Source organism: Anaerococcus sp. HMSC068A02 (genome assembly GCF_001811125.1).
Lineage (GTDB): Bacteria > Bacillota > Clostridia > Tissierellales > Peptoniphilaceae > Anaerococcus > Anaerococcus vaginalis_C.
Genome location: NZ_KV803761.1, coordinates 29,695 through 87,365, shown reverse-complemented (window position 1 = coordinate 87,365; position 57,671 = coordinate 29,695). Strand labels below are relative to the sequence as shown.

General features: G+C 29.0%; 62 protein-coding genes (1 of these 62 running past the window's edge). 25 read left to right on the top strand and 37 right to left on the bottom strand.

The window, feature by feature from the left end; translation table 11 throughout:
* On the bottom strand, positions 1-414 hold the 5' portion of the coding sequence (locus HMPREF2782_RS05820) for a DUF5301 domain-containing protein (RefSeq protein WP_070641499.1). The gene continues 75 nt to the left of window position 1, outside the view; the window shows 414 of its 489 coding nt (coding positions 1-414); the start codon lies at positions 412-414; its stop codon lies off the left edge, out of view.
* Between the two features lie 356 nt (positions 415-770).
* On the opposite strand from HMPREF2782_RS05820, the gene HMPREF2782_RS09695 reads away from it, so the two are divergent.
* Positions 771-896, top strand: a complete 126-nt coding sequence (locus HMPREF2782_RS09695) for a hypothetical protein (RefSeq protein ID WP_261668697.1) — start codon at positions 771-773, stop codon at positions 894-896.
* Between the two features lie 31 nt (positions 897-927).
* Positions 928-1,140, top strand: coding sequence for a hypothetical protein (locus HMPREF2782_RS05810; protein WP_019118981.1), 213 nt, complete (start codon positions 928-930; stop codon positions 1,138-1,140).
* 284 nt (positions 1,141-1,424) lie between these two features.
* Here HMPREF2782_RS05810 and HMPREF2782_RS05805 read toward each other — a convergent pair whose 3' ends face one another.
* Positions 1,425-1,850 (bottom strand): hypothetical protein, encoded by a 426-nt coding sequence (locus tag HMPREF2782_RS05805; protein WP_261668695.1) that lies wholly within the window; start codon positions 1,848-1,850, stop codon positions 1,425-1,427.
* Positions 1,851-1,853: 3 nt separating this feature from the next.
* On the bottom strand, positions 1,854-2,558 hold the full coding sequence (locus HMPREF2782_RS05800; RefSeq protein ID WP_070641497.1) for a hypothetical protein: 705 nt from the start codon (positions 2,556-2,558) through the stop codon (positions 1,854-1,856).
* A 349-nt stretch (positions 2,559-2,907) separates the two neighbouring features.
* Here HMPREF2782_RS05800 and HMPREF2782_RS09350 point away from each other — a divergent pair, with 349 nt between their 5' ends.
* The gene (locus HMPREF2782_RS09350) at positions 2,908-3,186 is read left to right on the top strand and encodes a type III toxin-antitoxin system ToxN/AbiQ family toxin (protein WP_083304897.1); all 279 of its coding nucleotides are present in this window, start codon (positions 2,908-2,910) and stop codon (positions 3,184-3,186) included.
* Positions 3,187-3,283: 97 nt separating this feature from the next.
* Complete coding sequence (locus HMPREF2782_RS09345; protein WP_026074095.1) at positions 3,284-3,508, top strand: type III toxin-antitoxin system ToxN/AbiQ family toxin; 225 nt, start codon at positions 3,284-3,286, stop codon at positions 3,506-3,508.
* Between the two features lie 383 nt (positions 3,509-3,891).
* On the opposite strand, the gene HMPREF2782_RS05790 is transcribed toward HMPREF2782_RS09345, so the two are convergent.
* The 3 genes from HMPREF2782_RS05790 to HMPREF2782_RS05780 form a co-directional block, all read right to left on the bottom strand.
* Complete coding sequence (locus tag HMPREF2782_RS05790; RefSeq protein ID WP_070641495.1) at positions 3,892-4,542, bottom strand: hypothetical protein; 651 nt, start codon at positions 4,540-4,542, stop codon at positions 3,892-3,894.
* A 166-nt stretch (positions 4,543-4,708) separates the two neighbouring features.
* Positions 4,709-5,716, bottom strand: coding sequence for an LTA glycolipid anchor biosynthesis glycosyltransferase, IagA/BgsA family (locus HMPREF2782_RS05785; RefSeq protein ID WP_070605688.1), 1,008 nt, complete (start codon positions 5,714-5,716; stop codon positions 4,709-4,711).
* Complete coding sequence (locus HMPREF2782_RS05780; RefSeq protein WP_070641493.1) at positions 5,697-6,854, bottom strand: glycosyltransferase; 1,158 nt, start codon at positions 6,852-6,854, stop codon at positions 5,697-5,699. The genes HMPREF2782_RS05785 and HMPREF2782_RS05780 overlap by 20 nt, the downstream gene beginning before the upstream one ends.
* 145 nt (positions 6,855-6,999) lie before the next feature.
* Here HMPREF2782_RS05780 and HMPREF2782_RS05775 point away from each other — a divergent pair, with 145 nt between their 5' ends.
* Positions 7,000-7,374: an SdpI family protein gene (locus tag HMPREF2782_RS05775; protein ID WP_070641491.1), complete on the top strand. Its 375-nt coding sequence runs from the start codon at positions 7,000-7,002 to the stop codon at positions 7,372-7,374.
* 63 nt (positions 7,375-7,437) lie between these two features.
* Here the strand turns inward: HMPREF2782_RS05775 and sdaAA are convergent, their stop codons facing one another.
* Genes sdaAA through HMPREF2782_RS05760 form a run of 3 tightly spaced genes read right to left on the bottom strand, consistent with a single transcriptional unit; the run spans position 7,438 to position 9,626 of the window.
* Positions 7,438-8,319 (bottom strand): L-serine ammonia-lyase, iron-sulfur-dependent, subunit alpha, encoded by an 882-nt coding sequence (gene sdaAA, locus HMPREF2782_RS05770; protein ID WP_070641489.1) that lies wholly within the window; start codon positions 8,317-8,319, stop codon positions 7,438-7,440.
* 3 nt (positions 8,320-8,322) lie between these two features.
* Positions 8,323-8,979 carry an L-serine ammonia-lyase, iron-sulfur-dependent subunit beta gene (sdaAB, locus tag HMPREF2782_RS05765; protein ID WP_070641487.1) on the bottom strand — a complete coding sequence of 219 codons (657 nt, stop codon included), beginning with the start codon at positions 8,977-8,979 and terminating at the stop codon, positions 8,323-8,325.
* Entirely contained in the window at positions 8,979-9,626 is a 648-nt protein-coding gene (locus tag HMPREF2782_RS05760) for an HAD family hydrolase (protein ID WP_070641485.1), read from the bottom strand. Before HMPREF2782_RS05760 ends, sdaAB begins: the two co-directional genes overlap by 1 nt.
* Before the next feature lie 112 nt (positions 9,627-9,738).
* Here HMPREF2782_RS05760 and HMPREF2782_RS05755 point away from each other — a divergent pair, with 112 nt between their 5' ends.
* Together HMPREF2782_RS05755 and HMPREF2782_RS05750 are read left to right on the top strand one after the other, a co-directional pair.
* A complete protein-coding gene (locus HMPREF2782_RS05755; protein WP_070641482.1) occupies positions 9,739-11,181 on the top strand; it encodes a nicotinate phosphoribosyltransferase in 1,443 nt (480 codons plus the stop codon).
* Complete coding sequence (locus tag HMPREF2782_RS05750) at positions 11,181-11,924, top strand: SDR family NAD(P)-dependent oxidoreductase (protein WP_070641481.1); 744 nt, start codon at positions 11,181-11,183, stop codon at positions 11,922-11,924. Before HMPREF2782_RS05755 ends, HMPREF2782_RS05750 begins: the two co-directional genes overlap by 1 nt.
* 38 nt (positions 11,925-11,962) lie before the next feature.
* Here the strand turns inward: HMPREF2782_RS05750 and HMPREF2782_RS05745 are convergent, their stop codons facing one another.
* On the bottom strand, positions 11,963-12,820 hold the full coding sequence (locus HMPREF2782_RS05745) for a MurR/RpiR family transcriptional regulator (RefSeq protein WP_019118994.1): 858 nt from the start codon (positions 12,818-12,820) through the stop codon (positions 11,963-11,965).
* 218 nt (positions 12,821-13,038) lie between these two features.
* On the opposite strand from HMPREF2782_RS05745, the gene gnd reads away from it, so the two are divergent.
* From gnd to HMPREF2782_RS05715, 6 genes are read left to right on the top strand one after another with little or no spacing between them, the layout of a single operon-like run.
* Positions 13,039-13,944, top strand: a complete 906-nt coding sequence (gnd, locus tag HMPREF2782_RS05740; RefSeq protein ID WP_070641479.1) for a phosphogluconate dehydrogenase (NAD(+)-dependent, decarboxylating) — start codon at positions 13,039-13,041, stop codon at positions 13,942-13,944.
* A gap of 1 nt (position 13,945) precedes the next feature.
* Positions 13,946-14,935, top strand: coding sequence for a D-isomer specific 2-hydroxyacid dehydrogenase family protein (locus HMPREF2782_RS05735; protein ID WP_070641478.1), 990 nt, complete (start codon positions 13,946-13,948; stop codon positions 14,933-14,935).
* 28 nt (positions 14,936-14,963) lie between these two features.
* On the top strand, positions 14,964-15,797 hold the full coding sequence (locus tag HMPREF2782_RS05730) for a PTS mannose/fructose/sorbose/N-acetylgalactosamine transporter subunit IIC (protein WP_070641475.1): 834 nt from the start codon (positions 14,964-14,966) through the stop codon (positions 15,795-15,797).
* A gap of 14 nt (positions 15,798-15,811) precedes the next feature.
* On the top strand, positions 15,812-16,666 hold the full coding sequence (locus tag HMPREF2782_RS05725; protein ID WP_019118998.1) for a PTS system mannose/fructose/sorbose family transporter subunit IID: 855 nt from the start codon (positions 15,812-15,814) through the stop codon (positions 16,664-16,666).
* Position 16,667: 1 nt separating this feature from the next.
* Positions 16,668-17,171 carry a PTS sugar transporter subunit IIB gene (locus HMPREF2782_RS05720; RefSeq protein WP_019118999.1) on the top strand — a complete coding sequence of 168 codons (504 nt, stop codon included), beginning with the start codon at positions 16,668-16,670 and terminating at the stop codon, positions 17,169-17,171.
* A 38-nt stretch (positions 17,172-17,209) separates the two neighbouring features.
* A complete protein-coding gene (locus HMPREF2782_RS05715; protein WP_019119000.1) occupies positions 17,210-17,653 on the top strand; it encodes a PTS sugar transporter subunit IIA in 444 nt (147 codons plus the stop codon).
* 172 nt (positions 17,654-17,825) lie between these two features.
* Here HMPREF2782_RS05715 and rbsB read toward each other — a convergent pair whose 3' ends face one another.
* The 8 genes from rbsB to HMPREF2782_RS05675 all read right to left on the bottom strand — a co-directional run bounded on the left by rbsB (position 17,826) and on the right by HMPREF2782_RS05675 (position 26,426).
* Positions 17,826-18,764: a ribose ABC transporter substrate-binding protein RbsB gene (rbsB, locus tag HMPREF2782_RS05710; RefSeq protein ID WP_070641473.1), complete on the bottom strand. Its 939-nt coding sequence runs from the start codon at positions 18,762-18,764 to the stop codon at positions 17,826-17,828.
* 9 nt (positions 18,765-18,773) lie between these two features.
* Positions 18,774-19,718 (bottom strand): ABC transporter permease, encoded by a 945-nt coding sequence (locus HMPREF2782_RS05705; protein WP_004839717.1) that lies wholly within the window; start codon positions 19,716-19,718, stop codon positions 18,774-18,776.
* Complete coding sequence (locus HMPREF2782_RS05700) at positions 19,715-21,196, bottom strand: sugar ABC transporter ATP-binding protein (protein WP_070641471.1); 1,482 nt, start codon at positions 21,194-21,196, stop codon at positions 19,715-19,717. Before HMPREF2782_RS05700 ends, HMPREF2782_RS05705 begins: the two co-directional genes overlap by 4 nt.
* A 9-nt stretch (positions 21,197-21,205) precedes the next feature.
* Complete coding sequence (gene rbsD, locus HMPREF2782_RS05695) at positions 21,206-21,598, bottom strand: D-ribose pyranase (RefSeq protein ID WP_004839714.1); 393 nt, start codon at positions 21,596-21,598, stop codon at positions 21,206-21,208.
* Positions 21,595-22,488, bottom strand: a complete 894-nt coding sequence (locus tag HMPREF2782_RS05690; RefSeq protein WP_070641470.1) for a ribokinase — start codon at positions 22,486-22,488, stop codon at positions 21,595-21,597. Before HMPREF2782_RS05690 ends, rbsD begins: the two co-directional genes overlap by 4 nt.
* Entirely contained in the window at positions 22,488-23,477 is a 990-nt protein-coding gene (locus HMPREF2782_RS05685; protein WP_070641468.1) for a LacI family DNA-binding transcriptional regulator, read from the bottom strand. The genes HMPREF2782_RS05690 and HMPREF2782_RS05685 overlap by 1 nt, the downstream gene beginning before the upstream one ends.
* Positions 23,478-23,749: 272 nt before the next feature.
* The gene (gene radA, locus HMPREF2782_RS05680) at positions 23,750-25,123 is read right to left on the bottom strand and encodes a DNA repair protein RadA (protein WP_070641467.1); all 1,374 of its coding nucleotides are present in this window, start codon (positions 25,121-25,123) and stop codon (positions 23,750-23,752) included.
* Complete coding sequence (locus tag HMPREF2782_RS05675) at positions 25,110-26,426, bottom strand: glutamate-cysteine ligase family protein (protein WP_070641464.1); 1,317 nt, start codon at positions 26,424-26,426, stop codon at positions 25,110-25,112. Before HMPREF2782_RS05675 ends, radA begins: the two co-directional genes overlap by 14 nt.
* Positions 26,427-26,689: 263 nt before the next feature.
* Between HMPREF2782_RS05675 and HMPREF2782_RS05670 the strand changes: the two genes are divergently transcribed.
* Positions 26,690-27,136: a methylated-DNA--[protein]-cysteine S-methyltransferase gene (locus HMPREF2782_RS05670; RefSeq protein ID WP_070641462.1), complete on the top strand. Its 447-nt coding sequence runs from the start codon at positions 26,690-26,692 to the stop codon at positions 27,134-27,136.
* A 102-nt stretch (positions 27,137-27,238) separates the two neighbouring features.
* Here the strand turns inward: HMPREF2782_RS05670 and HMPREF2782_RS05665 are convergent, their stop codons facing one another.
* Positions 27,239-28,240 carry a Gfo/Idh/MocA family protein gene (locus HMPREF2782_RS05665; protein WP_070641461.1) on the bottom strand — a complete coding sequence of 334 codons (1,002 nt, stop codon included), beginning with the start codon at positions 28,238-28,240 and terminating at the stop codon, positions 27,239-27,241.
* Positions 28,241-28,373: 133 nt separating this feature from the next.
* Entirely contained in the window at positions 28,374-28,859 is a 486-nt protein-coding gene (locus HMPREF2782_RS05660) for a hypothetical protein (RefSeq protein WP_261668690.1), read from the bottom strand.
* Positions 28,860-28,916: 57 nt separating this feature from the next.
* Here HMPREF2782_RS05660 and HMPREF2782_RS05655 point away from each other — a divergent pair, with 57 nt between their 5' ends.
* The 7 genes from HMPREF2782_RS05655 (at position 28,917) to HMPREF2782_RS09690 (ending at position 35,065) form a co-directional block, all read left to right on the top strand.
* Positions 28,917-29,363 carry a hypothetical protein gene (locus HMPREF2782_RS05655; protein WP_070641459.1) on the top strand — a complete coding sequence of 149 codons (447 nt, stop codon included), beginning with the start codon at positions 28,917-28,919 and terminating at the stop codon, positions 29,361-29,363.
* Positions 29,364-30,274: 911 nt separating this feature from the next.
* Positions 30,275-30,955, top strand: coding sequence for a ZinT/AdcA family metal-binding protein (locus HMPREF2782_RS05650; RefSeq protein WP_070641457.1), 681 nt, complete (start codon positions 30,275-30,277; stop codon positions 30,953-30,955).
* Between the two features lie 45 nt (positions 30,956-31,000).
* Positions 31,001-32,341, top strand: a complete 1,341-nt coding sequence (locus tag HMPREF2782_RS05645) for a metal ABC transporter substrate-binding protein (RefSeq protein ID WP_070641455.1) — start codon at positions 31,001-31,003, stop codon at positions 32,339-32,341.
* The gene (locus HMPREF2782_RS05640) at positions 32,319-32,990 is read left to right on the top strand and encodes a metal ABC transporter ATP-binding protein (RefSeq protein WP_004839696.1); all 672 of its coding nucleotides are present in this window, start codon (positions 32,319-32,321) and stop codon (positions 32,988-32,990) included. The genes HMPREF2782_RS05645 and HMPREF2782_RS05640 overlap by 23 nt, the downstream gene beginning before the upstream one ends.
* Positions 32,984-33,784: a metal ABC transporter permease gene (locus tag HMPREF2782_RS05635; RefSeq protein WP_070605632.1), complete on the top strand. Its 801-nt coding sequence runs from the start codon at positions 32,984-32,986 to the stop codon at positions 33,782-33,784. The genes HMPREF2782_RS05640 and HMPREF2782_RS05635 overlap by 7 nt, the downstream gene beginning before the upstream one ends.
* A gap of 299 nt (positions 33,785-34,083) precedes the next feature.
* Positions 34,084-34,872 (top strand): hypothetical protein, encoded by a 789-nt coding sequence (locus HMPREF2782_RS05630; protein WP_070641452.1) that lies wholly within the window; start codon positions 34,084-34,086, stop codon positions 34,870-34,872.
* A 61-nt stretch (positions 34,873-34,933) separates the two neighbouring features.
* Entirely contained in the window at positions 34,934-35,065 is a 132-nt protein-coding gene (locus HMPREF2782_RS09690; RefSeq protein WP_261668689.1) for a hypothetical protein, read from the top strand.
* A gap of 91 nt (positions 35,066-35,156) precedes the next feature.
* Here the strand turns inward: HMPREF2782_RS09690 and arsA are convergent, their stop codons facing one another.
* The 10 genes from arsA to HMPREF2782_RS05580 all read right to left on the bottom strand — a co-directional run bounded on the left by arsA (position 35,157) and on the right by HMPREF2782_RS05580 (position 45,503).
* Entirely contained in the window at positions 35,157-36,899 is a 1,743-nt protein-coding gene (gene arsA, locus HMPREF2782_RS05625; protein ID WP_070641449.1) for an arsenical pump-driving ATPase, read from the bottom strand.
* Between the two features lie 18 nt (positions 36,900-36,917).
* Entirely contained in the window at positions 36,918-37,286 is a 369-nt protein-coding gene (gene arsD, locus HMPREF2782_RS05620) for an arsenite efflux transporter metallochaperone ArsD (protein WP_070641447.1), read from the bottom strand.
* Positions 37,287-37,371: 85 nt separating this feature from the next.
* Positions 37,372-37,674 carry an ArsR/SmtB family transcription factor gene (locus HMPREF2782_RS05615; RefSeq protein WP_070641445.1) on the bottom strand — a complete coding sequence of 101 codons (303 nt, stop codon included), beginning with the start codon at positions 37,672-37,674 and terminating at the stop codon, positions 37,372-37,374.
* A 109-nt stretch (positions 37,675-37,783) separates the two neighbouring features.
* On the bottom strand, positions 37,784-40,195 hold the full coding sequence (locus HMPREF2782_RS05610; RefSeq protein WP_070641443.1) for an ATP-dependent Clp protease ATP-binding subunit: 2,412 nt from the start codon (positions 40,193-40,195) through the stop codon (positions 37,784-37,786).
* A complete protein-coding gene (locus HMPREF2782_RS05605) occupies positions 40,195-41,163 on the bottom strand; it encodes an ATP--guanido phosphotransferase (RefSeq protein ID WP_070641441.1) in 969 nt (322 codons plus the stop codon). The genes HMPREF2782_RS05610 and HMPREF2782_RS05605 overlap by 1 nt, the downstream gene beginning before the upstream one ends.
* Positions 41,160-41,741 carry a transcriptional regulator gene (locus tag HMPREF2782_RS05600; protein WP_070641439.1) on the bottom strand — a complete coding sequence of 194 codons (582 nt, stop codon included), beginning with the start codon at positions 41,739-41,741 and terminating at the stop codon, positions 41,160-41,162. Before HMPREF2782_RS05600 ends, HMPREF2782_RS05605 begins: the two co-directional genes overlap by 4 nt.
* A 2-nt stretch (positions 41,742-41,743) precedes the next feature.
* On the bottom strand, positions 41,744-42,208 hold the full coding sequence (locus HMPREF2782_RS05595; protein ID WP_019119017.1) for a CtsR family transcriptional regulator: 465 nt from the start codon (positions 42,206-42,208) through the stop codon (positions 41,744-41,746).
* Between the two features lie 177 nt (positions 42,209-42,385).
* Positions 42,386-43,072 carry a zinc metallopeptidase gene (locus HMPREF2782_RS05590; RefSeq protein WP_070641437.1) on the bottom strand — a complete coding sequence of 229 codons (687 nt, stop codon included), beginning with the start codon at positions 43,070-43,072 and terminating at the stop codon, positions 42,386-42,388.
* A gap of 388 nt (positions 43,073-43,460) precedes the next feature.
* Positions 43,461-44,126: a potassium channel family protein gene (locus tag HMPREF2782_RS05585; protein ID WP_070641435.1), complete on the bottom strand. Its 666-nt coding sequence runs from the start codon at positions 44,124-44,126 to the stop codon at positions 43,461-43,463.
* A 9-nt stretch (positions 44,127-44,135) separates the two neighbouring features.
* A complete protein-coding gene (locus HMPREF2782_RS05580; protein ID WP_070641433.1) occupies positions 44,136-45,503 on the bottom strand; it encodes a TrkH family potassium uptake protein in 1,368 nt (455 codons plus the stop codon).
* Positions 45,504-45,683: 180 nt separating this feature from the next.
* On the opposite strand from HMPREF2782_RS05580, the gene HMPREF2782_RS05575 reads away from it, so the two are divergent.
* Positions 45,684-46,187 carry an LURP-one-related/scramblase family protein gene (locus HMPREF2782_RS05575; protein WP_070641431.1) on the top strand — a complete coding sequence of 168 codons (504 nt, stop codon included), beginning with the start codon at positions 45,684-45,686 and terminating at the stop codon, positions 46,185-46,187.
* Positions 46,188-46,371: 184 nt separating this feature from the next.
* Positions 46,372-49,047, top strand: a complete 2,676-nt coding sequence (locus tag HMPREF2782_RS05570) for a cation-translocating P-type ATPase (protein WP_070641429.1) — start codon at positions 46,372-46,374, stop codon at positions 49,045-49,047.
* A 401-nt stretch (positions 49,048-49,448) separates the two neighbouring features.
* Here the strand turns inward: HMPREF2782_RS05570 and HMPREF2782_RS05565 are convergent, their stop codons facing one another.
* Both HMPREF2782_RS05565 and HMPREF2782_RS05560 read right to left on the bottom strand, forming a co-directional pair.
* Positions 49,449-50,009: a chromate transporter gene (locus tag HMPREF2782_RS05565; RefSeq protein ID WP_070641425.1), complete on the bottom strand. Its 561-nt coding sequence runs from the start codon at positions 50,007-50,009 to the stop codon at positions 49,449-49,451.
* The gene (locus HMPREF2782_RS05560; protein WP_070641424.1) at positions 50,002-50,535 is read right to left on the bottom strand and encodes a chromate transporter; all 534 of its coding nucleotides are present in this window, start codon (positions 50,533-50,535) and stop codon (positions 50,002-50,004) included. The genes HMPREF2782_RS05565 and HMPREF2782_RS05560 overlap by 8 nt, the downstream gene beginning before the upstream one ends.
* A gap of 117 nt (positions 50,536-50,652) precedes the next feature.
* Here HMPREF2782_RS05560 and HMPREF2782_RS05555 point away from each other — a divergent pair, with 117 nt between their 5' ends.
* Positions 50,653-51,192 (top strand): GNAT family N-acetyltransferase, encoded by a 540-nt coding sequence (locus HMPREF2782_RS05555; RefSeq protein WP_070641423.1) that lies wholly within the window; start codon positions 50,653-50,655, stop codon positions 51,190-51,192.
* Positions 51,193-51,212: 20 nt separating this feature from the next.
* Positions 51,213-51,866 (top strand): HAD family hydrolase, encoded by a 654-nt coding sequence (locus tag HMPREF2782_RS05550; protein WP_070641422.1) that lies wholly within the window; start codon positions 51,213-51,215, stop codon positions 51,864-51,866.
* A 681-nt stretch (positions 51,867-52,547) separates the two neighbouring features.
* On the opposite strand, the gene HMPREF2782_RS05545 is transcribed toward HMPREF2782_RS05550, so the two are convergent.
* From HMPREF2782_RS05545 to HMPREF2782_RS05525, 5 genes are all read right to left on the bottom strand, one after another.
* Entirely contained in the window at positions 52,548-52,976 is a 429-nt protein-coding gene (locus HMPREF2782_RS05545) for a helix-turn-helix domain-containing protein (protein WP_070641420.1), read from the bottom strand.
* A 9-nt stretch (positions 52,977-52,985) separates the two neighbouring features.
* Positions 52,986-53,639: an ABC-2 transporter permease gene (locus HMPREF2782_RS05540; protein ID WP_070641419.1), complete on the bottom strand. Its 654-nt coding sequence runs from the start codon at positions 53,637-53,639 to the stop codon at positions 52,986-52,988.
* Entirely contained in the window at positions 53,636-54,355 is a 720-nt protein-coding gene (locus HMPREF2782_RS05535) for an ABC transporter ATP-binding protein (protein WP_070641418.1), read from the bottom strand. Before HMPREF2782_RS05535 ends, HMPREF2782_RS05540 begins: the two co-directional genes overlap by 4 nt.
* A 337-nt stretch (positions 54,356-54,692) precedes the next feature.
* The gene (locus HMPREF2782_RS05530) at positions 54,693-56,054 is read right to left on the bottom strand and encodes an MATE family efflux transporter (RefSeq protein ID WP_070641417.1); all 1,362 of its coding nucleotides are present in this window, start codon (positions 56,052-56,054) and stop codon (positions 54,693-54,695) included.
* Positions 56,055-56,325: 271 nt separating this feature from the next.
* A complete protein-coding gene (locus HMPREF2782_RS05525; protein WP_070641416.1) occupies positions 56,326-57,438 on the bottom strand; it encodes an ABC transporter ATP-binding protein in 1,113 nt (370 codons plus the stop codon).
* Positions 57,439-57,671: the final 233 nt, after the last annotated feature.

Here is a 57,671-nt window from a genome sequence, read left to right as displayed (position 1 = left end):
TAATAAATCAATTAAATTTTTATTATTAGAATTTAATTCAAAAATCCCATAGAATGGCTCTTCATAATAAATATAATTATTTTCTTCATAAATTGAATGCTTAATATATCCTCCATTTGACATTTTAAAAGCAATTACAGTAAATTTATCTTTATTAGGAAAAGAAGAAGTACTTTCTTTATTTATTCTTTTTGAATTTTTTAATAACTTTAGAAATCTATTTATATCCTTCTTTTTATAAATAGTATTTTTTTCGACTCCTTTATCATTAACAACATTAATAAGAGTTATGTTAATAATATTATCTACTTTTGGAATCTTTACATTTTTTTCATCATATTTATTTTTTATATTTAAACCAAAAAGAATAAAAATAGGAATAATTATAAAATATATTTTTTTATTTATTTTCATAAATTAATTTACTCCTTTCATATAGACATTATAACATCACACAAAATAAATTTAAATTTTTTAATAGATACATGATTTAAAATTATTATAATACGAAACTGTGTAAAATTTTGTGTATAAAACCCTCCTGATTAGAGTAAAGAAAAACTAATCAGGAGGGTTTTTATGCCAAGAAAAAGACCAGAAACCAGAAGAAGAAAAATATCAAAAATGTTAATTGAAGAATATAAGCCTCAAAGTGCACAAGATATATAAGAAGCTTTAAAAGACCTTCTAGGCAATACAATGGAAGCACTTTTAAAAGCAGAATTAGATGAACATTTAGACTATACTTCAATATAAAAAGTACTATACCATTGACAGAAGAAGATAAAGAAAAGATTAAAGAAGAAAAAATAAAAAGAAAAAAAAGAAGAAGAATTAGAAAAAAAAGAGCAAAAAAGACAAGAAGGAATTTGGAAAACCTCTTGGCAATGGCTTAAAGAGGATAATCGTAAAATTGTAGAAAATTCTGTGCCAGAAGAAAGATATAACTGGATTTACGATGAAGCTTCAGACAGCTTTGAAGAAGCTAGCAAGGCTTTTTATTACTATAGTCAGTATGACACTATACCAGTAAGTAAAGAAGAATATGAAGAGCTTAAAGGTCAGTATATAACTAAGTTTGGTGGCTGGGAAAAGATAGATTTAAAACATACAGAATACAATGGTAAAAAATGGTACTAATATTAAGAGACAAGACTTTATGACCTGAACTCGTAAACACGGAATAACTTAATAATAATATTTTAAACGGGATGTAATCTGTAATTAACAGGGGACATTCCGTTTAATTTTTCTTTATCCTCTCTTCGTTATACCATTTGATATATGATTCTATTTCTTTTCTTAATTTAATTTTAAATTTTTTTGCGTATTTTGAAATGAAAAACCCCTCCATCCGTATTCCGGATTTTGGGGTTTAGGTCATTATTATTGTCTTTTTCTTTATTTTCTATATAAAGTTTTACTTAAATTTGAAAATTAAAGATGTATCCCTTATCCAAATCACTGTTATAAATATATAAGGTGCTGTGACCTTTTTTATCGATATTTTCTTGGTAGAAGTAAACAGTATTACTATCTTTTTCTAGTTCGGATATCGAATTTGACAAGACGTCATAATCTTCTATTTCAGATTTATAACTTTCCATCATTTGTTTGAACCCTTTCGATTTTATATAATAATCATCATCTATTTTTTTCCGGTTATCTTGCTTTCCCTTAGAATTAATTAGGTATATATCGAAGTAATCATCTCCAAAAGCTCTTTCAGATTTAAATATCCTCTTTTCATATTGGATATCCTCCACGCTAGATTTTAGATTGAAAAATATTAGGCATACTCCAAATACTACAAGTATTAAAAGTGGTATATATTTTTTTCTCTTAATCATCTTTTATTTCTGCATTTCTATGTTAACATTTATAGGTGTCAATACTTCCATTTTTTGACTTAAATACCCCCAGTTATTGACTAGTGTGGAAAACGTATTTTGATAATCTGTATTAAGAGCAAAATCAAATGTATCTGAAATATATAATTTATTAGTTTTACTATTATGGTATTTGAAAGCATGGATTGCATAGTATAAATCTTCACTATCACTTGTAGTAAAGTTGTCACTTCCAGATCCAGACTGTATTCTTTTATAAACGTTTGTTCCTTTGATAGCTTTAGAAAAAGGACCATTCTGTTCATAGTAATCAATACCGTCAACAGAATATATTACGAGAGTGCCAGCCAATGGATACCCACTATTTATAGCTATTTGTGCCGCTGCTTTCCATGCTATTTTTAAAGAATCTTTTACATTATTAGAAGCGTACGTTGATATACCATTATCATTATCTGCAACATAATTAATAACTTCATTTAATTGATCGTTAGTCATTCTAGTTAAAGAATCAGTCATTTTTAGATTGTCTTCAACAGTTTTAACATCTAATACATCAATAGGTTTATCAAAACGTTTTTCAGAAATATAGGAATAATTATCTTCCGTTCCATCATTAAGATTATCAGCTTTTACATTCTTGAATGGAGATAAGATTAAAATTGTAGACATAGTTATAAAAGTTATATTTTTTAGAAATTTATTCATTGGTTCCTCCTTTTATTCGATTTATACAACCTTTTCAATAATATTTGTACCCGACTTATTTACCAATAAACAAATTTCTTACTTCTGATATACTATATAAGGTATACTCTATAATCGATTATAAGAATTATAATTTTAAAACTTTAGCGATTGTGCTTCATATTTTGCGTTTCAAGCGATTTTAGATGTTTAGGTATATATTGGTATTATAAAAGAATTTGACGTATTGTATGTGTTGATGTATTCTTATTATATAAGAAGGAGATTCACTGCCTATCTAAAGTGTGAAACTTTAAAGATTAGTAAGAGGAGAATTAGATTTCTCCTCTTTTTTTATTAAGGAGAATATATGGTAAACAAAAATAATATTGAATGTCATCTTAAAAATAATGAGATCAGGTTCTATACTGTTGATTATAATTATCTTGAATATCTTCATAATGTAGATTCTGAAGTTCAATTTTCTAATGAATATAATTCATCTAGACATCCTAAGCCTTTCTTAGGTATTTTAATTTTTATCAATGATATTAAATACTTAATACCTCTATCTTCGGCAAAGCCAAAGCATGCAAGATTAAATTTTAAAAATACTGGAATAGGACATTTATTAATTAGAGAGAAATAAATATTTCAGATAATTGTGACTCTGGTTGGATTGTAAAAGAAATTCCTGGTGATGAAGAGAAAAAGTATCATATACTTTCAATTTTAGAAATAAAAAAATGATTCCATTAAAAGATAGATTCTATGAAAAAATGGATTTTGAAAGAATAGAAGATGATGAATATGTAGATTTATTAAAAAAAGAGTATTTGTTTTGTAGATCTAAAAAGGATTTAATTATAGATAAGGCTGAGAAATTATATAATAATCAGATAAATCAAAATAGCTTCGTCAGATTTTCTTGTGATTTCAAAAAATTAGAAGAAGCTTCTTTTCAATTTTAATATTTCTATTTAAAACTAGATTTACGATATGTTGATTTTTACCTTATTATAGTTAGTATCTAAAAAACATTTTGTAACATTAATAACTAGGGATAGATTAATTTCAGCTATATCTTAAAAAGACAGGTATGAGTACAACCCGCCTTTTTTTTATAATATGTTAACTTTTATTTTTCAAAAATCACATAATTAATATATTTTATATTATATTTAAATTCATCATTAAAAATATATTTACAATACTAAAAATAAGAGCTATAATTGTGAATACTTTCTTAAAATTATAGTTTTTTATTTCCTTTCCATTTTTTTGTCTTTTATTATTAAAAATCCTCTAATAGTAGCTATTATAAGACCTATTTCCAATATAATCAATAACATAATTACAATTTCCTAATCTTAGTTTGCTTAATAGAGTTTAAACTATCTATTGGAAATTCAGCAGAAGCTGTCATTCTAACTCCACCCCTACTAGAACCTACATCAATCCACTTTTTAATATCATTATATCCTTCGTTAACTCTAGCTCCTAAAACTTTTGCACCAATAGCTCCTGCTATAGCTCCTGCAGGTCCTCCTTCAACAGAGCCAATTATTACACCTGTAGCTAAAAGACCCATATCAGAACTACCTAGGTAATCTCTTGCGCTTATTAGTGCTTGAGGTGAGGATCCATATACATTTAACCCTCCTTTTACTACTTTTTCGGTATACGAATTATTTTGGGCTGACCTAAAACTAATTTTAGGTATAAACGTTCTTTCTGCTCCATCATATTTAACTAGAAGATTTTGAAAATCTTTTTGTGATAACTCTCCTTTCTCATTTTTTATTGTTTTTATTTCATTTTGTAATTCTTTACTTTTTTCATTTTCAACTATATTATATTGTTCCTTATAAGTCTCATCAGTTTCCGTATATTCTTTTTGAAGATCATAATTATTAGAATCATCTGCTTTAGAATTACTAACTCCAAAGATTGGTAATAAACTCATACTTATTGATGTAATAATTAATAATTTTTTTAATTTCATTTTTCCTCCTAAAGATTAATATTTATCTACCGACGTTAAATTAGTTACCCGATAATTATATATATATAAACATTATATTCTTATACACTTATATGTACATAAATAAATTACATATTATAACATATATGACTAAATAGAGTATAGCTTATAAATTTTATTACACTTCTCATTTTTCTTCTCTTTCTAATAGGTCTTGGTAATATTTTTTTAGTTTCAAGCCTATATTTTCTATGGATTTTTCTTGGGCGAGCTTGTAGCCTTCTTCTTTTAGTGAAGGATACTTTCCTTCCAAAATCAATTTTATTTTTTTGTAAAATTCTTCCCTGTCTTTTGCCTTATAAATTTCTTTTCCATCTTTGAGATTTTTATAAATTTCTATATCTCTAATTATTGTGTCGGCTTTTGTTGCAAGGGCCTCTAGTAGAACTATTCCTTCGGTTTCTTCAAATGTTGGGAATATATAAAGGTCTGAGCCTGAGTAGGCTTCTCTCAATAATTCTTGGCTAACATAGCCTGGAAAATGTAAATTTTTTAAATCTGTTTTGACAGCTTTTTTGATTTTTTCTGGCACTAAGCTCAATTTCAATTCTCCAAACCATACAAATTCGTATTGGGGAAGTTTTTTTGCAAGATCTACGAAATCCAAAATTCCTTTTCTTTCTATAAATAGACCAACCGAAATGATTGATTTTTTATTTTTATCAAGCTTATATCTTTGGTAAAAATTTTCCCTGTCATTTTCTTTTTTCTTCCAAAAATCTAGGTCGACTCCGTTTGATACTACTTTAATTTCTTTTCCAATCTTATATGAATCCAAAATATTTTTGGAATATTGTGTTGGAGTCAAAATCAAATCTCCTTTTTTATAACAATGTATAAGCCATTTTTTGAAAAATGGTGCAAGTTCATTTGATAGGACAAAAGAATTTTTAAAATCTTCCTTAGTGGAATGCCCATGATAGACAACTTTTTTACCAGATTTTCTCGCCTTATTTGCAAAAAAAGCAGACTTTGGAAAAACTGTATTTATGTGGCAAATATCATAATCGTCATCTGGATTTAAGGTATATGAAACTCCAACCAAATCCAAAGCCTTTTTTTGGTGGTCTATTGCTTTTCCAACGCCAGATTCTTTTACAGTTTGATAATCTTCATTATAAATAAGAATTTTCATGTGTCCTACCTTTTTTGATTGCTTCTTTATATAATTTTTCGCAATTTTCGCCAAAAGAATCTATAGAAAAATTTTCCAAAGCATATTTTCTTGCGTTTCTAGAAAGCTTATCCTTTTTTTCTTTATCAAGAAAAATCATTTCCAAATATTTTTTAAAATCAGAAAAATTTTCATATTGGTAGCCATTAAAATCATCAATTATTACCTTATCAAGGCAGTAATCTTTTCTACAAATCGCAGGAGTGCCGTTGCTCATCGCCTCATAATAAGTAAGTCCTTGAGTTTCGGACTTACTTGCAGAAACAAAAGCATCTGCCATTCTATAATAATTATTTACTTCAAAAGGCTTAACCATGCCAGCAAAATAAATTTTTTTATCAATATTTTTTGCATAAGATTTCAAATCTTTTAAATAAGGTCCGCCTCCAACAAGAATAAATTTTAATTTTTCTATATCAAGCCTTTCGTAATAATCAATTAATTCCTCAATATTTTTTTCTTCGGCAAGCCTACCCAAATAAAGAATTATTTTATCGCTTGCATCAAATCCATAATAATCTCTAATTTTATTTTTATCTTCCAATTTTTCTGGCATTTCTATGCCAGTAGGAATTATTTTTATTTTCTCATCCTCAATATCATAAGATTTTAAAATTTCTCTAGTTTTTTCGCTTGGAACAATAATCATTTCAACCCTATCGGCAATTGCTTTTGAAAAAACCGAAATCATTTTTTTGCCCACCTTTTTTGATGGAGAAAAATAATGAGTATAGTCTTCATAAATTGTATGATAGGTGTGAACTAAGGGACAAGATGTTTTTTTGGCAATTTTTGTCGCCATCATAAAAGTAGAAAATTCGCATTGTGAATGGACAATATCTGGTTTCCAATCTTTTATTTCCTTAATGAATTTATTTCTTAAAGTTGCAGAAATCCTTGCCTCTGGATAAATTTTTCCTGCACCAAGACTTCCTATATAATAAACATTTCCTTTTTTATAACTTTCAGTTGAATTTGAGAGGGTTAAAACTTTTACATCAAATCCCCTATCTTCTAGATAGGATTTTAAATTTAAAATTGATCTTACTACACCATTGACGACAGGATCGTACCAATCAGATGTAATTAAAATTTTCATCGAATCACCTCTTTAACTAACTTAACATTTCTTCATTATAAACTTATAAAGTCTATTAATATTGTATGCAAAAAGTAAATATTTTTCAATTTATATCAATTGGGGTATATTTTATCTAGTAATAATTCAAAGAAAGGGTGATAATTTGGGAAATTTAATAGTTGGCGATGTGCTTTTATTATTCTTTTCAATTTATGTAGGAATATTTTTCAAAAAATTTCACACAGACTATCCAAAAATGAGAGTTGGCTTTCACATTTGGGAAGTTTGTTACAATAAAGAATGTTGGGAATACGGAAATAATTTTGCAGGAAATCTTTCAATAATAATCGGCATAATTTTATTTGGCATAATTTATCCAATAATTTTGTATTTCAAAATAAAAAGAAATATATGCGTAATCCTTCTAATTCTTTTTACAATCCTATATTTTATCCTTTTACTTTTAATTTTAAGACACCAAATGAGAAAAAAATTTAATTTAAAAGATGAAAAAGATGATGAAGATGATAAAAAATAAAGCTATTTTACTTTTTTTGTAAAATAGCTTTATTTTTTTCTTTGAGATTTTTATTTAAAAATTTTAGTCTTCTTCTTTGTCTATATATTTTCTTTTTAATCTTATAGCTGATGGACAAGCTGCAACTCCGCCTTCGCCTGTTTCTCTTAGGCTTGCTGGAAGGGCATCGCCTACTTCTTTTAAGGCGTCTACTGTTTCATCAAATGTTACCAAAACTTTTACTCCAGCAATCGCCATATCAGCTGCAGAAAGTGCATTTATAACTCCTGATGCATTTCTAATATTGCAAGGAAATTCTACCATTCCTCCTATTGGATCGCACACAAGGCCCATTATTGATAAAAGTGCAATTGATGCTGCATCTTCCATCACGTCAATGTCACAACCTCTCAAATAACAAATTGCAGCTGCACACATAGCTGCTGCAGAGCCACACTCAGCTTGGCATCCGCCCTCAGCTCCCGCAAATGTTGCATTGTCAGCAATAATTTGTCCAAATTCTGTTGCAACGAGAATTGCTTTTATCAACTCTTCATCAGAATATCCATATTTTTCACGCATTGCCATTAAACTTGCTGGAACAATTCCTGCAGATCCTGCTGTTGGGCTTGCTACGATTTTTCCCATTGATGCATTAACTTCTGATGTAGAAAAAGCCATTGCCATTGCCTTTGTTGGCAAATCTCCCATTATTGTATCTTCTGATAGAAAATAATTATTCATTGATTTTGCATTTCCACCAGTCATTTTTGTCATTGACATTAATTTTTTATCGAGAGCTTTTTGTGAAGATTCTTTCATAACATCAAGAGATTTTTGTAATGATTCAAAAACTTCTTCTCTTGATTTTCCTGTTAGCTCCATCTCATCTTCAAGCGCAAGCTCCCAAACTTCCTTGTTTTCTTCTTTTAGTCTATTTTTAATATATTCCATTGTTGTTTTCATAAATTACCCCAAATATTTTATAAATTCAAAATTCTTGCCAGCTTCAATTTCTTTGTAAACTTCTTCTTCCAAATCTTGGTCTAATTCTACAATTAACATAATTGTGTTGCCCTTGTTTATAGTTTTCATATTTTTTATATTATAATTGTGGTCAAACAAAACATTTGAAATAAAAGCTATCATTCCTTTTTGTTCGGGATAGGTGCAAATAATTGTAGGATTTTTTCCATTATATTCTACTTCATTATCCATTATTTGATTTATCATAATATTGCCGCCACCAATTGATGAGCCTCTCAATTTAAATTCATGGCCATCTGGATATTGAAGAACAATTTTTACTGTGTTTGGATGAACTTCCCCCATATCTTGTGGAATAAAATTATAAGTAATCCCTGCTTCATCCGCAATTTTAAATGAATCTCTCAATCTTTCATCTTCTGGTCCAAAACCTAAAACTCCTCCAACCAAAGCCCTATCTGTTCCGTGACCTTGGTAAGTTTTTTCAAATGATCCGTGTAAATAAAAATCAACTTTTGTAAATCCTTCTCCGCCCAAATCTCTTGCGATTTTTGCAATTCTGTTTGCTCCCGCAGTATGGGATGATGATGGGCCAATCATTACAGGTCCAATAATATCAAATACTGATAAATTTGCCATTATACTCTCCTTATTTTTGAAATTTCTTTTGGAGTATCTATTATAAGATCTGGCTTTAAATTTTCCAAAATTTTTCTTTCTCTAAAGCCCCAAGCACATCCTACAGTAAATACTCCAGCATTTTTTCCACACTCCATGTCGACTTCGCTGTCTCCAAAATAAAAAATATCCGAATAGTCAACTCCAAATCTTTCTTTTATTATATACATACCCTCAGGCGACGGTTTTCTTTTCACATCTTCCCTGTATCCTAAAATAAAATCAAAATAGCCTTCTCCAAAAATTTCTCCTATAACTTTCTTACAAGTGGAATCTGGTTTGTTGGAAAAAGCAACCAAAATTTCGCCCATTTTTTTTATTTTTTCAAGCTCTTCTACGATTCCATCATAAGGCTTTGTAAGATAGGTTGGATTATCATCATATCTTTTGTTATAAGCATTTAAAATTTTTTCTCTTTTTTCAGATTTTTCAAAGCCAATATAATCAAGAGTTTTTTCAATCAAAAGCCTTGGACCATTTCCTACAAACTCTTCAATTTTTTCTTTTGGTACTTGACTTAAAGAAAAATTTTTTAAAGTTTGGTTTATATTATATGAAATAGAATCAATCGTATTTAAAAGTGTTCCATCTATATCAAAAATATACATTTATGTATCTCCTTTTGTTTGCCAATTTGTGCCAAACTATTATTACTATACCACTCATTAGTGGTATAATAAAAACAATATGTGAAACGAAAAAATAATAAGGAAGGAAAATATGCAAACAAGAAGAAATTTATCTATGCTCAGTGATTTTTATGAATTTACTATGGCTTATGGATATTTTGAAAGTGGAATGAAAGATACGATTGCAGTTTTTGATGCATTTTACAGAAAAAATCCTGACGGCGGAGGATTTTCAATTTTTTCTGGCTTAGATGATATTATTGATTATGTAGAAAATATTCATTTTGATGAAGCAGACATTGAATATTTTAGAAAAAATACAAAATTTTCGGAAGAATTTTTAACTTATTTGAAAAATTTTAAATTCACAGGAGATATTTGGGCATTTCCAGAAGGATCTGCAATGTTTCCATCTGAACCAATTGTGACTGTAAGAGCTCCAATAATTGAAGCACAAATTTTAGAAACTTATTTGCTTTTATCTTTAAATTACGGCTCCCTTGTTGCTACAAAAACAAATAGAATTGTAAGAGCTGCAAAGGGAAGAACTGTAATGGAATTTGGTGCAAGACGCGCTCAAGGCCCTGACGCTTCTGTAAAAGGAGCAAGGTCTGCTTTTATAGCTGGAGCTCCAATCACATCAAACACTCTTTCAAGTCAAATGTATGCTTATCCTGCTGGCGGAACTATGGCTCACTCTTGGGTTCAATCATTTGATAGCGAATATGAGGCGTTTTTGGCTTATGCAAAATTATATCCAGATAACTGCATTTTGTTAATTGACACTTACGATGTTTTAAAACAAGGCCTGCCAAATGCTATGAAAATTTTCAAAGAAGTTTTAGAGCCTTTGGGACTTACTGGCGGTGTAAGAATTGATTCTGGCGATCTTGCCTATCTTTCAAAAGAATGTAGAAAAATTTTGGACGAAAATGGCTACAAGGATGCAAAAATTGTTGCAAGCAATTCACTTGACGAATACAAAATAGAATCTCTACTCCAACAAGGCGCAGAAATTGATTCATTTGGAATCGGAGAAAGATTAATCACTGCAAAATCCGATCCAGTTTTTGGTGGAGTTTATAAACTCGTTGAAATTGAAGATGAAAAAGGCAAGACTGCAAAAATAAAAGTATCAGAAAATGTAGAAAAAATTACAACACCAGGGCTTAAAGAAGTTTACAGATTGTACGACAAAAAAACTGGCAAGGCAGAAGCTGATTATATAACTTTAAAAGAAGAAAAAGTCGATGAAACTAAACCACTTGTAATTTTTGATCCACACTTTACATGGAAGATGAAAAGAATGGAAAATTATGAAATTCGAAAAATGCAAATTCCAATTTTTGAAAATGGAAAAAAAGTTTATGAATCTCCAAAAATTGAAGAAATAAACGAATATTGCAAGTCAGAAGTGAAATCCTTGTGGGATGAGGTAAAAAGATTTGACCAACCTCACAACTATTACGTCGACCTTTCTCACGATTTGTGGAATTTAAAACAAAATCTAATAATGAAGGCTATGAGCAAATAATGATAGCCATAATTACAGGAGCAAGTTCAGGCATAGGCTATGAATTTGCAAGGCAAATTGATAAAAAAAATTATGAAGAAATTTGGCTAATCGCAAGAAGAACTGAAAGACTTCATGATTTATCAAAAAAACTACAAACAAGGGCAAGGATTTTTGCCCTTGATTTGTGTGAAGAAAAATCTTTTGAAGCTTTAAAAAAAGAATTAGAAATTTCAAACAAAAAAATAGGACTTTTGATAAATTCTGCAGGCATGGGAGAAAATGATTATTTTAAAAACACAAGTTTTGATAATGATATGAAAACTTTGGACTTAAATATAAAAGCTCTCACAGCAATGACAAAAATTTCTCTAGATTTTTTCCAGAAAGACGGAGTAATTTTAAATATTGCCTCATCAGCAGCCTTTATTCCACAGGCAAAATTTGCCCTTTATGCCGCAAGTAAGTCTTATGTTTTGTCATTTTCAAGGGCAATAAGAAGGGAATTTAAAGATATAAAAATTTCAGTTTTATGCCCAAACAGGGTCGAAACAGAATTTTTAAAAAAATCAAACAATAATTCGGGCGGAATAAAAAATTTGGGAAATGAAAATCTAGAAAAAATGGTAGAAAAAGCCATAAAAAAAATGGGCAAAAAAGACCTAATAACTACCCATCCAAGCGCAAAAATTTTATTAATAATTTCAAAAATTTTCCCCCACTCTTTTATAATGTGGATTGAGAAAAAACTTTCTATATATTAATTTTTTATTTCAAATTAAAAAGAAGGCAAGTATGCCTTCTATTTTTTTGTAACTTTTAGTGCATCCAATCTTTTTTTCATGTATTTTTTATTTTCTTCGACGTTATCATACATCAAAGATATTAAAAGTATATCCATAACTGTTAGGTAAAGAATTCTTGCATTTAAGGATTCTGTTCCGTGTTCGGATTCTATTGATGGCAAAATCATAGCCTCGTCTGAGATTTTTACCATTTCAGATTTTGGATTTCCTGTAAGGGCAATAATTTTTGCCTTATTTTTTTTTGCAACTTTTGAAACTTCTATTACCTCTAGCGTTCTTCCTGAATGTGAAAATACAAAAATACAGTCGTTTTCGTCCATCTTTGTGCAAGCACTTAGTTGCATGTGAGAATCCGAAATATAATTTACCATATATTTTGTTCTCAAAAATTTATGATATGAATCGTAAGCTATGGTTGCTGAGCCTCCCATGCCAAAAAAGTGAATTTTTTTGGATTTTTTTATCAAATTCAAACAAGATTCAAATGGAATATTTTTAATATCTTCTTTTAGCGTATACATTGATTGGATATTAAACGCCATAATTTTGTTGGCTATTTCATCAGGGCTGTCATTTTCATTTACACTTGTTATAGCTGTAAGTAGCGAATCGTCAGAATTTTTATTTATATTTGTAGCTAAGTTTAATTGAAAATCTTTGTAGCCTTTAAAGCCAAGTTTTTTTATAAATTTAAAAATTGACGCTGTGGAGCTTTCTGTTTCTTCAGCAACATTTGATATAGTTTTATTTAATATTTCATCATCTAATTTTAAAAAATATTCTGCATAAAAATTTTCCGTTTTTGTAAAGGTACTTTTTTTAGACAAAATAATTCTTTCTAAATATCGGTTCAAAACATCCTCCAATCTATTCTTACTAATATTATACATAAATTTGTAAAAATGAATAGAAATTTTTGATTGCAAAATTTTTTTGTTTTTTTACTGTTTGACAAGTAAAAATTTTTTTCGTATAATTTACTTAAATAATGAACTACAGATAGCCTTACAATTTTTTAAAAATATTTTTTTAAATTATTTGAAAAGGTTATCAAAAAAAGAAAGGAGTTTATATGAAAATAGGTTTTTTGGGACTTGGAAAAATGGGTTACAACATAGCCTTAAATGCCATCGACAATAATTTTGAAGTAATTGGCTATGATGTAGATGAAAATGTAAGAAAAAAAGCAAGCAAAGATTTTAAAATCGCAAATTCTATCGATGAGCTTATAGAAAAATTAGATGATGTAAAATTTATTTTATTGAGTTTGCCTGCAGGAAAAATCACTGATGACATGATTTTTCTTTTAAAAGAAAAACTTAATAAAGACGACATTGTAATTGATACTGGAAATACTAATTACAAAAAAACTTTAGAGCATTACGAAATTTTAAAGGAAAAAAATATTGGTTTTCTTGATTGTGGAACTTCTGGCGGAATGAGCGGCGCTAGAAACGGTGCTTGTCTTATGGTTGGAGGAGAAAAAAAATATTACGATCAAGTAAAAGATTTTTTTGAAGCAATTTCTTGTGAAGATGGACTTTTATATACAGGACGTGCTGGTTCTGGTCATTATTTAAAAATGATTCACAATGGAATTGAATATGGAATGATGCAAGCTATCGGCGAAGGCTTTGCCGTTTTGGAAGCTAGCGAATTTGATTATGATTACGAAGATGTTTCAAAAGTTTGGAATCACGGATCTGTAATTAGGTCTTGGCTAATTGAACTTGCCCAAGAAGGCTTTGCCAAAGATCCAAAACTTGATTCTCATTCCGGCGTTATAAATGCAAATGGAGAATGTAAATGGACAGTTGAAGAAGCACTAAGACTTGACGTTCCTGTTCCAGTTATTTCTAATTCTTTGTTTGTAAGAAATACAAGTAAAATTGATGTAGATGATAATTTTTCTAATAAAGTTGTTGCTCAACTAAGAAATGGTTTTGGCGGTCATGATCTTGTAAAAAAGGATAAATAAAATGAAAATTGCTATTGTAAATTCTAGTAGTTTTGGAAAAATTTTTCCAGACCATATAAAAAACCTAGAAAAAATTGGACAAGTAGATCGCTTTGAAGTCGACCAAAATATAGATGGAAAATCTCTAGGTCAAATGCTAAAAGGCTACCAATATATAATAGCGAGCGTTACACCATTTTTTGATAAAGAATTTTTTGAAAATGTAGATGATTTAAGACTTATCTCAAGGCATGGAATTGGCTACAACAATGTAGATTTAACTTGTGCAAAAGAAAAAGGAGTAATTGTTTCTATTGTTCCTTCTTTGGTAGAAAGAGATTCAGTTGCAGAAAATAATATTACAAATCTATTGGCTTTGATGAGAATGACTATAAATTCTTCCAAAAAAGTAAGAGATGATAAGTGGGAAATGAGAGCAAATTTTGTAGGAAATTCTCTCTACCACAAAATTGTTGGCGTAATCGGCGTTGGGAATACTGGAAGCCAAGTTGCAAGAACACTTAGAGAAGGTTTTCAATGTAGAGTATTAGGCTATGACCCTTACAAAGACAAATTAGAGCTAGAACAATTCGGCGTAGAAAAAGTTGATTTTGAAACACTTTTGAAAAAATCTGATGTTATTTGTTTATGCGCAAATTTAACCAAAGAAAATTATCACATGATAAATAAAAATACAATATCAAAAATGAAAAATGGAGTTTATATATCAAATACCGCAAGAGGCGCTCTAATTGACGAAAAAGATATGGTTGATGCTTTAAAAAATAAAAAAGTAAAAGCTCTTGCAACAGACGTTATGGAAGTTGAGCCTGCAAGAAGTAATCATCCCTACTTGCAATTTGATAATGTAATAATCACACCTCACACATCAGCCTACACAAAAGAATGTTTGTATGCAATGGGAGAAAGTTGTGTAAATGATGTTTATAATGTGCACAATAAAAAACTTCCAAAAAGATGTGTGCAAAAAGAAAGTCCCTTTGTGGAATAAAAATTTTTAAAAAATTTAGGAGGAAAAAATGGAGACCTTATCTGTAGCAAAAAGTTTATTAATAGCTTTGTGGGTTGCAGGCGTTATGTCACGTTGGCTATTGGGTGGCGCATCTTTAACATTAAGATTTTCGCCATTAATGACAGGCCTTGTTGTAGGAATTGTTATGGGAAGAATTGCTGATGCAATGATAGTAACTGCAAGTTTGCAATTAATATATATGGGAGTATTTTCTCCAGGTGGCTCAATGCCATCAGAACCAGCAGTTGCAGCTGCAATAGCAGTTCCGGTTGCCCTATTAGGAAATTTGACACCAGAAGCATCAATTGCCATTGCCGTTCCAGTTGGATTTTTAGGATCTTATCTTTACCAATTTAGATTTTTCCTAAATACCTTTATAGGCAAAAAAACTGACGTCGCAATTGAAAAAATGGATGAAAAAGCAATCAAAAGATCAATAATAACATATCCAACTATAGCATCTTTTGTTTTATTTGTTCCATTAATCTTTGTAGCTTTATATTTTGGCGCACCAGTAATCGCTGATGTTGTAGCAAAACTTGAAGGAACAGTATTTTTACACATACTTGATGTAGTCGGGGGAGGACTTGCAGCAATCGGTATTGCAACAACAATTTATGTAATAGGTAGAAAAGATTATTTATTATTTTTCCTATTAGCATATTTTTTAAGCGTAATTTTAAAAGATATGAATGTAAATATGTTAGTTTATGCAATTTTAGGAACAATAATTTCAATTTTGGCAGTAGGAAATAAAAATCAAGCCAAAGAAGACAAAGAAGTAAAAACAGAAACTTCAAGCCAACGTGAAATGACATTTGAAGAAGAAGATGACTTTTAGTAGGAGGTTTTAAAATGCAAGATATAAAAAAAGACGAAATGGCTCCAGAAGAATTAGAGCTAAAAGATGTTAGAAAAGCATATTTAAGATGGCATTTCGCAAACGAAATTCCTCACACTTTTGAAAGATATTTGGCACCTTCCCTCTTATATGCAATGATGCCAGTTTTGAAAAAATTATATAAAAATAAAGAAGATTTGAAAAAAGCTTACAAAAGACAATTGTTATTCTTCAACACACAACTTACTTGGGGCGGTGGAATAATCACAGGTCTTATGTCATCAATGGAACAAGAAAGAGCCCTTCAAGAATATAACAACGAAGAAATAACAATGACCGATGATTTGATGTATAATACAAAAGCAGGACTAATGGGAGCTCTTGCAGGAATCGGCGATGCAATTGATTCAGGAACAATCCAATATATTTTTATAGCAATAGCAATTTCTTGGGCACAAGCAGGATCCCCAATGGGAGCTTTGTTTCCATTCGTAGGATTTTCCTTATACCAAGTTTTTATAGGAAGATTTTTTGCAAAACAAGGATTTGTTTTAGGTAAAAACGCATCAAGTTTATTAAAAAGCACAGGAGTTCAAAACGCAATAAATATTTTATCAGCTTTAGGACTTTTTATGATGGGAATTTTGGCAGCAAATTATGTAAAAGTAAGCTCAGCATTAAAATTTACAATCTCAGGAAAAGAATTTGTTTTCCAAGAGCTTTTAGATAAAGTATTACCAGGAGCTTTGCCATTAGTAACAGTTCTTGGCGTATATGTTTTTTATTTGAAAAAAGGTTTAAAAGTTACTCAAGCTTTATTAGGCTTAACAATAATTTTAGCAGTATTAGCAGGAATAGGAATATTATAAAATGGGAAAAGTAGTATTAGGTAGAGTTGACGAAAGATTAATTCACGGACAAGTAATGATTACCCTATCGCAAAAAGACGGAGTAAATTCAATTTTTGTAGTAGATGATGTCGTTTACAACGAAACTTTTATGAAAGATTTATACAAAAGTGCTGGAAATAGAACAGGAAAGAAAACAATAGTTCTAAATGAGCAAAGGGCTTTCTACTATTGGGACAAATACAAATTTAAAGATTATAATTGTATCCTAGTTGCAAAAAGCATAGATGTATTTTATAAATTAATCAAACACGGCGTTGAAGTTTGCGAATTAAACGTTGGAGGAATAGCAAAAAAAGACGAAAATGATTTGTTAGTTACAAAATCAGTTTATCTTAACAAAGAAGATGCAAAAAAATTAAAAGAGTTAAGAGAAGATTATAAAATAGACAATATTTATTTTCAAGCAACCCCATCAGCACCAAAATCAAGTTTAGACGAAGTTTTGAAAAATTTTGATTTATAAATCATTTAAGCTCCCCTTAAATTAAGAAAGGATAAAAAATGATAGGAATACTAATTGTAAGTCACGGAAAGCTTGCACAAGGATTTAAAAGTTCAGCAGAAATTATTTTTGGGCAAGCAGAAAACATAGATTATCTAGGTTTATATCCAGAAGATGACATAAATAATTTCAACGAAAAAATAAAAGAAAAAATAATAAATTTAGACAAAGGCGATGGAGTAATTGTATTTACAGATCTAATTTCAGCATCCCCTTACACCCAAAGCCAAATTGCCATATCAAAATTAGAAAATAATGAAAAAATATCATTAATAGGAAATTTAAATTTCCAAATGCTAATTCAAGCAATAAATGGCCAAGTCTTAGAAGAAAACATAGACCAAGTTGTAAAAAATATCCTAGAAATCACAAAACAAGAAGTCTTAGAATGGAAATATGAAAAAATACAAATAGAAAACCCAGATGAAGATGATGATTTTTAGATAAAAATTTTTTTCCCTTACAAATCGTGCTAGAAAATATCCCTAGCACGATTTTTTTTATTTTAAAATTAGATTTAAAAATACCAAGGCTAATATGTTTAACCTTGGTATTTTAATTTAATATTTTCTGATAGTTAGTAATTAATTTTAGGCTTATTATTGGGAATTTGATTTATTTGATTAATTCTAGTGGTGAGTCTACTTTTTCTTCTACTTTTTCACCTTTTAGATATTTAATTGCTGTTTCTAGAGCGATTTTTCCCATTTCTTTTGGTTTTTGAGCAACTGTTGCTGACATTGAGCCTTCTTTTACAGCATTTATTGCGTCTTCATTTCCATCAAATCCAACTACAACAATATCTTTTCCGCTAGCTTTTATTGCTTCTATTGCTCCCAATGCCATTTCATCATTTTGACAAAATACTGCTTTTACATCTGGTTGAGCTTGAAGTAAATTTTCCATTACTGTCATTCCTTCTGCTCTATCAAAGTTTGCAGTTTGGCTTGCTAATAGACTTATTTTTCCATCTGTAGCTTTTTTAAATCCTTCTCCTCTTTCACGAGTAGAGCTTGCTCCAGGAATTCCTTCTAATTGAATAACTTCTGCATTTTCTCCAATTTTTTCAAGAATAAATTCGCCCGCAAGCTTACCACCTTCTACGTTATTACTTGCTATTAAACTTACAATTTCTCCCTCATCAGAATTTCTATCAACGCATATTACAGGTATATTTGCTTCGTTAGCTTTTTTTACTGATGTTGAAATTGCTGTTGAATCTACTGGATTAATTATAATCAAGTCAACTTTTTGTGTAATAAGATCTTCTACTTGGTTGTTTTGTGTTGAAGAATCATTTTGTGCATCTGTTATAATTGTTTTTGCGTTTGCATCTTTTGCTGCCTCTTCAACGCCTTCTCTTATTGATACGAAAAATGGATTGTTTAAAGTTGATAAAGAAACTCCAATTTTATATTCGCCATCTTTGGCTTTTGTTTCTTCTTTTGCATTACTAGATGCATTATCATTTTTATCTTGTCCTTCGACGCTACAAGCTGTGAATGTAAACATAGCTATAGCTAAAACTGCCAATATTCTTCTAAATTTTTTCATATTTTTCTCCTATTTATTTCTCTTTCTGTCTATTAGAACTGCTATTAATATTACAATTCCTTTTACTATTTGTTGATAGAAACTTGAAACTCCCAATAAATTTAGTCCGTTATTAAGGACTCCTAAAATTAAAATTCCTATTAATGTTCCTGTTAATGATCCACTTCCACCTGTCATACTTGTTCCACCCAAAACTACTGCTGCTATAGCATCCATTTCATAGGCTGAACCTGCTGTTGGTTGAGCAGAATTTAATCTTGATGTAAGTACAAGACCAGATATAACTGCCATCAAGGCACTTATCACATATACAAATGTTTTTGATTTTGCTATATTAATTCCTGAAATAAAACTTGCTTTTTCATTTCCTCCAACGGCAAATATTTTTCTACCATAAGAAGTTTTATTTAAAATCATCCAAAGTATTATATAAACAATTATAAATAAAATAACTTGGAAAGGAATTCCTAAAACTTGTCCTTTTCCTAAAAATTGGAAAGCAAAGTCATCTCTAGGTCCTGCTATTGGTCTACCGTCCATAAAAACTAAAGTAAGTCCTCTAAATATTGTCATGGTTGCAAGTGTTACTATAAATGGTGCAAGTTTTCCTTTTGTAATCAACAAACCATTTATTAGCCCCAAAATAATAGCTAATAAAATAGCTACAAGTATAGCAAGAATTGTATTTGTTCCATTTTGCAAAAGCCCTGCAAAAATTGCTGAGCTTAGTGCAAGAGTTGAACCAACTGAAAGATCAATTCCTCCAGTTAAAATTACAAAAGTCATTCCTAATGCCACAAAACCATTTATGATTAATTGGCGCATCAAATTTAACAAGTTGCTAACTTGCAAAAATGCTGGATTAAGTACGCTCACAAAACATATCAAAATAAGCAAGGCAACTATTGTTCCTAAATTTTGATTTTCTTTAAATCGATTTTTTATATTACTCATAACCTTCCTCCTGTTGCAAGGGTCATTATTTTTTCTTGGCTAGCATCTTTCTTTAAAAGTTCTCCTTGTATTTTTCCTTCATGAATTACATAAATTCTATTTGATAAACTTATAAGCTCTGGCAAATCGCTTGATATAAGTATGATTGAAACCGCCTTTTTAGTAAGGTCTTTTATTAAATCATAAATTTCTCTTTTTGCCCCTACATCAACGCCCTTGGTTGGCTCATCAAGGATTAATATTTCTGGACCAATCGCATACCATTTTGCAAAAACTACTTTTTGTTGATTGCCTCCAGATAAATCGCTAATTTTGCTTTCTGATGATTGGGTCTTAACTTTAAAACTATCTACCAAATTATCTGAAAGATTTTTTTCTTTTGCTTTATCTATAAAAGAATTTTTTGAAAATTTGTCAAAATTTAACAGAGAAATATTTTCTCTAATTGATTCATCAAGAATCAATCCTTCTTCTTGCCTATTTTCTGTTACAAAGCCAATTTTATTTTTTATTGCATCTGCTGGATTTTTTATTTCTATTTTTTTACCATCTATAAATACTTCTCCACTATCTTTAGGATCAAGTCCAAATACTGATCTCATAATCTCTGTTCTTCCTGCTCCCATAAGCCCAGAAATACCAAGGACTTCTCCTTTTTTTGCTTTTATATTTATATCTTTAAAAAATCCTTCTCTATTAAAATTTTTAAGCTCTATCTTTACATCAGAAATTTCAGCATCCATTTCAGGATAAAAATCTCCAATATCACGACCTACCATATAAGAAACAACTTCTCTTTCATCAGTCTTATTAGTATCCATTACTGATACGGATTTTCCATCTCTCATTACTGTAATCTTATTAGTTAATGAAAAAATTTCTTCCATTCTATGAGAAATATATATCATAGAAACATTTTTATCTCTTAGTCTTTTTATTAGCTTAAATAATTTGTCAATTTCATTATTTGTAAGTGCAGATGTTGGCTCATCAAGAATTAGAACATTTACTTTATTTAAGTTAGCCTTTGCTATTTCCATCATCTGTCTTTGTCCAACTGAAAGTTCAGAAACTTTTGTTTTTGGATTTATATCTAAATCAAATCTTTCAAGAAGTTCTATACATTTTTTTCTCATTTTTGCCTTATCAAGAAAAATTCCATTTTTTATTTCATTATTCATAAAGATATTATCCATAACAGTAAGCTCTGGCCAGTCAGATAATTCTTGGTGGATAAAACTTATACCATATTTTTTGGCAACATTTGTATCGCTTATATCAACTTCTTTGCCATCAATTAAAATTTCTCCCTTATCTTTAGATAAAACTCCTGACAAAATATTCATCAAAGTAGATTTTCCTGCTCCATTTTCTCCTACCAAAGCATGAATTTCTCCATCATTTAAGGTAAAATCCACTCCTTTTAAAACATTATTTTTCCCAAAAGACTTGTAAATATCTTTCATTTCAATTTTCATAAAATCCTCCTAAAAGATATTCTTTGACCTTAAAATTATATTTGAATAAGGTGTATTTTCTCCAGTCCTTATAACAAATTTAACGTCTTTTAATTTTTTCTTAAATTCTTCATGAGATATATATTCGCATTCAATATCTGGCAAAAGTTTTTTAATATTTTCTTCTTGACTTGGATTTTTTTCTTTGATTTCTTTTGCCAAATAATAATATTCGCAACCAAAATCACTAAGCAGAATTTCTAAAACATCTATAAACTTAGGTTCGCCAAGTTTAAGTGCTAAGTCAATCTTTTTGTCAGAATCAATTGGAAGACCACAATCTCCAACAGCTATTAGGTCTGTGTGTCCCAAATCAGAAAGTCTTTTTGAAATTTCGCTATTTAATATTCCTTTTTCTTTCATACATTCTTCCTTTCAAATTCTTTTACATCACAAAGGCTTGGAATAGATATGCTAGCCCCGCTTTTTGTTACAGAAAGAGCTGACGCTAGGCTTGCAAATTTCAAAGAATCTCTTACACTTTTTCCTTGATAAAAATATGATACGAAAAATCCTGTAAAAGTATCTCCGGCTCCTGTGCTGTCAACAGATTCAACTTTTATTCCTTCTTGTTTAATTTTTTCATTTTTATTTACAAAAATTGATCCTTTACTTCCAACAGTTACAATCAAATTTATATTTTTATAAGTTGTTGTAAAATAATCAATGCTCTTATCCACACTATTTTTATTTGCTATATTCTTTGCCTCTATTTCATTTACCAAAAGCAAATCTATTTTATTAAAATCAAATTCTTTTATCTCATCTGTTATTGGAGAGGGATTTAAAACTATTTTCATTCCCTTTTCATAGGCCTTATCTATCAAATATTTCATAGAGCTTATTTCATTTTGCAAAAGCAAAATGTCATCTTTATCAAAATTATCCAAAACTTCATCTATAAAATTTTTGTCATTATCAAAATTTGCTCCCTTGTAGAGAACTATGGAATTTTCTCCCTTATCATCTACTTGGATAATTGCATTTCCAGTTAATTTGTCAGATTTTTTTATATACTTTGTATTTATATTCTCACTTTTTAAATAATCAACAAGAAAAATACCATCATCTCCTACGCTTCCTGCGTGATATACATTTTCAAAACTTTTGCTAAGAGCAACAGATTGATTAAGTCCCTTTCCACCTGGTCTTTTTTCAATGCTTTTTGCACTTATAGTTTCTCCTGGCTTTACAATATTTTCTACTCTAAAAAATATATCAATATTTAAAGAACCAAAATTTAGTATTTTCATTATTTTTTACCTACACTTTCTCCACAAGCCACAAAAGGCTCTACCATAACTTTTTTATTATTTTTTCTTCCATTTATCAAATCATCCGCCATTTCAATAGAAGATTTTGCTATCATTTCCAAATTTTGGTCAATTGATGTTAATTTGGGACTAATCAAATTATTTAAAAATAAATTATCATAACTTATCAAAGAAATATCTCTTGGAACTTTTATTTTGTTTTCATCAAAATATTTCAAAAGTCCGTATGAAGACATATCAGCAAAAGAAAAAATAGCATCAACTTTTTTTTCTAAAAAAATTTTTCCAGCCTTGTAACCACCTTCATAAGAATAATCCCCATGAATTATATTTGAAGAATCAATATAAATATCATTATTCATAGCAGCTTTTATGGCACCAGATAATCTTCTTGAAGAATTTGCAGTAGACCTTGGACCTATTAAAAGCCCAATATTTTTAAATCCTCTATCAATTAAATATTGCATGCCCAAAAATCCACCTTTTTCATTATTACCAGTAACTATGTGAGTTTTTCTATCATCAAAATCAACTTCATCTAGAAAAATAATATTATTTTCTTTCACAAGTTCATCGTCCAAATTTTTCATATTTCTATCAACTAATAAAGTTGCGCCAATAACATTGCTAGTGATCATATTAATATATTCTCTCTTTTTAATATTTTTATTGTTAGTGTTGTGAATATACAAAAAATAAGAATATTTTTCTGCATAATAAGTAAGATTTTTAACTAACAAAGAAAAAAATGGATTGGAAATATCCGGTATAAGCGCCATAATCACATTGCTTTTTTTACTAGCAAGAGCTTTGGCAAAATTATTTGGATTATAACTAAGAGTATTTGCCGCTTTAATTACTTTTTTTCTAGTTGCATCCGATATTTTGTTGTTAGTATTATTCAAAACCATAGAAACTGTAGTAATAGATACTCCAGCAAGTTTTGCTACATCTTTAATATTTGCCATATCAACCTCATTAAAACGTTTTAATTAATTACAATATATTCTTTTCTCATATCTTTGTCAATAGATTTTTTTCAAAATATAAAAAATATGAAAATATTTAGCAAATAATTCTATAAATATCTCACAAATTATAAATTTTTTCTTTTGCTTTTTAAAATATTTTTATGCTTTAATTAAAACAAAATTATACTTTTGCACGAATTTAAAAATAAAAAATCGCACTGATAAAGTTTTTTCTTTATCAACGCGATTTGTGTAAATAATTTTAATTTTTATTTAGAAAAAACATCTGAAATTACTTCTTTTATATTTTTCATTTCTTTTATTTCTAAATTTTTGTATTCTTTTTTATCTATTGAACATTTTCCTATATAGGCTTTTTTGTAGCCTAATCTTTCTAGCTCTTTTAGTCTGGATTTTATTTGTGGAACTTTTTTAAGCTCTCCTGTTAGGCCCACTTCTGCTATAAAAACTGTTTTATTATCGACTGGTTTTTTAAAATATGATGAGGCGATTGAAATCATTATGGCAAGATTTACTGATTGTTCCCTAATTTTTAGTCCGCCTGTTGCTTTTATTATTACATTTTCGTCAAATAGATTAATTCCTGCTCTTTCTTGTAAAATTGAAATCAAAGTATTTAAGTCATCTTTTCTTAAACTATCGCCGATTCTTTGGGGATAGGGCATAAATGATTTTGAAACCAAGGATTCTATTTCAATTTCCAAAAGCCTACTGCCTTCTTTCATAACAGAAATAGCCGACCCTTCGATTCCTGAATCTCTTTCTGTAATAAAATATTCTGAAGGATTTGTAATTTCAATTAAACCTTCTTCTTGCATGGAAAATAATCCGACTTCGCCCGTTGGTCCAAATCTATTTTTTGTACTTGTCAAAAGCCTAAGGTCATCTTCGCTTTCTCCATCTAAAACTAAAACCGTATCAACCAAATGCTCCAAGGTTCTAAGCCCTGCCATTTCTCCTGATTTATTCATGTGACCAACCATAATAAAAGCTCTTTTTTTCTCAGGATTTTTTGCAAGGTCAACACACTTATTTGCACATTCAATAGTTTGGGTAGGAGAACCTTGTTTGTTATCAAATTCGTTTAGAAAAAATGTTTGAATTGAATCTAAAATTACAATATCAGCATCTTTTTTCTTTATTTCAATTTCTGCAAGATCCATTGAATTTGTTGATAAAATCCAAATATTTTTTGAAATTTCTCCAATAATTCTATCAGCTCTTGCTTTTATTTGAGATTCACTTTCTTCTCCAGAAACATACATTACATTAAAACCATCTTTCGCATAAGACGAAGACAATTGCAAAAGCAAAGTAGATTTTCCAGCTCCAGGTCTTGCCGTCAAAATTGAAACAGAATCTCTTACAAGTCCTCCGCCAATCGCCCTATCAAATTCGTCAAAAGAAGATTTTATTCTTTCAGACTCATCAAGTTTTACTTCTTTTAATAGCCTTGCCTCATTTTCAAAATCAAGGGAATTTTCTTTTGATGATGTCCTTTCGTTTTTTATAGTTTTTTCAATCAAAGTTCCCCATTTGCCACAATCTGGGCATTGGCCCGCCCAAACATTTTGAATATGACCGCAATTTTTACATTCAAAAGCTCTTTTAAGCTTTGCCATTAATCTCTCCTAAAACATAATTTACAGAAAATTTCTCGCAAGCTTTTTTTGGATCTTCCTTATAAATTTTTTCAAATTTATCTCTCAAAGTTTCCTTTTCATCAATTAATTTTTCAATACAAGAAAGATAAGTTTTTTCATTTTCATCAAGTCCGTCTTTTGCAAGAGAAATAAAATATTTTATCCATTCGCAAATAGTTTTTCCCTCATATTTTGCATCAAAGCCATGCTCTTTTGCATCCATTTTTAATTTTTGACAAGAAGCATAAGTCATATTTTTAAAATCTTCTCTCAATTTATTTAGATTTTCTTCATTATAAAATAAACCCTTGATTAAGGCTGGAAAAGAAAGATTGTATGAGTAAGGCACTGCATCAGGCATCCTAATTTCTATATATTTTTTAACCCTAACATCAGGAAAAACTATAGAAAGAGCGTGAAAAATCATCTCATCAGAAAAATCTTTATCCATTATCTTTTCAAATTTTGTATTCCCCTTATAAACATCTTGTCCATTTTCATGAACAAAAATTATATCAGTGTCTAAAATTTTTTCCGCATATTTTTCATAAGACATATCCTCATCAAAGGCAAATTCATAAACTCCTGTCCTATTTTTGTCGCAATATTCCCAAATTTCTTGGCGAAGATTTTTATTTTCATAAGGCTTTCCTTGGAAAATATAGGCATTATCATAAAGAGTGTACATAAAAGGCGAAAGAGCATTTGCCACAAAAAATTTCTTTTTAAAATCTTTTTCAGAGGAAAAATCTATGGCAGATTGAACACTTGCAGTTCCTCTCATCATATTTAAAGCATATTTTCCACCAAATTCAGTAAAATATTTTTGCATATATTTATACCTATCTTTTGGAATAATATTCAAATCCATTATTTTTGATTTTGGATGATAGCCCAAGGTTTCAAGATATTGATTTTTTTCATCAAAAATCGGAACAATTTCTCCCATGATTTTTTTATAAGACTTATCCAAATCATTTATATTTTTTTTAGCATCAATTGCAAGTTCAAATTGACCAGCAGGTTCAAGATTTACAGCAATATCTTCTTTTCTAAGACCAAGAATATATCCATCTTCCTCGTTTGTTACAGAAAAACCCATACCCTTTAAATCTTTCAAAGTACTGCCCACGCCCTTTTCTCCAAAATAATCATAAGAAAAAAGCTCATCTTTATCTATAACAAAATGCTCCATTTCTAGACCAATTTTAAAATTTTCCTTTTGGCTTTCGCCAGATTTTATATATTCAACAATTTTATCTTTTTTTTCTTGATAATTCACAACATCCTCCACTTTCTAGACATTTTACTACTTTTAATATACCCTTTTTCAAAAATAATTTTAATCATCTATATCTTTTTCAAAATATCTACTGATAAATTTGAATTTTATTCTATTAACAAATAAAATAAAGTTAATAATTTTTTATTATTTGAGAAATCTTTAAAATTTATAACTCTAAGTAATTTATTTTTAAAAATACATCAAATAGAAAGAACTACTTCACAAATTTAAATATCTCTTAAATTAAGGACAAATAAATAATGAAAGCATATTATACAAAAGATAAATTTATTTTTGAAATTGAATATAATGAAAAAATCGAAAAAATTGCTTTGGTTGATGAAGAAAAGTCTGGCGAAAAATCTTTTATTTCAGATTTTGCTTTTGAAGAAATTTCTTCATTTCTTGATGGGAATTTAAAAAAATTTTCATTTGAAATAAATCCTCAAGGGACAGATTTTCAAAAAAAAGTTTGGAGAGAAATTGAAAAAATTCCTTATGGAAAGACTATAACTTATAAGGAAATTGGCGAAAAAATAAATTCTAAGGCCTACCAAGCTATTGGCTCTGCTTGTGGTGAAAATCCAATTTTATTAAGAATTCCCTGCCACAGGGTTGTAGGAAAAAATAATTTGGGTGGATTTTTTTATGGACTTGATTTAAAAAAATATTTATTGGAGCTTGAAAAAAATAAAAAATATAAATGAATTGTAATAGAAATTTTTCTTAGGAAATTTTAATAGCTTAGGCTTTTTAAAATTTCCTAAGATTTTTTTCTTTTAATATTTCTATAATTTTTTCCAAAAAATTTACTTTGAACTTGGCTCTATCATATTGTAGCAATCTCTGATTTTCCCAGTTTTTTTCAATTTTTCAAACATTTCCAAAACATCTTTTGACTCAAAAAGTCTTTTTTCAAAAGAATTGTAATCTTTATTTTCAAAAATTTTCTTAAAATATTCAAATTCATAAAAATACAAATCTTTTTCTTTTTTTATATCAATAATTTCAAGCTTTCTATCTGAAAAACATTCAATTTTTTCTGCCTCTTGAATATTTCCCAAAACTTTTATATAGCCTTCTTCGCCTTGGATTATTATATAATTTTCACTTTTACTGTCTTTGGCATTGGTAAATGATACAGAAAAATCTCCATAAGAAATTAGACCTTGCCCTGCAATATCAACGCCGTATGGATTTATATTTCCAAAATATGAATAATCTTTTCCTTTTCCAAAAAGTTCATAAATCAAATGCAAATTATAAATTCCAAGATCTGCCAAAGCTCCTGCAGAAAATTCGCTTTTAAAAATATTTTCAACAATTCCTTCTTTATATTTATCAAATCTTGATGAATATTGGGAATAATTAATCATACAAGTAGAAATTTTTCCGATTTTTCCCAAAAGATTTTTTAAAAGCTCAAAGCTTGGCAAATATTTTATGGAAATCGCCTCAAATAAAAACAATTTTCTTTCTTTAGAAATTTTTATTAAATCATCAAGCTCTTTTGTATTGGTAAAAAATGGCTTTTCACAAATCACATTTTTATTTGCCAAAAGACACATTTTAGCCTGCTTATAATGCAAAGAATTTGGACTTGCTATATAAACAAAATCAATTTTTGGATCTTCAAGCATTTTTTTAAGATCATCAAATGATTTTTCCGCCCCAAATTTTTCTTTCAAATAATCCGCCTTTTCAATAGACCTAGAATATGCCCCATAATAATTGTATCCGTCAATTTTTACCACTGTTTTCAAAACATTTTCAACTATAAAATTTGAACCTATGCTTACAAAATTAATCATATACCCCCCTATTTTTTACCCTAATATAAAAAATAATTATAGAAATAAAATAACAAAAAATAAATAAATATATCAATGAAAGTCTTTTAAAGACTAAACTTATTGATAAATCAATAAAAAAAGATGGAAGAATTTATTTGATATAGCTTTTGCCTATATATTTATCTCCAACCATTGATTTTGGATATTCTGTAAATATAGGCTTATTATGAAATAACAAAACTATATTCTCACTTGCCAATGTAGCAAGAATTAAAATTATAATATCAAAAAAATCTTTGATACCTACTAATTTATATTTTAACAAAAAACTAAGTAGGAAAACCAACATTACTAGCACACCTGTAAGAAAAATTGTGAATAAATTTTTACTTAAAATATATGATAGAATATTATTTTTATTAAGCTTTTTCTTATCCTCAAAATAAATTTCGTCCGAAAGACAAGCCTCTCTAAAAATAAGGGAGGTCAAAATAGAAATTAAAAAATAAAATAAAAATATTGGACCTTCTCCATTTATCAACAATTTCAAAGATAGATATACCATAGCTAAAATTGTAAAAATAATAAAAATTAATTTTTCATCAAAATATTTTTTGAATGTGTCTTTAAAAAACATAAAGCCTCCCAATAAATTTCTACCCAAAATTTGGGTAGATAAATACAAGGAGGTACTATGAAATATTATTTATTGATTGGCTTATTAGTATGGATTATCTTTATCAAATCCATACAAAATAAAATAATTACTAAGACCATGTTTTTACCAATATATTATTTTATTTGCCTAGAACTTTTTTTGATTTTATTTTTGATAATTTACAAATTTTCTTTTACTTTTCTAGATTTTTCCATGATTTTTTTGATAAGTTTTGGATTTTTCTTATCCTTAAAAAGTCAAGGAGTTACAAAAAATTCTATTATTATTTTTGAAAAAATTCCTGTTTTCCCAAAATTTATAAAGTTTAAAGACATAAAAAATATAGAAACTATAGAAAATTCAAAATATCCAAAGTGTAGAATTTGGGCTTATGGAAATTTTTATGATTTTTACTTTAAAGATTACAAATATATAGTGATTTTTAAAAATATTTTTGAAAATTACATAGATCATAAACTTTAACCTAGTATATAATTAAAAATCTTAAATTTAAAGCCTAGGTAAAATAAGTTAGCATTATACAAAATATAATTCAGAGCGTAGACAAAGTAAGTTTAGTAATTTATTAGTAATTCAAAATAAAATTAGGAAAAAAACCATCTCAACTAGATAAATGGGCATTGATTTTGCACATTTATTCCTAAAACTAGTTTGATAACACAGAAAAGTTTGCAAAGCAAAGGTGTTTTAGCGTGAGTGAAACGAAGGCATGGAGAAATCCCATGAGATTTCTTCGCTCGTTCCACTAGATCAAAATAGGCAATTTTTTTACTTTGTCAACAGTCTGCATTATACAAAATATAATTTTATTTTACATAAGATATAAATATCTAATAAAATTTATAAATTTCAACTATGTAAAATAAAAAGATTAGTTCAAATTTTAAAATTTTTCTATTATTGACTCGACATTATCAATTCAAATAAAACAAATTTATGTGATCAGAATCCTTATATTTAAATGAATAATTTTTTACAACAGACATTTATTTTTACATTTTACACTAATCAGTTAATAAAAAACTTTTATAATTTTTAGTTTTAAACATAAGCTCAACATTTATTTTCATAATGATTTTACAAGTTTCATTTTTCCAAATATCAAATTTAAAATATAAGTTTTAAAGATTTAATAATAGAAAAAATTTTTATAGCTTAGATTTTAAAGTTTATCCCTATTCATATTGATTTCATTGGTTTTTTTATATTTTCGTAGAGAAGTTTCTTCATCCATTTATTTTAAATTTTTAGAAAATTTTAAATGATAATGCAAATCATTCTTGACATTTATTATTTTTATTGCTAATATTTAGTTGTCGATAGTTAATTAACTAAAAATACAAATTTATAAATTAAATAATAAGGAGAATAAAATGAAAAATAAAAAATCACTTAGTTTAGTTGCCCTTTTATCTTTGGGACTTATGTTGACAGCTTGTCAAAAGGATCCAAAAAATGATGAGCCTTCTAGTACAAATGTTTCTCAAGAAATGAAAAAAGATGATGCTTCTAATAAAAGCAATGATTCTTCTGATGCTGATAAGGAAAAATCTAGCGAAGTAAGCCTTGCTGATTGGGAAGGCGAATGGAATGATATGGGTGGATATCTTGACAAAGATGAAGTTCAAAGTGCTTTTAAAACTTTAGCTGAAAAAGAAAAAGTTGATGAAAAAGAAGCTAAAGAAAATTATTTAAAGAAAAGAAAATGTGATTTTGGTGGTCTTGAAATAAAAGATAATAAAATCAAATTCTTAAAAGATTTCCCTGATAAAAAAGGTGAAGTTATCGGTGAGAGCGAATATAAATATGTTGGAAAAGAAGAAGTTGAACATGGTGGCCATAAATTAGAATGGGATATTTTTGAAGCTGTAAATGATGATGCGCCTTATAAATTTATTCTTATGATGCCAATTCACGGAGAAGAAAGCCTAACACATTTCCACATGAGATATGGCGATGACAAAGATAAATTATTAAAAGATGAAGGTTGGTTCCCTACTTTTGTAAAACCAAACACAACTGATGCACAAATAATTGATGAAATTACTGAATAGATTATGTGGGTTGAAATTTTTCAACCCTCTTTCTAAGGAGGAAGAATGAAAAAAAGATATATAAGTTTTTTTGTTTTCTTGCTTTTTCTTTTTAGCTCTTGTGCAAACAAGAATGAACACTCTTCCGATAAACCTTTGGTTTATACTTCCTTTTATCCTGTTTATGAAATGACAAAAATGATTGGTGATGACACGATAGATGTAGAATCTTTTATGCCCCTTGATAAGCAACCTCACCTTTGGGAGCCAAGTCCTAAGGATATGAAAAAGCTAGCAAAGTGTGATCTTTTGGTTGTAAATGGTGCTAATATGGAACCTTGGCTTGATAAGGTTAAGGAAAATTTACCAAATCTTGATATTTTAAAATTATCCGATTCTGTTGATCTTATTACTTATAAGGGAGCGGCAGCTATTGGTGATTTTCAATATATGTCAAAAGTAAATTTGAAAAAAGGAAAAAATAAATTTGATTTTGGCCACACTCATGAAGATATGATGAGGGTTGCCTTTATAAAAGATGATGGTACTCGTGGAGAAAATTTGGTAAAAAAATGTAAAGATATAATGAGCCAAAAGGGAGAGCTAATTCATCAAAAAGAAACTTTCGATCTTGAAGAAGGAAAGGTTTATGGCCTTGAGATGGGACATGAATCTGGAGAAATTTTCTTCAATATTCCAAAAGATGGAGATTATATTTTTATAAGCGACAGGATAAGTGAAGATCTTCTTCCATATAATTTGGTTGGAAGTAATGGTAAATTTTTAAAAGATGAAAAAAAGGAAGAACCTTTGATGGAAGGTTCATCTTCTGGATTTGATAAAATAACTTATGATCCCCACTCATGGTTATCCATTACCAATGCAAAAAAATATTTGAATGCTATCAATGAAAAATTAACCGAAAAATATCCGAAAAATGAAAGAATTTATAGGAAAAATAAATTAAAGTATGTTGATAAACTTACTGATATTGATGCAAATTATAAGGAGAAATTTTCAAAAATTGACAAAAATAAAAGAAATTTCTTGGTAATTCATTATGCCTATGCTTATATAGCAAGAGATTTTGATTTGATTCAATATCCACTTCAAGGTCTAACAAGTTTAGAAAATCCTAGCCTTAAAACTATAAAAAAAGCCATAGACTTTTCTGAAAGCAAAAATATTTCCACAGTTTTTTATGAATATGGACAAAATCCAAAACAAGCTCAGGCTTTGGCTGAAGAAATTGGTGGAAAAATCTCTCCTCTTGCTTCTATGGAATATGTTAATAAGGAACAGGAGAAAGGTAAACTTAATTATATTGATCTTATGGAAATGAATCTTGAAAATCTCTACAAATCTATGACTGAGGAGGAAAATAATGAAAGCAGTGTCAATAAATAATTTGAATTTTTCTTATTCACAAATTCCTGTTTTAAAAAATTGCAATTTGAATGTTGATGTCGGTGAATTTACGGTAATTCTTGGTGGAAATGGTTCAGGTAAATCAACTTTAATAAAACTTATGCTTGGAGAATTAAAAAATAATAGTGGAGAAATTAAAATTCTTGGCAAAAATATTGAAGATTATGTTTCTTTTAAAGACATTGGATATGTCCCACAAATAAATATAGTAAATAAAATTGCCTTTCCTATAACTTGCCTTGAACTAGTTTCATTAAATCTTTACGAAGAATTTGGTCTTATTAAAATCCCCAAGAAAAATCATTACCAAAAAGCAAAAGATATACTAAAAAAAATGGGTATGGAAAATTATATCAACACTCCTGTAAATGAATTGTCAGGAGGTCTTGCTCAAAGGGCAATGATTTCAAAAGCTATGATAAATGATCCAAAAATTTTAATTCTTGATGAACCGACAGCAGGAGTTGATAAGTATTCTAAGGACCATTTTTTTGAAACAATAGATTTTCTTTCAAAAAAATTTAATGTAACTATAATTATGGTTACTCACGAATTAAAAGAAATGGAATCTTTAAATATTAAAATGACAAAATACGAAATGATAGAAGGGAGTTTAAAAAAATGCTAGAATTTGCTTTTATGAGAAAGGCGCTTCTTTTGGGATTTTTACTTTCTATTATGATTCCTATAATAGGAATTGTAATGGTAAATAGAAAAACTTCCATGATAGGTGATGCCCTATCTCACACAGCTCTTGCTGGAGTTGGAATGGGATTAATATTAGGTTTTGATCCTCTTTTGGGATCATCAATTGTTTGTATTGTAGCTGCCTTTTTGATAGAACTTATAAGAAAAAAACTTCCCCAATATGGAGATATGGCAACAGCAGTTATTATGAGTACTGGTTTAGGAATCGCAGCCATTCTTTCAGATTTTGCTCCAGGTGGAAATTCTTTTGAATCTTACCTTTTCGGATCAATTTCATCAGTTACAGATAGAGATATAGTAAATACAAGTATTGCCTTTATTTTGGTTTTAATATTATCAATTTCAAGATATTCATCTCTTTTAGCTATAGCGATAGATCCAAATACAGCTAGGCTTTCTGGAGTAAAAGTAAAAAGACTTGATGCATCTTTTACTCTCCTTGCAGCCATAACTATAGCCTTGTCTGTAAAAATAATTGGAGCTTTAATGGTTACAAGCTTAATAGTTTTACCAGTAGCAACAGCCTTAATTATTGCTAAAAGTTATAAACAAACATTTTTTATAACAATTACACTCGGCGTAATCTATATGATGCTTGGTATTATTCTAAGTTATCAATTCGATATAAAACCTGGTGGAGCAATTGTTGTAAATGCAATAATAGGAATGTTAATATTTGTTTTATATAAAAAGTTAAGAAAAAATAAAGTATAAAAATTGGGCTTTTACAGAATCTTATATTCTGTAAAGCCCATTTTAAATTTAAAAATTTCACTTAAATTCAATTCGATTTTATAACTTTAATAAAATTAATATTTTAAATATAGATTAAATTGATTTATAAATATTTTTTTGATAAAATACCTATATGTTGTGCGAATGTTTTCTAAAGGAGGTTTCTTATGAAAAAATTTATGAAAATAATACTCTTATCAATCATAGTTATCATAATTATTCTTTTTATTATCTCCATTATTACTTATTATTCTTTAAAATAATTACAAGGAGCTTTAATGAAAATAAAAATCAAATTATTACTTCTTATAAGTCTATTTTCTATATTTGTAGGATGTAATATCATAAAAAATGGAAAAAAATTTTCTGACGAAGAAATAAAAAAAGACGCTTTTATTATGTATAATCCTAAAAAAGAAAATGCAAAAAGCATTGAAACCTACAAGCCTTCTATGGCCGATGAGCTTTTTGAAGATACTTATGCTTACAAAATTTATGAAAAAAATAAGGAAAATCTTGGCAAAACTCGTGATATTCTTATGGAAGAATGCATCGATTACGCAAATAATTTGTATTTTATTTTTAGCTCTGACCTTGAAAAAATCAAAAAAAATAAGGGAAGTCTTAGGGCTAATTTGACTAATGAAAACGGCAAAGAATCTATCGAAAAAAGTTTATACGAAACTCAGCTTTTGGCGATTTGTGACACTTCTTCCAAACTTTATTATGCAATAAATGATTTAAAAGTTGTAAATGATTTGATGGGAAATTCTTATGATGATTTAAAAATTTATGCCAAGGATTTCATAGAAAAAAACGGAGAAAGTTTGCTTGATGACCAAATGAAAAATTTTGGTTTTGCTTATAATGATAAGGCTAAAGAAACTATAGAAAATCTTATAATTTCATATTTGGATGAATTTAAAAAAGACCTCCCTCACAAAGATGGAGATAAAACAAATATAAAAATCGAAAAAGAAGTTAAGCTCAGCATGGAAAAGCTTGAAATTTTGAAATATTTTGATGATTTAGAAAAAGCAGTAAGAAAAGTTTATAAGGCAGATTAGCTTATGATTTAATGAACAAAAAAATAATTATAATGGGTTTGATTTTGCCCTTACTTGTTTAATGCAAGGAAAATTTATTGTAGAAAATCATCTTGATGAAACTTGCTACATATTAATATTAACAAATCCAACCATAATTTCAAAAACAGGAGAAAGCGAACTTAATTCAGATTATCAAATTGGGAAGGATTAGAATGATTTTTAAAAAATAGGCTTAAAATAAATTTTTAAGCCTATTTCTATACTAAAATTTGTGTAATTAAATAATTGTCCAAATCTTTTAACTACTTTATTAAATCTTCTAAGACATCTCCACTTAATTTTTTAGGATTCCAACCAATTATAGCTAAATTTTCCTTTGTATGGTCATTTAAATAATTAATCCATTTTACTTCTTCATTTGCTTTTGATTTTAGGACTTTATTTGTTGTGTTTGAAGCATATAATGAGGAATTTATAAGCCACCATTTGCTAAAAATTCCTGCTCTTTTTAAATCTTCTTCAAGTCTTAAAGCTTCATAAACTGGAGTTGGTTCTGCAAGTGTTACTATTATAACTTCTGTTTCTTTTTCATTTTTAAGTCTTGGCAAAAGTTTTTTAGTTGATTCTGGAATATCTCCATTTGAACGCATTATTTCTTGGTTATAACTTTGGGTTGATTCTAATAATAAAAGAGTGTGGCCGGTTGGAGCTGTATCAATTACAACTATTTCCTCCTCACTTTTTTCTACAATATCTGCAAAAGCTCTAAAAACTGCTATTTCTTGTGTACAAGGTGATCTTAAATCTTCTTCTATATAAGAAAGATCATCATTTGACATAGTTTCTTTCGCCTTTTGTAAAACTTCTTTCCTATATTTTTCAAGCTCTAACTTTTCATCAATATGACTTACTGATAAATTTTCATTTTCTTTTATTGTATATTTTAAATGATCTGCTGGGTCAGTTGTTGTAAGATGAACTTTCTTTCCTTTTTTTGAAAGTCCAAGAGCTATAGCAGCTGACATAGTTGTCTTTCCTACTCCACCCTTTCCCATTGTGAATATAACTTTCTTATCATTTTTGTACAAATCATCTATTATATCTTTTAATTTTTTATCAATTTTTATTTCTTTGTCAAAAGTTTTTTCTGTATAAGTATCTTCATCAAACAAGGCCCTAAGTTTTGAAATTCCTGTTATATTATATCCTCTTAAAGGTATAAGATAATTTTGTAAATTTTTTAAATTTTCTGGCATTTTTTCTAGGTCTTCTTTTTGCTTTTCATAATAAGCCTTGGAGATTTGATCATCATATATATTTAATAATCCATTTACTAATAATATTTGATTTTTAATGCCAATGTCTTTTAATTCCTTTGAAGCCCTGTCAGCTTCTTTTAAAGGACCATCTTCTGGTCTTGTTACAAGGATTAAACTTGTTTTATATTTATCAGATAAAGTTTCTACAGCTTTTTTATACATACCTTTTTGACTTTCAAGACCTGATAGTTGTCCCAAACAAGATACACCTTGGGTATTATCTTCAATAAAATTATCCCAAGCTTGTGGAAGTTGTAACATTCTTAAAGTGTGGCCGGTTGGAGCTGTATCAAAAATAATAAAATCGTATTTATCTTCGGTTTCTTTATCTGTAATATATTTTGCAAATTCATTAAAAGCTGCAATTTCTACAGTACAAGATCCAGATAATTCTTCTTCCATTTTATTTATTACACTATCTGGAAGTTTACCAATATAGGGAGATACTATACTTTTCTTATATTCATCTGCTGCCTTAATTGGGTCTAAATTTGCAACAAACAAACCTTCTACTTCTTCAATTTTTGTAATTTCATTATCTAATTTTTCCACAAAAATATCTTGGAGGTTTGAGGCCGGATCTGTGCTTACCAATAAAACCTTAGATCCCTTGTCACATAAATTTACAGCCGTAGCACAAGCAGTTGATGTTTTTCCAACTCCTCCCTTTCCTGTAAAAAATATATATTTTCCTAATTTTATTTTATCGGGACTAAATTTTTCCATAAAATACCTTTCTAAAAGTTAGCAACAACATCCACTATCAGAAGAACATCCACAAGAACTTTCTTCTTCATTTTTTTCATCAAATTTTATAGATAAAATTTCTTCAAATTCTTCATTTGAAGGATATGCTCCACTTTTTATTATTTCATCATCAACCATTGTAAGAGGAAGAATATCTTCTCCCTTTTCGTTTAAAATTTCATTTACTTTTTTATTTTCAACAAATTCTTGAGGGGCATTGTTAAGATTAAATCTTTTTATATCTATTCCTTTTTTATCTAATTTTTCTACTAGGCTTGACATTCTTAAAAGCTCAGGGTCAACACTTACCCCACAAACTCCTGTTGAGCAACACATTGCTGGTTCATATATTCTTATTTTTTTCATGATTTTCTCCTTAAATTTTTTTGAGGAAAGTTTAATGTAAATATATATAGATACATTTAAATATTTCTATGTATTAGGCAAAAAATTATTTTTTGCAGATACAATCTAGGCTGGATTCAAATATTTTTCCCAATAAATTATAAAGTTCATCTAGACTTTCTTTGTTTACAATATAAAATACATTTTTACCTTCCTTGCGACTTTTTATTATATTCGCATCTTCAAGTTTTTTCATATCACTTGATAAGGTGGGTTGGCTTATATCAAATTTTTCTAGTATTTCACAAGCACAAAGCTCCTCGCATGATAGCATATCTACAATCTCAAGCCTTTTCGGATCACTTAGAACTTTTAATTTTTTAGAAATATTTATATATTTATTATCCATTTCTCTCCTCCTAAAATTTATTTTACCACACATATAGAAATTTTTCTATGTGTTTTTTGTTCCATTAAAAAACTGCTGTAAAATTTTTACAGCAGCTTATTTATATTTTTTAAGAAATAGGTATTTCTTCTTTTATTTTTTCTTTTTTGTTGGCAAAATTTATTTTTCCTTCTTTTACTGTAAGGTTAATTTTCATATCTTTTGATAATTTTCCTTCCAATATTTCTTCTGCCAATTGGTTATCGATTTTATTTGTGATATGACGTTCAAGTGGTCTTGCTCCGTATTCTTTTGAAAATCCGCCTTCTGATAGTAAATCTACAACTCTCTTGTTGTAATTTATTTCTATTCCAAGATTTTTAAGTCTTTCTTTTGTTTCATCAAGTAAAATTTTTGTAATTTCTTTGATGGCGTTCTTATCAAGTGAGTTGAACATTATTATATCATCAAGTCTGTTTAAAAATTCTGGAGCAAAGGCGTTTTTTATTGCCTTATTTATTATTTCCTTATTTGAATCGTCAATTTCTTTTTCCACATCTCCAGTTCCAAAACCGATTTTTGGATTTTGATTTAAAGAAGAAACTCCAACGTTACTGGTCATAATTATTATTGTATTTTTAAAATCTACAGTTCTTCCTTGACCATCTGTCAAACGTCCGTCATCAAGAATTTGTAAAAGTAAATTGAAAATATCTGGGTGGGCTTTTTCAATTTCGTCAAATAAAATTACAGAATATGGATGTTTTCTTACGGCTTCTGTAAGTTGACCGCCTTCTTCGTAACCAACATATCCTGGAGGAGATCCAACAAGTCTTGACACGGCGAATTTTTCCATATATTCACTCATGTCCATCCTGATTAGATTATCCATATCTCCAAATAAATTTTTTGCCAAAGATTTTGCAAGATATGTTTTTCCAACTCCTGTTGGCCCTACAAAAATAAATGAACCTATTGGTTTTTTTGGATCTTTTAAGCCAACTCTTGCTCTTTTTATAGCATGAGAAATTTTATCAATCGCCTTATCTTGACCTATAACTTCTTTTTTAAGGTCAATATCAAGATCCATATATCTTTGTTTTTCATCTTCTGTCAATTTTGTTATTGGAACTTTTGACCAAGATGAAACAATTTTTGCAACTTCATCAAAAGAAATTTTTAAATCTGTTTTCTTTTCTTCTTTTTCTTTTTCAAGTTTTTCGCGAGTTTCATTTATTTGATCTCTTAGGCTTGCGGCTTTTTCAAAATTTTGCTCATTTATAGCCATATTTTTTTCTTCAATGAGCTTATCTAAAATTTCTTTTTTTGAAACTTGATTTTTATTTTCCTTATAATTTTTAATTCTTTCTTTTGAACAAGCCTCATCAATTACATCAATAGCCTTATCCGGCAAAAATCTATCTTGAATATATCTTTGTGATAAATCTACTGCAGCTTTTATAGCCTCATCTGTAATTTCTACCTTGTGGTGGTCTTCGTATTTATCTTTTAATCCTTCAATTATTTTTATCGTGTCATCTTTATTCGGCTCTTCAACATGGACTGGTTGCATTCTTCTAGTTAAAGCTTGGTCTTTTTCTACGTGCTTTCTATATTCATCAATTGTTGTCGCACCAATAATTTGAATATCGCCTTTGGCAAGAATTGGTTTTAAAATATTTGCCGCATCCATAGAGCCTTCACTTGCGCCAGCTCCCAAAACCATGTGGAATTCGTCAATAAATAAAACTACATCTTCTCTTTGTTCAAGTTCTCCAAATAATTTTTTAAGTCTATCTTCAAAATCTCCACGATATTTTGTTCCTGCAATCATGCTTGCAAGATCAAGAGAAACAATAGTTTTTTCTTTCATAACAAAAGGAACTTTTCCATCAACAATTCTTTGGGCAAGTCCTTCGATTATGGCAGTTTTTCCAACTCCTGGATCTCCAATCAAAATCGGATTGTTTTTTGTTCTTCTTAAAAGAATTTGAATAACTCTTTCAACTTCATCTTCCCTTCCAATAACTGGATCAATTTTTCCAACCTCTGCCATTTCGTTTAAATTTTTGGCAAATTTTTTTAAATTTTCACTCAAATTGTTAGATGTATTAGAAGATTTTTCTTCTTTTTGCAAACGAATCAAATTGTCTCTGATAATTTTTTTATCAAGACCTGACAACATAAACATTAAATTTGTAAATGAATCATCGTCATTTAAAATTGCAAGAAGGACATCTTCTTCGCTTGCAGAAACTTTTTTTCTTTTTTGGGCAAAAAGTCTTGCCCTATCAAAAATTTGTCTTACCTTATTAGAATATTCCTTTGCAGGTCTTATCGCAGAGCCCTTGCCAATATTATTTATTACAATTGACCTTAAAAGTTCGTAATTTGCACCAGCTTCTTCCAAAGCCTTTGTCGCAAGAGAACCTGTTTTCATAAGAGCCAAAAGCAAATGTTCAACTCCTATATAATCGTGGCTAAGAGAATAAGATTCCCTTCTAGCCTGACCTGTTAGCCTATTTAATTTGTTGTTTTCCATTATCTAGCCTCCATGTACGAATTTAAAAATTCATTTCTTTCATTGTCACGGTTGCCCTTGTACTTATCCTTTGTAATATTGAAAATCAAATACTCAATTTCTTGATTTGATAATTTTGTTTTAAAACCCAAAATATTATATTTTTTTAAATCATAAAGACAATTTATCATAGCAGTCATTGTCTTTAAATTTTTGCTTTCCAAATTATCTTCCAAAATTTTTATAGAATCTTTTATATCTTCATCATTTAATCCATTTAAAGATTGAAAATCTCTCCTAAATCTTCTCTCATTTCTAACGACTGTATCTAAAATATTTTCAAAATTTTCCAAATATTCGTCCATTTTCTCCCTATAATTTCCGAAATTTTTCAAAATATAAATATCATCGTCATAGGATTTAAAATATTCTGGAACAAATCTTGTAATATAAATTCCATCATGAGCAAGACTTGATTTTAAAGTTAGATATGCTTGGGTATTATCCAAAAGTCCAAACAAAAATAATTTGAACCTTATTTCAATTCCATTGCCACAATCTCTACCAAAACTTGTCAAATATCCATATTGAGGAGAAAAGGAAAAATCAAATTTTTTATCCAAATCTTCTTCAATTTCCATCGCCCTTTCATAAGCAAGTTTAATTTCTTCTCCAAAATTTGAAATATTTATAGAAATATGGTCTTTATCATTTATAACAAGAATATAATCATCCTCAAAAACAAAACCAATCACAGCTTCTTTATTTTTTGAATCTTCTGTAATTATTCCTGCATTAATAAGTTTATTTAAAGTATTTTCATCTATCTCATCTAAAAGTATCAATTCATCCCCATAAATTTCCCTAAATTTTTCAATAATTTCTAGAGAATCTTTTTCCGAAAGACTTATGGGAAAATTATATCCTTCAATATTTCTTTTCAAAGATAAGTTGTTTTCAAGTATTATGTCCTTATAATAATCTATCAATTTCTCACCTTCATATTCAATTCATCTATTTTTTCTTTAAGATCTTGAGCCTTTTCAAAATCTTCAATCTCAACTGATTTTTGCAACTGTTCTTGCAAATTTTTAATTTTTATTGCCACTTCTCTGAAATCTCTGTGTTTTTTCGGAAACTTTCCGTCATATTTTTTCAAATTATTTACAGCCTTCAAAATTTCTACCGTAAGTTTTTTGTCGATTTCATAGCAATAAGGACATCCAAAAACTCCACTTTTTATATTTGTCAAAGAATTTCCACACTTTGGACAAGTTTCTTCTTTTAATGATGAAAAATAATCATAAGAAAAATTATTTTTGGAAATTTTGTAATCATAATAAGAATCGATAATTTGGTCAAGGCTTGGAATAAATTTATCAACCAAACTCTTCCAATCAAAATTATTTATATCAATATCTTTTTCATTTCCATCAAAAAGAAAATTTCCTTCGCCTTTGGATAATTTTTCCATACAATCATTGCACAAGTGGAAATCATGTTCTATGCCATTTATAATTGCTTTTACAGTTACATTTGCTTCGTTGTCGCATCTGTCACACTTCATAATTAACTCCTTATTAGAAAGCTCAGTAAAATATTTTTTACTATATCATGCCTTACTAAATTTCTCTTATTTTTTTCTACATTCATAAGGGACTTGTCAAGGATAGCATAGACTGCAATTCCCAATTCATTTTCGTTCATATATCCCTTGTTAAAAAGTTCTGTAAAAAAACTTTTTGCCCTTTCCTCAGTTAATTCTTTATCTAAATTTTTAATAATATATTTTATATAATCATCTTCATCTTCAACTATAGTAATAATTCTTATAAAGCCGTTGCCGCCTCTTTTGCTTTCAATTAAATATCCATTGTATGGAGTAAATCTTGTAGAAAGCACATAATTAATTTGACTTGGAGAGCACTCAAATCTTGTTGCCAAATCATTTCTTCCAATTTCTACAAAACCATCTTGAGTATCTTCCAAAAGAGCTTTCAAGAATTTTTCTATATCAGACGTTAGTCCTGCCATAGATTTACCTCGATTTCTTTGACTTTCTCTGACCTTTCAAATAATAAATAAAGATTCAATTCGAATCTTATTCTTATTGTACACTAAAATAGTAGAGATTCAAGAATATTGATATGCAATAAAAACATAAAAAAACAAGGCCAAATATTTTAAAATATTTTAGCCTTGTTAATTTTTTTAATCATCTCGCCTATTGCCAAACAAAATCCAAAGTCTTAAAAATTGTAAGGCAGTAGAAATTGTAGCCGCCACATAAGTTAAAGCTGCAGCTTTTAGCATATCTTTTGCATAATCATTTTCAACACCAACAAGCATACCAGATTCATCCAAAACTTTCAAAGCCCTTCTTGATGCATCAAATTCTACAGGAAGAGTAATAATTTGAAAAATTAAAACAAAAGAAAATAAAAATATTCCAATGCTAATTAATTTTCCCATAGAAAGAAAAATTCCCAACAAAATCATAGGAAAAGATAATTTTGATCCAAGATTTACTGCTGGAACTATATAAGATTTTATTTTTAAAGGAATATAACCTTTTTTATATTGGATAACGTGACCGCACTCATGAGCTGCAACTGCAAGAGATGCAATTGAAGTGTCAGTCATAGAAGTTTCTGATAAGGCAATTTCCTTGTTGACAGGATTAAAATAATCAGACAAGGATCCCCTAACCTTTTTAATGGAAATATCATTATAAGAATTTGTAGACAAAATATATCTAGCAGCATCAAAACCTGTTATAGATTTTTGAGTTTTTATTTTTTTGTACTTATCAAATTTTCTTTGAATATTAGCTTGAGCCAGACTACTAATAAGAAGTCCAATCAAAACTAAAACATAAGTTCTGTCGAAATAAAACATAATTTTCTCCTTTTATTTTTTTCAATATACTACAGGGATTTTTTATTTCAATTGTAAAAAAATAAAACACAAGGAAATTAGAATTTTAAAATATAAATATAATAAAGATAGCTCTTGATTAAAATATGCAAAAAATAAAATAAAATCTTTGAAAATATTTCCAAAATAAAAAGACCCCTTTGGGCCTTTTTATAATATAGAAAAGAATAAGTTAGTCCTAGTTTTCTATAGGGAAAACTATAAGGAATTAATAATGAAAAACCTAGCTATTTACTAGCTAATATTATTATAGCATGATTTTTAAAAAATGCAAACTTTTTTCACGAATTTTTACATCCTTTTGTTTTCAACATTTATAAGATGAATTTTCGTTTTCCTATCTTGATTTTTATTTATATCTGTCAACTTCTTTTTGGAGCTTATCTGCATGATCACTATCTCCTAATAATACCAAAGTATCATCTTTTTCGATTTTCCAATTTGCTTCTGGATTTATTATTAATTCTCCATCTCTTTTATAAGCTATTACCATCATTTTATACTTTTTTCTAAAATCTATTTCTTTTAGAGATCTTCCTACAAGCTCATCGTAGGCTTTTAATTCTATCATAGAATAATCGTCTGAAAAATGGAAAAATTGTAGAAGATTTGATCCTGCTATGCTTCTTGCAAGTTTTTCTCCCATATCAATTTCTGGAAAAATTATTTGATCTGCTCCAATTTTTTTCAAAATTCTTGCGTGATTTGTTGATGTTGCTTTGGCTATAATTTTTTCTACATTATGGTCTTTGGCAAATAAAGTTGCAGCCATTGATGCCTCAAGACTTTCTCCTGTCGCTATTACTGCCACATCAAAATTTCCCATTCCTAATTCTTCTAGTGCTTTGTCATTTGAAATATCGCATTGAACGGCGCTTGTTACTTTTCCTGAAATATTTTGAACTAAATCATAATTCTTATCAACCGCCATAACCTCCAAACCATCTTCAAAAAGTTTTGTCGCAACTCTTTCTCCAAATCTTCCGATTCCTAAAACTATTACACTTTTTATCATTTTTTTCTCCTAACCTATACTAATATTTGCTTCTGGAAATCTTATATATTTTGTCTTTGATTTTAATCCTATTGAATAAGCCATAGTCATTGGACCAATTCTTCCTAGATACATACTTATTGTTATTAAAATTTTTCCAAGTGTTGACAAGTCCCCTGTGATTCCTCTACTTGCCCCAACTGTTGCAAAGGCTGATGAAACTTCGTAAGAAATATCAATTACTTTAAAATTTTCGCTCAATGACAAAATAAAAATAACTATAAATATAAGTCCCAAATAAACCATTATAATCGCAAGTGCCTTCCTAATGATTTTTGGTTCTATATGTTTTTTAAAAATAGTAACTTCATCTTCTTGTTTAAAAATTGAAATTGTTGATAAAATCAAAACTCCAAAAGTTGTTGTTTTTAACCCACCAGCAGTTGATCCTGGAGAGCCACCTATTACCATCAAAATTATCAAAAGCAAAACACTTGTATCGTGCATTTGATTTAATTTTACAGAATAAAATCCCGCAGTTCTTGCAGAAACTGATTGAAAAGCTGATTGCATTATGGAATTTTTAAATCCTTCTTTGTACAAAACTCCACCAGCTTGGCTTTCGATTAAATAAAAAGCAAGTGTTCCTATAACAATAAGACTTGCACTTATTATCAAAACTAATTTGGCGTGAGTTGATAATTTTTCGAAAGATTTTTTTCTAAAAATTTCTGCTGTAACCATAAAACCAAGTCCACCGATTACGACCAAACTCATAAGAGTTATATTTATTAAATTATCATTTCTGTATGGATAAATTGAATCCCCCAAAAGGTCAAAGCCTGCATTACAAAAGGCAGAAACCGAATGGAAAATAGAATACCACAAGCCCTTTGCCATTCCAAAAATTGGCACAAAGCGAAGGGATAACAAAAATGCTCCCAAAAATTCCACCAAAAATGTAAAAACCAAAACATATTTGAATAATTTCATAATTCCTTGAAGGGTATCAATATTTAATTGTTCTTTTAAAATTTGTCTTGACTTTAATCCTATTTTTTTTCTTAAAAGTAAGGGAAAAAGTGTAGCCAAAGTCATTACACCAAGTCCTCCTATTTGAATTAAAATCAAAATTAAAATATGACCGTAGGTATTCCAATGTTCAGCCGTATTTACAGTTGTAAGTCCTGTAACGCAAGATGCAGATGAGGCAACAAAAATTGAATCAACTAAATTTGTAGCCTTGCCACTTCTTGTAAAAATCGGCAAAGATAAAATACATCCTCCAATAATAATCAAAATCGCAAAACCCAAAGTTAAATACAAGGGTGGATTTGATGTAATTTTATCTGATAATTTTTCCAAAAAATTTTGTTTATTTTTACTAATATTTCTCATTTTCTTTCCTTAAATAAAAACTAATAAAATTTAAAGCCTAATTCAAAGGCATATCTCATCTAATTTTATACCCTAGATTATAAATGTCAACACAAAGACAAAAAACTTTACAAATAATTTATTTTTTTGTTTTATTATATTTTTGAGGGTATAAATTAAAAAAGCAGATTGGAGTTTTTTATGAAAAAATATTATTTTAAGGAAAAATTTTTTAAAATTACAGATAAGTATCCGGTTTTAGATGAAAATGGAAAGGAAGTTTTCTTTTTTGACCAAGATTTTAAATTTGTAGGTTATGAGGCGAAATTAAAAGATATGAATGGAAATATTTTATTTAATATTTCCAAAAAAATTCTTTCTTTTCTTCAAACTTATTATGTTGATTTTTGTGATGGAAGTCGTATGGAAATAAATCAAAAATTATCTTTTTTAAAAAGGAAAGTCGATGCTTTTTATGATGGAAAAGAATTAAATTTAAAGGGATCTTTTATGGACCATGATTTTGAAGTTTATTACCAAAATAATTTGATTGCTGATATGAATAAGAAATTTTTTGCTTTTAGCGACCAATATGAGCTTACGGTTTATGACGAAAATTTTACTTTAGTTTTGATTGCTCTTTGTCTTTGCATTAATGAAATGAAAAATAGAGACGATGCGGCTGCTGCTAGCTCTTCAAATTAAAATTGATTTTTAAAATATTTAACATATAATTATATCAACAAGAGGGAGTAGCTTAATTATTCAATCGTCATTACGGTTTAACCCGGTTGAATAAACCATCTGGTAGCAAGACTTTTGGCGATTTGCCAGAAGTCTTTTCTTTTTGTAAAGAAAAATTAGAATAAAAAAATTTAAGGAGGTAGGAATGGACTATTTAGGTCAAAAAAATGAAATTGTAAAAAAACTTGACTCAGATAGCGCAAGAGGCTTATCAAGCGAACTTGCAGCAAAACGTCTTGAAGAAAATGGCCCAAATAAAATTGAATCCAAGAAGAAAAAATCTCTTGGCAAAAAAATCGCCGAACAAATTATTGATCCTATGGTAATTTTATTGATAGTTGCATCAATCGTATCAGCTTTTACAGGCGATAAAGTTGAATGTTTTATAATTATTGCTATCGTTATTATCAATGCAATTATGTCAATTATTCAAGAAGGAAAAGCTGAAGATTCTGTTGAGGCCTTGCAAAAAATGTCATCACCCGAAGCAAGCGTAATTCGTGATGGCAAAAAAATAAAAGTAAAAGCAGAAGAATTGGTTGTAGGCGATGTAGTTGTAATTGAAACTGGCGATATTGTTCCAGCTGATATGCGTTTATTAGAATCATCAAATTTAAAAATCGACGAGTCTTCTCTTACTGGAGAATCTGTTGCAACAGAAAAAAATTCTGAGGCTGTTTATGACAGCGAAGTAGGAATTGGCGATAGGGAAAACTTTGCTTTCTCATCAACAATTGTAACTTACGGACACGCAAGAGGAATTGTTACTCAAACTGGTTCTGACACAGAAATGGGAAAAATCGCATCAAGCCTTCATCAAGTTGAAGATAAGGATACGCCATTACAAAGACAATTAAATAAATTATCAAAACTTTTGGCAATTCTTGTAGTTGTTGTTTGTATAATTGTATTTGTTGTTGGATATTTTAGAACTGGCGATTCGCTTTTAGATAATTTAATGGTTGCAGTTTCTCTTGCAGTTGCAGCAATTCCTGAAGGACTTACTGCGGTTGTAACAATTGTTTTGTCAATAGGCATGAACAGAATGGCAGAAAGAAAAGCCATTGTAAAATCTCTAGTTTCTGTAGAAACTCTTGGAGCTACAACAGCAATTTGTTCAGATAAAACTGGAACTTTGACTCAAAACGAGATGACCATTACAAAAATTTGGACAAATGAAAAAGAATATGAAGTTGAAGGAAGTGGATACGAACCAAAAGGCCACATAAAACTTGACGATGAAAAAATAGAAGATGAAGAAAATATAAAACTTCTAATGAAAATTTCGACTTTATGTAATGATGCTGATTTGGTTTTGGAAGATAAGCAATATAAAATTATTGGAGATCCAACAGAAGGCGCTATGCTTACATTTTCTGAAAAATGGGGAATAGTTCAAGAAGATTTAGAAAAAAAACATCCAAGAATTGAAGAAATTCCTTTTGATTCTGACAGAAAAATGATGACAACCTTCCACAACGTCGAAGAAAATTATAAGGCAATGACAAAAGGCGCTCCTGATATAATAATTTCAAATTCTTCAAAAATTTTATTAAATGGAGAAATTGTAGATTTCACACAAGATTTAAAGAAAAAGGCAATGGATGAAAATAAAAATCTTGCCAAACAAGCTCTTCGTGTAATGGCTTATGCCTTTAGGGAATTTGATTCAATAAAAAATGAAGATTTGACAAGCGAAAATATAGAAAAAGAAATGGTATTTGTAGGTCTTACTGGAATGATAGATCCACCAAGACCAGAAGCAAAAAAAGCTGTAGCAGAGTGCCACTCATCAGGAATTGATGTTTTAATGATTACTGGAGATTATTTAGAAACAGCCTTCGCCATAGCAAGAGATTTGGGAATTGCAGATTCCAAAGACCAAGCAATTGAAGGAAAAGAATTAAATAATATGACAGATGATGAAATTAGAAAAATTGCCAAAGAAAAAAGAGTTTTTGCAAGAGTATCTCCACAAAATAAAGTGCAACTTGTAAACGCCCTTCAAGAAAACGGCGAAATAGTTGCCATGACAGGAGACGGAGTAAACGATGCTCCAGCAATCAAAAATGCTGACATAGGAATTTCTATGGGAATTACAGGAACTGACGTTGCAAAAGATACTGCAAATATGATTTTGGTTGACGATAATTTTGCAACAATTGTAAATGCAGTTGAAGAAGGAAGAATAATTTTTGCAAATATTAGAAAATTTGTTTCATTCTTACTTTCATGTAACATCGCAGAAGTTTTGATTGTATTTTTGTCAATTTTATTTGGCCTACCTTCTCCACTAACACCAATCCAATTACTCTGGTTAAACCTAGTAACAGATGCTTTCCCAGCCCTTGCTCTTGGAGTTGAACCAGGAGAAAAAGATATAATGCAAAGAGAACCAAGAGATCCAAAAGAATCAATAATTTCTGGAGATTTGAGAAATTCACTAATTGTCCAATCACTAGCAATTACATTTTCAGTTTTAATGTCTTATATAATAGGATTAAAATTAATCTTCCCAGGAAATATTGAAGGAGCTCACACAATGGTTTTTGCAACCTTAATCACAAGCGAGCTTTTGAGAGCATTTTCTGTAAGAAGTACAAAATATACTTTAAAAGAATTAGGAATTGGTTCAAACAAACAATTAATAAAAGCAAACATCCTATCATTTGCCCTACTTTTAATAGTAATGTACGTAGGACCACTTAGATTTCTATTTGAATTAGAATTAATAACCTGGCAATGGATAATAATTTTAGCACTTGCCTTTATTCCATTAATTTTAGGAGAAGTTCACAAAATTAGCGTGAGAAAAAAATAAAATAATTTTATAAAGCAAGAATTTTAATTCTTGCTTTTTTTTGATTAATTAGTATAATGTAATTGACAAAAAGTTATGACAACATAATGATAATCACAAAGAAGCAGGAGCGCCAACTCTTGCTTTTTTCTTATATTTTAGTATAATGAAAATGACTAAAGGAACATATAGTTCATTGTAAGACTAAAAAAGCAGGAGCGGCAACTCCTGCTTTTTTATTTGGCTAGTTATCACATTTGTCATCGGCATCTAACCATTTACAAATAAAATGACCAATTATATTTGTCAGAATGCCAATTATAAAGGAACATATATCTTTCATGTAAGCACCTCCATTCTGTTATCAGATTGGATGTGATAACACCATAATTATATCAAATTATCTTATCTTTTTAAAAATTTTACAATTTAAAAATAATTCCAAAAAGTGCGCCCATCCCTATTATTAATAGTGGATGGATTTTTTTGTATTTTCTTAATAAAAATAAAAATCCTAGGAACAAAACAAGTTGGATTATTTGAAATAAATCTAGAAAATCCCCTGTTTTTTCATATAATTTTACATTAAATAAGGAAATTATCATTACATTTAGCATAGCACCCAAAATAAGTCCTGCTGTTGATGGTCTTATGTATTCAAAAGCATTTTTTACTGTAAGAGATGTTTTAAATTTATCCAAAGATTTTGCTATTATTAAAATTATAATTATTGCAGGCGCTATCAAAGAAATGCTTGCAAGGATTGCTCCAAAAATCCCGTAGGCCCTATATCCTGCAAAGCTTGCAACATTTATTCCTATTGCTCCGGGCGTTGATTCTGAAACGGCAATCATATCTAATAATTCTTCGCTTGTAAACCAATCGTAATTTTCTGCCATTTTTTGCAAAAATGGAAAAGTTGCCATTCCTCCTCCGATTGCAAAAAGTCCAGTTTTGAAAAATTCCCACATCAACCTAAGCATATTTGCCTCCAAAAATAATTCCAAAAATTCCGCAAGAAATCACTATAATAATTGGCGAAATAGAAAAAATTCCTATCGCAATAAAAGTTAATAAAAAAATTAAAATTTTTATTTTTGTATCAGCAGTTTTTTTGACCATATTTATTACAGTATTTAAAACTAGAGCTGAAACTGCAATTCTAATTCCAGCAAAGGCGTGTTTAATTAAAATTATATGAGAAAATGCTTTTAAAAAATTTGCAATTATTGTAATGATTATTATTGATGGAGTAATAAAACCTAGTGATGCAACAATTCCTCCAAGATTTCCTTTTCTTTTTCTCCCACAAAATGTGGAAGTATTTACAGCAATTATTCCTGGAGTTGTTTGACCTATTGCGTAATAATCTAAAATTTCTTCTTCTGTAATCCATTTTCTTTTATCGACCAATTCTCTTTGTAAAAGCGGAAGCATGGCGTAGCCTCCTCCAAAGGTAAAGGCTCCTATTTTAAAAAAAGTTATGTAAAGCTCAAATAATATTTTCATTTTAAATTTCTCCTTTTTCTTATTATAGCACAACGGGTAAGATTGGCTAAATCACTTGATTTTAAGCTTTTTTGAAGTATGATTATTCAATATGACTGATAAAATGAAAGGAAATTTATGAATTTAACTTTATCAAATTCTTATTTAGAACACTTAGAAGAAATTAAAAATTTATATATAGAAGCTTTCCCAAAAGCTGAAAGAAAACCTCTAGACCAAATTATAAAAGTTTGCGAAAATTCTTTGGGAAGAATTATTCCAATTTTGCTTGATGATGAATTTGTAGGAATGTTTATTACCTTGGATTCAGATAGCGATAATACACTTTTGATTGATTATTTTGCCATAAAAAGCGATTATAGGGGACTAAGTCTTGGCTCAAAATCTATAGAACTTTTGAATGAAAGAGAAAATAAAACAATAATAATTGAAATTGAACCTTGCGTTGAAAATGCTTGTAACCTTGTTCAAAGGCAAAAAAGAAAAAAATTTTACAAAAATTTAGGCTTTAGGCAAACTGACATAAACATTTCATGGTTTGGAGTTGATCTTGAGCTAATGAGTTTAAATAAAACTATAAATTTTGAACATTATATGAACTTATTAACTTCAATTTTCCCAAAATCTTACATTGAAGATAATATAAAACTTGCATAAGTAAAATTTAAGGAGTTTTTATGAAATTATTATTTGATTGTGATGGAACGATTCTTGATTCCATGCACATTTGGCTTGAACCAATAGCAAAACTTTTAAAAGAATATGATTACAAACTTACTACCGAAGAGAAAGGAAAAATTGAAGCCTTATCATTTTTGGATACAGTAAAATGGTTAAAAGAAAATGTCTGCACAGACAAAAGCGAAAAAGAAGTTTTAGATTATTTTTCTTCTACAATAACAGATGCCTACAAAAATCATTTGTTAGCAAAAGACGGAGCTGTTGAAATTTTACAAAAATTAAAAAACGATGGCTATGATATGTGTATTTGTTCATCAACTGACAAAATTCATCTAGAAAATGCCCTAAGAAGACTTGGCATAATAAATTTATTTGATTTCATTCTAACACCAGATAAATTTCCTTACAAAAAAAGCGACAAGGAATATTGGCAAAAGGCACTTGATAATTATAAAATTGATGCAAAAGACGCAGTTTTATTCGACGATGCACTTTATGCAGTAAAATCTGCCAAAAAATTAGGAATAAAAACCGTAGGCATAAAAGATTTCCCATACAACAAAAACGAATGGGACAAAATAAAAAAACAAGCAGACATGGTAATTGATAATATCAAAGATATTGATATGGAAAAAATTAAAAATCTATAAAATAAAACCACCAAAAGGTTCATTGAATTAGAGAGTCTTTAGGTGGCTAGGTAAAAGGTTAAGAGAGATGTTCTTAACCTTTTTAATTTGATTAATTTTAGAATGATAGCTTTCAATTGGCTTCACTTATCTTTTATAGTACGGGAATATGTTTATAGTAAAAAAGGAGAGTTAAGCATGAAACAAAAAATTTTGGAAAGATTAGAAACAGAAGTTAATGCTTGCAAAAGATACGCAGAAAACTGAGTTAAGAAAGCAAAAAAGGAAAAGTTGGATCAGCCATTAACTTTTTAGATATTGCAGTAACAGCAAAAAAATGTGCTGATAGACTTCATGATGAATTTTGGAAAGTATTAGACGGAAAACTATCATAAGAAAAATTTAAGATTTTTTGCGAAGCCGAAACATTGAGCCAAGAAAAAAAATAAAGTTTATATTGAGTTAAACATGGAAATAAATAAGCAATTAAGCATTTGACTCTTTCAAATTTCAACAGTAATACCTTTAATTCTATTTGCGCTACTTTTCATATTACGTGTATATATAATCTGAACTAAAATATCACAGCCTGCTTGGTCAGTAATCTTGAAGGTTAATCTGTTTGAAGCTCTTCTGTTTTCCCTCTTTACATATCATTAGTATACTTAAAATTCATATAAAAAATGATGAACTAATATGAAATTAAAAATCGGAAATTTTATTCATAATCTCCTGCATTCTATTTTCAAAAAGCTCTGCCGGTATTAATGCGATCCCTGTTTCATCGCTTAGCACTATCATTCGGTCGCCGGTTTTAATAGAAAAATGATCTCTTGTTGCTTTTGGAATGACAATCTGTCCTCGATCACCAATTGTGACTGTGCCCCAAATATTCTTTCCCTTCTGTGCAGGTGGTATGATGCCAATGTCTGAAACCTCTTCGGTTTTTATTAGCCCATCAATTGTAACCCCATATAATTCAGCCAAAGATAGAGCCTTATCAATGTTTGGAGTAGTTGTTCCACTTTCCCATTTTGCGTAGGCTTGACGTGAAATACCTATTTTTTCTGCTATTTCTTCCTGAGAATAGCCATTTATTTTTCTAAGCATGATTAGATTATCTTTAAGCATAGAACTCTCCTATAAATCAATTCTTTCAAAATCTATTGTAGCTTTCTTAAATGCAAAATATGTCATAAAAGAAAATACGATTATTCCGGAAAGCAAAAGGATAACCTGTAGAATAATCTCATCGAATCCAAAAGCGTTTAGTGCCTCAAGCCCAGGAATGTGATGAAGTGTTTCTGCAATACCAATAGTTATAAAAGCTACAACCATATATAAGATAAAAGGCTTGCCAATTTTATATCCAGTCTTAAAAAATCCTCCAACAAATATAACGTTAAAAAGACCAAATATAATAAGAACTGTCCCCAAAAAGAAAGGATTAGCATTCATCAATGCATTATCCCTATATACTTGTGAATCGAAAAAAATAGTCATGCGAACAAGAGTACATATTGTCATGATGATAAATCCACAAAGCTCAATAAAAATGACAAACTGAAACTTTCCCTTCACCACATCGCTTTTTGCAACTGGCAATAAAGCGGTGTAAACTATATCGTTTGCTTCTCTTGCACTTTGGAAGCTCTGATAAATTCCAAGCGTGATAAAAAATACTCCGCAAAGAATCGGATATCCCGGCAAAAGAGCCATAAGACCAAATGCAATAAATAAATAGGTAAGTATTAGTGCACTTAGTCGCATTTCTTTTCTTAATAATGCATTCATAATCTTTCCTCCTTCTCTAATCTTAGGAATATTTCTTCAAGGGATTCGCCTGGCAAGCCATAGTTTTTAATAAAGTCCTCTCTTCTAGATTCAACCTTGATTTCACCTTTCTTTATATAGATAATATTATCCGCACATTTCTCCAAATCGGATGTGATATGAGTTGAAAATAGAATCGTAACCCCATGCTCTTTCAGATTAATAAAAAGATCCAAAAGCTCGTCACGTGAAAATGGATCTAGACCGCTTGTTGGTTCGTCAAGGATCAAAATTTCTGCCTGATGTGAAAGAGCAAGAAGAAGATTAAACTTTACTTTCATTCCTTGCGACAATTCAATTGGCTTCTTGTTTTCGTCCAAAGAAAACATCCTCATGTATTTTCTATATGCATTTTCATCCCATGTGCTATAAAAAGTTTTACTGACATCGATGATTTCTTTTATTCTATTTCTTGGATACCAGCTTACGCTTCCGGTGGAGTAGCCTATCTTCTGTTTAATCTCTGTTTCGTGCTCATTTAGTGGTATGTCAAAATATTTAATTTCACCGCTTTTTGGATGGATAAGATTTAGCATCGCCTTAATAGTCGTGGTCTTCCCCGCACCATTTCTGCCTATAAAACCAGTAATCTTTTTGATCTCAAGCGAAAAAGTAACATTATTTAAGCAAAATGAAGGGTAGGTCTTTGAAACATTTCTAACTTCTACAACATTCATAAATTCCTCCAAATGTATGATTCTTATGAATATTGTAATTAAAAGTTGCTTTTGAATCAACCAACTGGAATTTACTTCCGTTGTTATGATTTGTTGCTACAATAGAATCGCTATGAACAATTATTAACATAAAATTAGGATTGTATCCTCTTGTTATATTTTACTCCATTATTTGATTTCTCTGTCCAAATATCGAATACCATTTCTATGTATTGCCATTTAAAAATCGGCACAGAAGTTGATACATTCATGCCGATTAAATTTTAAGGAATTAAATCTCTAATTAAGAGCCCCTAACGGTGGTTATTTTTTTGAATATTTTTCTTATTTTAAAAAATCATCTAAAATCTATAACTTTTAAATTCTTTTTCATTTTCTTTTTCAAAAGAAAAAGTGAAAGAAGTCCTTTTATAATTGATGTTATTGTCATTGATAGCCAGATTCCCAAAACACCAAAATATGGCATTAATAAAATTGATATTGGAATTCTTGCTGCATTAAATATTATAGAAATTGCTGATGGCGTTCTTGTATCTGACAAGCCTTGGAAAATTCCTGTAGAACCTATTTCTAATGCCATCATAAGTTGGCTTGCTGAAAGAATTGCCAAATATTTTGCGCCCAAATTTATTGTTTCCAAATCGCCTGGTACAAAAATTTCAAATAAATAATTTCTAAATGCAAACAAAATAATTGTAGCTATAATTCCAATTGCCCCAACAAGTTTTAGACTTTCTTTGACGCCTTTTTTTACCCTATCCATTAAGCCTGCTCCGTAATTTTGTGCGATTAATGATTGAACTACAACTTGGCATCCTTCTGTTGTTTTCCAAGAAATTGATTCGAGCTGACTTCCTATCGAATAAACTGCAACTGGTTTTGGTCCAAAATTTGCCATTAATTTATTTAAAATCATAGTTATTAGAGCGTGAATTCCGCTGATAAAAGCAACTGGAAGTCCTAGTTTAAAAATTCTCACTTGCCACTTTGTTGAAAGTGTAAAATTTTCAAGAGAATCTTTTATTACTCCAACTTTTCTTTTCATAACAAATAAAAATATAAAAAATACAGTTGCTTGTCCCGTAACAGTCGCTATTGCCGCACCCCTTATTCCTAATTGAGGAATTGGTCCAAGACCAAAAATAAAAATCGGATCAAGAACTATGTTTAAAACCAAACCAATTGTATTTATTTTAAAAGGAGTAATACTTTCTCCAATCGAATAAAATGATTGGGAAAAAATCGGATTTAAAAATACAAATATATAACCCAAAGCTGTTATAGAAAGATAAGCATTTGCAAAATTTGAAACCTCTGCTCCTAGTTTATAAAAATCTATAATATAAGTTTTGAAAGTAAATATTAAAATTATGTAGATTATCGAAGTAATGCTTCCTTGCAAATATCCATTTTGTAAAATCAAAGACGTAAGTTTTTTATCTTTTCTTCCATAGGCTTGAGCCGCATAAACTCCTCCGCCAATTTTTGCAATCAAAGACAAAGCCTCAGCAATCCAAGCCAAAAAATAAGAAACCCCAACAGCAGCGACAGCATTAGAGCCAAGTCTACCAATCCAAATAATATCTACCAAAGTATAGGCGATTTGGACAAAAGCTGTAAGAGTTAAAGGAATGGATAATTTTATTAAAGATTTTCCAATATTTTCCTTTGTAAGATCAATATTTTTTCTTTTCTCCATAGGCATCTCCTTTATATTTTTTAAAATTTTTTATCAAATCTATTAGACTAATTAAAAATAATTATTTAAATCTCTATAATCTCCTAAATTTTACAAAAAACGAATTTAATTGTCAATATTTATCAATATCAAAAATAGATTTTTTGAAATTTTTAAAATTTGGAATTTTTTAAAAAATATTTCTTTTAACTTTTAAAAAATTTTAAAACAAAAAACTCCTAATCGCTTTTGATTAGAAGTTTTAAAAAAATATTTACCAGTTTTTTATTTTTTATTCTATTATAAGAGAAGTTTCTGGATCAAAGAGATAGGTTTTTTCCATATCAAAAGCAAATTTTACTTCTTGTCCAACTTTTGCTTTTGTTGATGGATTTACTCTTGCTGTTATTTGATCTTCGCCTAAATCAAAATACAAATAAACTTCTGCTCCCATTAGCTCAAATACTCTAATTTTTGCATTTATTATTGAGCCATCGCTTGCTTTTTCTAAAAAGTCTTCTTCGTCATAAATTGATTCAGGTCTTATTCCAAATACAACTTTTTTTCCTATATAATCCTTATCGATTAATATGTCTGCTTTTTCTTTTGGAAGTTTTAATTTTAAATAATCATTTTCTACGAATACTTCTTCGCCTTCTTTTACCGCTTTAACATCTATCAAATTAATTTGTGGAGAGCCTATAAAACTTGCAACAAATAAATTTTTTGGATGATCGTAAAGATTTTGTGGTGTATCAATTTGTTGAACAATTCCATCTTTCATTACAACTATTCTTGTTCCAAGAGTCATTGCTTCTGTTTGATCGTGAGTTACATAGATCATTGTTGTTCCCAATTTTTGATATAATTTTGAAATTTCTATTCTCATTTGAACTCTAAGTTTTGCATCAAGGTTACTTAATGGCTCATCCATCAAAAATACTTTTGGATTTCTAACTATAGCACGTCCCATAGCAACTCTTTGTCTTTGTCCACCTGATAATTGTTTTGGTTTTCTTTTTAATAGATTTTCTATATCCAAAATCTTTGCTGCTTCTTTTACTTTTTTGTCAATTTCATCTTTTGGCACCTTATTTATTTTTAATGAAAATGCCATATTATCATAAACTGTCATGTGTGGATAGAGAGCATAATTTTGGAAAACCATAGCTATATCTCTATCTTTTGGTAGGACGTCGTTTACAACTTTTCCATCAATTTTTAGCTCTCCAGAGCTTATATCTTCAAGCCCTGCTATCATTCTAAGAGTCGTAGATTTTCCACAGCCTGATGGTCCTACAAAAATTATAAACTCCTTGTCCTCTATTTCCATATTAAAATCTTTTACAGCATGAAAGCCGTTGTCATAAATTTTATTTATATTTTTTAAACTTAAATTTGCCATTTTTTCTCCTTTAATATTAAAATTTACAGGGTAAATCCAGACTGTTGATAAATTATACAAATCCTCATGCTAAGAATATCATACGTAAAAAATTGGTTTGATTTCAAATTTTAAAATTCGTCAAAAATCGCACTGTTTGAGCGTTAGTGAGTTTGCGATTTTAGAATTTCGAAATTTAGAAATCAACAATTTTTGGAGTTCGATATTCGTGCTTGAGGGTTTGTCTACGCTCT

Coding starts and splice junctions, on each gene's coding strand:
- HMPREF2782_RS05805 (WP_261668695.1), bottom strand. CDS start 1,850: ATGATTAAGAGAAAAAAATATATACCACTTTTAATACTTGTAGTATTT.
- HMPREF2782_RS05800 (WP_070641497.1), bottom strand. CDS start 2,558: ATGAATAAATTTCTAAAAAATATAACTTTTATAACTATGTCTACAATT.
- HMPREF2782_RS09350 (WP_083304897.1), top strand. CDS start 2,908: ATGGTAAACAAAAATAATATTGAATGTCATCTTAAAAATAATGAGATC.
- HMPREF2782_RS09345 (WP_026074095.1), top strand. CDS start 3,284: ATGATTCCATTAAAAGATAGATTCTATGAAAAAATGGATTTTGAAAGA.
- HMPREF2782_RS05790 (WP_070641495.1), bottom strand. CDS start 4,542: ATGAAATTAAAAAAATTATTAATTATTACATCAATAAGTATGAGTTTA.
- HMPREF2782_RS05785 (WP_070605688.1), bottom strand. CDS start 5,716: ATGAAAATTCTTATTTATAATGAAGATTATCAAACTGTAAAAGAATCT.
- HMPREF2782_RS05780 (WP_070641493.1), bottom strand. CDS start 6,854: ATGAAAATTTTAATTACATCTGATTGGTACGATCCTGTCGTCAATGGT.
- sdaAA (WP_070641489.1), bottom strand. CDS start 8,319: ATGAAAACAACAATGGAATATATTAAAAATAGACTAAAAGAAGAAAAC.
- sdaAB (WP_070641487.1), bottom strand. CDS start 8,979: ATGGCAAATTTATCAGTATTTGATATTATTGGACCTGTAATGATTGGC.
- HMPREF2782_RS05760 (WP_070641485.1), bottom strand. CDS start 9,626: ATGTATATTTTTGATATAGATGGAACACTTTTAAATACGATTGATTCT.
- HMPREF2782_RS05755 (WP_070641482.1), top strand. CDS start 9,739: ATGCAAACAAGAAGAAATTTATCTATGCTCAGTGATTTTTATGAATTT.
- HMPREF2782_RS05750 (WP_070641481.1), top strand. CDS start 11,181: ATGATAGCCATAATTACAGGAGCAAGTTCAGGCATAGGCTATGAATTT.
- gnd (WP_070641479.1), top strand. CDS start 13,039: ATGAAAATAGGTTTTTTGGGACTTGGAAAAATGGGTTACAACATAGCC.
- HMPREF2782_RS05735 (WP_070641478.1), top strand. CDS start 13,946: ATGAAAATTGCTATTGTAAATTCTAGTAGTTTTGGAAAAATTTTTCCA.
- HMPREF2782_RS05730 (WP_070641475.1), top strand. CDS start 14,964: ATGGAGACCTTATCTGTAGCAAAAAGTTTATTAATAGCTTTGTGGGTT.
- HMPREF2782_RS05725 (WP_019118998.1), top strand. CDS start 15,812: ATGCAAGATATAAAAAAAGACGAAATGGCTCCAGAAGAATTAGAGCTA.
- HMPREF2782_RS05720 (WP_019118999.1), top strand. CDS start 16,668: ATGGGAAAAGTAGTATTAGGTAGAGTTGACGAAAGATTAATTCACGGA.
- HMPREF2782_RS05715 (WP_019119000.1), top strand. CDS start 17,210: ATGATAGGAATACTAATTGTAAGTCACGGAAAGCTTGCACAAGGATTT.
- rbsB (WP_070641473.1), bottom strand. CDS start 18,764: ATGAAAAAATTTAGAAGAATATTGGCAGTTTTAGCTATAGCTATGTTT.
- HMPREF2782_RS05705 (WP_004839717.1), bottom strand. CDS start 19,718: ATGAGTAATATAAAAAATCGATTTAAAGAAAATCAAAATTTAGGAACA.
- HMPREF2782_RS05700 (WP_070641471.1), bottom strand. CDS start 21,196: ATGAAAATTGAAATGAAAGATATTTACAAGTCTTTTGGGAAAAATAAT.
- rbsD (WP_004839714.1), bottom strand. CDS start 21,598: ATGAAAGAAAAAGGAATATTAAATAGCGAAATTTCAAAAAGACTTTCT.
- HMPREF2782_RS05690 (WP_070641470.1), bottom strand. CDS start 22,488: ATGAAAATACTAAATTTTGGTTCTTTAAATATTGATATATTTTTTAGA.
- HMPREF2782_RS05685 (WP_070641468.1), bottom strand. CDS start 23,477: ATGGCAAATATTAAAGATGTAGCAAAACTTGCTGGAGTATCTATTACT.
- radA (WP_070641467.1), bottom strand. CDS start 25,123: ATGGCAAAGCTTAAAAGAGCTTTTGAATGTAAAAATTGCGGTCATATT.
- HMPREF2782_RS05670 (WP_070641462.1), top strand. CDS start 26,690: ATGAAAGCATATTATACAAAAGATAAATTTATTTTTGAAATTGAATAT.
- HMPREF2782_RS05665 (WP_070641461.1), bottom strand. CDS start 28,240: ATGATTAATTTTGTAAGCATAGGTTCAAATTTTATAGTTGAAAATGTT.
- HMPREF2782_RS05660 (WP_261668690.1), bottom strand. CDS start 28,859: ATGTTTTTTAAAGACACATTCAAAAAATATTTTGATGAAAAATTAATT.
- HMPREF2782_RS05655 (WP_070641459.1), top strand. CDS start 28,917: ATGAAATATTATTTATTGATTGGCTTATTAGTATGGATTATCTTTATC.
- HMPREF2782_RS05650 (WP_070641457.1), top strand. CDS start 30,275: ATGAAAAATAAAAAATCACTTAGTTTAGTTGCCCTTTTATCTTTGGGA.
- HMPREF2782_RS05645 (WP_070641455.1), top strand. CDS start 31,001: ATGAAAAAAAGATATATAAGTTTTTTTGTTTTCTTGCTTTTTCTTTTT.
- HMPREF2782_RS05640 (WP_004839696.1), top strand. CDS start 32,319: ATGAAAGCAGTGTCAATAAATAATTTGAATTTTTCTTATTCACAAATT.
- HMPREF2782_RS05635 (WP_070605632.1), top strand. CDS start 32,984: ATGCTAGAATTTGCTTTTATGAGAAAGGCGCTTCTTTTGGGATTTTTA.
- HMPREF2782_RS05630 (WP_070641452.1), top strand. CDS start 34,084: ATGAAAATAAAAATCAAATTATTACTTCTTATAAGTCTATTTTCTATA.
- HMPREF2782_RS09690 (WP_261668689.1), top strand. CDS start 34,934: ATGCAAGGAAAATTTATTGTAGAAAATCATCTTGATGAAACTTGCTAC.
- arsA (WP_070641449.1), bottom strand. CDS start 36,899: ATGGAAAAATTTAGTCCCGATAAAATAAAATTAGGAAAATATATATTT.
- arsD (WP_070641447.1), bottom strand. CDS start 37,286: ATGAAAAAAATAAGAATATATGAACCAGCAATGTGTTGCTCAACAGGA.
- HMPREF2782_RS05615 (WP_070641445.1), bottom strand. CDS start 37,674: ATGGATAATAAATATATAAATATTTCTAAAAAATTAAAAGTTCTAAGT.
- HMPREF2782_RS05610 (WP_070641443.1), bottom strand. CDS start 40,195: ATGGAAAACAACAAATTAAATAGGCTAACAGGTCAGGCTAGAAGGGAA.
- HMPREF2782_RS05600 (WP_070641439.1), bottom strand. CDS start 41,741: ATGAAGTGTGACAGATGCGACAACGAAGCAAATGTAACTGTAAAAGCA.
- HMPREF2782_RS05595 (WP_019119017.1), bottom strand. CDS start 42,208: ATGGCAGGACTAACGTCTGATATAGAAAAATTCTTGAAAGCTCTTTTG.
- HMPREF2782_RS05590 (WP_070641437.1), bottom strand. CDS start 43,072: ATGTTTTATTTCGACAGAACTTATGTTTTAGTTTTGATTGGACTTCTT.
- HMPREF2782_RS05585 (WP_070641435.1), bottom strand. CDS start 44,126: ATGATAAAAAGTGTAATAGTTTTAGGAATCGGAAGATTTGGAGAAAGA.
- HMPREF2782_RS05580 (WP_070641433.1), bottom strand. CDS start 45,503: ATGAGAAATATTAGTAAAAATAAACAAAATTTTTTGGAAAAATTATCA.
- HMPREF2782_RS05575 (WP_070641431.1), top strand. CDS start 45,684: ATGAAAAAATATTATTTTAAGGAAAAATTTTTTAAAATTACAGATAAG.
- HMPREF2782_RS05570 (WP_070641429.1), top strand. CDS start 46,372: ATGGACTATTTAGGTCAAAAAAATGAAATTGTAAAAAAACTTGACTCA.
- HMPREF2782_RS05565 (WP_070641425.1), bottom strand. CDS start 50,009: ATGCTTAGGTTGATGTGGGAATTTTTCAAAACTGGACTTTTTGCAATC.
- HMPREF2782_RS05560 (WP_070641424.1), bottom strand. CDS start 50,535: ATGAAAATATTATTTGAGCTTTACATAACTTTTTTTAAAATAGGAGCC.
- HMPREF2782_RS05555 (WP_070641423.1), top strand. CDS start 50,653: ATGAATTTAACTTTATCAAATTCTTATTTAGAACACTTAGAAGAAATT.
- HMPREF2782_RS05550 (WP_070641422.1), top strand. CDS start 51,213: ATGAAATTATTATTTGATTGTGATGGAACGATTCTTGATTCCATGCAC.
- HMPREF2782_RS05545 (WP_070641420.1), bottom strand. CDS start 52,976: ATGCTTAAAGATAATCTAATCATGCTTAGAAAAATAAATGGCTATTCT.
- HMPREF2782_RS05540 (WP_070641419.1), bottom strand. CDS start 53,639: ATGAATGCATTATTAAGAAAAGAAATGCGACTAAGTGCACTAATACTT.
- HMPREF2782_RS05535 (WP_070641418.1), bottom strand. CDS start 54,355: ATGAATGTTGTAGAAGTTAGAAATGTTTCAAAGACCTACCCTTCATTT.
- HMPREF2782_RS05530 (WP_070641417.1), bottom strand. CDS start 56,054: ATGGAGAAAAGAAAAAATATTGATCTTACAAAGGAAAATATTGGAAAA.
- HMPREF2782_RS05525 (WP_070641416.1), bottom strand. CDS start 57,438: ATGGCAAATTTAAGTTTAAAAAATATAAATAAAATTTATGACAACGGC.